General features: G+C 54.6%; 55 protein-coding genes and 1 tRNA gene (2 of these 56 cut by a window edge). 34 read left to right on the top strand and 22 right to left on the bottom strand.

The features are described 5' to 3' along the window. On the top strand, positions 1–213 hold the final stretch of the coding sequence (leuA, locus tag H6G13_RS16545) for a 2-isopropylmalate synthase (protein WP_190484689.1). The gene continues 1,473 nt to the left of window position 1, outside the view; the window shows 213 of its 1,686 coding nt (coding positions 1,474–1,686); its start codon lies off the left edge, out of view; its stop codon occupies positions 211–213. Between the two features lie 36 nt (positions 214–249). Here the strand turns inward: leuA and H6G13_RS16540 are convergent, their stop codons facing one another. Further along, on the bottom strand, positions 250–1,077 hold the full coding sequence (locus H6G13_RS16540; RefSeq protein WP_190484928.1) for an ABC transporter permease: 828 nt from the start codon (positions 1,075–1,077) through the stop codon (positions 250–252). 231 nt (positions 1,078–1,308) lie between these two features. Between H6G13_RS16540 and H6G13_RS16535 the strand changes: the two genes are divergently transcribed. Together H6G13_RS16535 and murG are read left to right on the top strand one after the other, a co-directional pair. Further along, on the top strand, positions 1,309–1,746 hold the full coding sequence (locus tag H6G13_RS16535) for a DoxX family membrane protein (RefSeq protein WP_190484688.1): 438 nt from the start codon (positions 1,309–1,311) through the stop codon (positions 1,744–1,746). Positions 1,747–1,849: 103 nt separating this feature from the next. After that, positions 1,850–2,935, top strand: coding sequence for an undecaprenyldiphospho-muramoylpentapeptide beta-N-acetylglucosaminyltransferase (gene murG / locus H6G13_RS16530; RefSeq protein WP_190484686.1), 1,086 nt, complete (start codon positions 1,850–1,852; stop codon positions 2,933–2,935). 35 nt (positions 2,936–2,970) lie between these two features. Here the strand turns inward: murG and H6G13_RS16525 are convergent, their stop codons facing one another. Further along, positions 2,971–3,564, bottom strand: a complete 594-nt coding sequence (locus H6G13_RS16525) for a hypothetical protein (protein WP_190484685.1) — start codon at positions 3,562–3,564, stop codon at positions 2,971–2,973. A gap of 282 nt (positions 3,565–3,846) precedes the next feature. On the opposite strand from H6G13_RS16525, the gene H6G13_RS16520 reads away from it, so the two are divergent. From H6G13_RS16520 to H6G13_RS16470, 11 genes are all read left to right on the top strand, one after another. Next, positions 3,847–4,281, top strand: coding sequence for an Rrf2 family transcriptional regulator (locus H6G13_RS16520; protein WP_190484683.1), 435 nt, complete (start codon positions 3,847–3,849; stop codon positions 4,279–4,281). Between the two features lie 9 nt (positions 4,282–4,290). Continuing rightward, a complete protein-coding gene (gene cysK / locus H6G13_RS16515; RefSeq protein ID WP_190484681.1) occupies positions 4,291–5,253 on the top strand; it encodes a cysteine synthase A in 963 nt (320 codons plus the stop codon). 215 nt (positions 5,254–5,468) lie between these two features. After that, a complete protein-coding gene (locus tag H6G13_RS16510; RefSeq protein ID WP_190484680.1) occupies positions 5,469–6,182 on the top strand; it encodes a DnaJ domain-containing protein in 714 nt (237 codons plus the stop codon). Between the two features lie 252 nt (positions 6,183–6,434). Next, on the top strand, positions 6,435–7,796 hold the full coding sequence (der, locus tag H6G13_RS16505) for a ribosome biogenesis GTPase Der (RefSeq protein WP_190484678.1): 1,362 nt from the start codon (positions 6,435–6,437) through the stop codon (positions 7,794–7,796). Positions 7,797–7,819: 23 nt separating this feature from the next. Further along, positions 7,820–8,734: an energy-coupling factor transporter transmembrane protein EcfT gene (locus H6G13_RS16500; RefSeq protein WP_190484676.1), complete on the top strand. Its 915-nt coding sequence runs from the start codon at positions 7,820–7,822 to the stop codon at positions 8,732–8,734. Beyond that, the gene (locus tag H6G13_RS16495) at positions 8,638–10,197 is read left to right on the top strand and encodes an anthranilate synthase component I (protein WP_190484674.1); all 1,560 of its coding nucleotides are present in this window, start codon (positions 8,638–8,640) and stop codon (positions 10,195–10,197) included. The genes H6G13_RS16500 and H6G13_RS16495 overlap by 97 nt, the downstream gene beginning before the upstream one ends. Positions 10,198–10,419: 222 nt before the next feature. Beyond that, complete coding sequence (gene pipX, locus H6G13_RS16490) at positions 10,420–10,692, top strand: transcriptional coactivator PipX (protein WP_190484671.1); 273 nt, start codon at positions 10,420–10,422, stop codon at positions 10,690–10,692. Further along, positions 10,689–11,375 carry a YggS family pyridoxal phosphate-dependent enzyme gene (locus tag H6G13_RS16485; RefSeq protein WP_190484670.1) on the top strand — a complete coding sequence of 229 codons (687 nt, stop codon included), beginning with the start codon at positions 10,689–10,691 and terminating at the stop codon, positions 11,373–11,375. Before pipX ends, H6G13_RS16485 begins: the two co-directional genes overlap by 4 nt. A 406-nt stretch (positions 11,376–11,781) precedes the next feature. Next, positions 11,782–12,375 carry a cell division protein SepF gene (locus H6G13_RS16480; protein WP_190484668.1) on the top strand — a complete coding sequence of 198 codons (594 nt, stop codon included), beginning with the start codon at positions 11,782–11,784 and terminating at the stop codon, positions 12,373–12,375. A 169-nt stretch (positions 12,376–12,544) separates the two neighbouring features. Beyond that, the gene (proC, locus tag H6G13_RS16475; RefSeq protein WP_199305951.1) at positions 12,545–13,354 is read left to right on the top strand and encodes a pyrroline-5-carboxylate reductase; all 810 of its coding nucleotides are present in this window, start codon (positions 12,545–12,547) and stop codon (positions 13,352–13,354) included. A 32-nt stretch (positions 13,355–13,386) separates the two neighbouring features. Then, on the top strand, positions 13,387–13,686 hold the full coding sequence (locus H6G13_RS16470) for a GlsB/YeaQ/YmgE family stress response membrane protein (protein ID WP_199305950.1): 300 nt from the start codon (positions 13,387–13,389) through the stop codon (positions 13,684–13,686). Here H6G13_RS16470 and plsY read toward each other — a convergent pair. The 4 genes from plsY to H6G13_RS16450 all read right to left on the bottom strand — a co-directional run bounded on the left by plsY (position 13,683) and on the right by H6G13_RS16450 (position 16,862). Continuing rightward, positions 13,683–14,378, bottom strand: a complete 696-nt coding sequence (plsY, locus tag H6G13_RS16465) for a glycerol-3-phosphate 1-O-acyltransferase PlsY (RefSeq protein ID WP_242028366.1) — start codon at positions 14,376–14,378, stop codon at positions 13,683–13,685. The genes H6G13_RS16470 and plsY overlap by 4 nt on opposite strands. Then, positions 14,365–15,450: a DUF3086 domain-containing protein gene (locus H6G13_RS16460; protein WP_190484666.1), complete on the bottom strand. Its 1,086-nt coding sequence runs from the start codon at positions 15,448–15,450 to the stop codon at positions 14,365–14,367. The genes plsY and H6G13_RS16460 overlap by 14 nt, the downstream gene beginning before the upstream one ends. A 59-nt stretch (positions 15,451–15,509) precedes the next feature. Then, positions 15,510–15,911: a DUF3119 family protein gene (locus H6G13_RS16455; RefSeq protein WP_190484664.1), complete on the bottom strand. Its 402-nt coding sequence runs from the start codon at positions 15,909–15,911 to the stop codon at positions 15,510–15,512. A gap of 153 nt (positions 15,912–16,064) precedes the next feature. Further along, positions 16,065–16,862 carry an MlaE family lipid ABC transporter permease subunit gene (locus H6G13_RS16450; protein ID WP_190484661.1) on the bottom strand — a complete coding sequence of 266 codons (798 nt, stop codon included), beginning with the start codon at positions 16,860–16,862 and terminating at the stop codon, positions 16,065–16,067. A gap of 279 nt (positions 16,863–17,141) precedes the next feature. Between H6G13_RS16450 and H6G13_RS16445 the strand changes: the two genes are divergently transcribed. The 3 genes from H6G13_RS16445 (at position 17,142) to H6G13_RS16435 (ending at position 20,710) form a co-directional block, all read left to right on the top strand. Further along, entirely contained in the window at positions 17,142–17,435 is a 294-nt protein-coding gene (locus tag H6G13_RS16445; RefSeq protein ID WP_190484659.1) for a hypothetical protein, read from the top strand. Between the two features lie 65 nt (positions 17,436–17,500). Further along, on the top strand, positions 17,501–19,129 hold the full coding sequence (locus H6G13_RS16440; protein ID WP_190484657.1) for a pitrilysin family protein: 1,629 nt from the start codon (positions 17,501–17,503) through the stop codon (positions 19,127–19,129). Between the two features lie 84 nt (positions 19,130–19,213). Continuing rightward, the gene (locus H6G13_RS16435) at positions 19,214–20,710 is read left to right on the top strand and encodes a pitrilysin family protein (protein WP_190484655.1); all 1,497 of its coding nucleotides are present in this window, start codon (positions 19,214–19,216) and stop codon (positions 20,708–20,710) included. A 6-nt stretch (positions 20,711–20,716) separates the two neighbouring features. On the opposite strand, the gene H6G13_RS16430 is transcribed toward H6G13_RS16435, so the two are convergent. Then, positions 20,717–22,087 (bottom strand): MFS transporter, encoded by a 1,371-nt coding sequence (locus H6G13_RS16430; protein WP_190484653.1) that lies wholly within the window; start codon positions 22,085–22,087, stop codon positions 20,717–20,719. Positions 22,088–22,135: 48 nt separating this feature from the next. Further along, a tRNA-Leu gene (locus H6G13_RS16425) sits at positions 22,136–22,217 on the bottom strand. A gap of 379 nt (positions 22,218–22,596) precedes the next feature. Between H6G13_RS16425 and dnaK the strand changes: the two genes are divergently transcribed. After that, a complete protein-coding gene (gene dnaK, locus H6G13_RS16420) occupies positions 22,597–25,074 on the top strand; it encodes a molecular chaperone DnaK (RefSeq protein WP_190484651.1) in 2,478 nt (825 codons plus the stop codon). Between the two features lie 68 nt (positions 25,075–25,142). After that, positions 25,143–26,174 (top strand): J domain-containing protein, encoded by a 1,032-nt coding sequence (locus tag H6G13_RS16415; RefSeq protein WP_190484649.1) that lies wholly within the window; start codon positions 25,143–25,145, stop codon positions 26,172–26,174. Between the two features lie 36 nt (positions 26,175–26,210). Here the strand turns inward: H6G13_RS16415 and H6G13_RS16410 are convergent, their stop codons facing one another. Next, entirely contained in the window at positions 26,211–26,600 is a 390-nt protein-coding gene (locus H6G13_RS16410; protein WP_190484647.1) for a nuclear transport factor 2 family protein, read from the bottom strand. A gap of 106 nt (positions 26,601–26,706) precedes the next feature. On the opposite strand from H6G13_RS16410, the gene H6G13_RS16405 reads away from it, so the two are divergent. Continuing rightward, on the top strand, positions 26,707–27,627 hold the full coding sequence (locus H6G13_RS16405) for an ABC transporter ATP-binding protein (protein ID WP_190484644.1): 921 nt from the start codon (positions 26,707–26,709) through the stop codon (positions 27,625–27,627). A gap of 130 nt (positions 27,628–27,757) precedes the next feature. On the opposite strand, the gene hemL is transcribed toward H6G13_RS16405, so the two are convergent. The 3 genes from hemL to H6G13_RS16390 all read right to left on the bottom strand — a co-directional run bounded on the left by hemL (position 27,758) and on the right by H6G13_RS16390 (position 31,030). Next, positions 27,758–29,059: a glutamate-1-semialdehyde 2,1-aminomutase gene (gene hemL / locus H6G13_RS16400; protein WP_190484642.1), complete on the bottom strand. Its 1,302-nt coding sequence runs from the start codon at positions 29,057–29,059 to the stop codon at positions 27,758–27,760. Positions 29,060–29,254: 195 nt separating this feature from the next. Then, positions 29,255–30,073: a cell division ATP-binding protein FtsE gene (ftsE, locus tag H6G13_RS16395; protein ID WP_190484640.1), complete on the bottom strand. Its 819-nt coding sequence runs from the start codon at positions 30,071–30,073 to the stop codon at positions 29,255–29,257. Positions 30,074–30,295: 222 nt separating this feature from the next. Then, positions 30,296–31,030, bottom strand: coding sequence for a WecB/TagA/CpsF family glycosyltransferase (locus tag H6G13_RS16390; RefSeq protein WP_242028365.1), 735 nt, complete (start codon positions 31,028–31,030; stop codon positions 30,296–30,298). 395 nt (positions 31,031–31,425) lie between these two features. Between H6G13_RS16390 and H6G13_RS16385 the strand changes: the two genes are divergently transcribed. The 4 genes from H6G13_RS16385 to H6G13_RS16370 all read left to right on the top strand — a co-directional run bounded on the left by H6G13_RS16385 (position 31,426) and on the right by H6G13_RS16370 (position 36,182). Continuing rightward, positions 31,426–32,358 (top strand): DUF3365 domain-containing protein, encoded by a 933-nt coding sequence (locus H6G13_RS16385; protein ID WP_190484638.1) that lies wholly within the window; start codon positions 31,426–31,428, stop codon positions 32,356–32,358. Between the two features lie 108 nt (positions 32,359–32,466). After that, positions 32,467–33,882: an amidase gene (locus H6G13_RS16380; RefSeq protein ID WP_190484637.1), complete on the top strand. Its 1,416-nt coding sequence runs from the start codon at positions 32,467–32,469 to the stop codon at positions 33,880–33,882. A gap of 1,115 nt (positions 33,883–34,997) precedes the next feature. Beyond that, positions 34,998–35,663, top strand: coding sequence for a 2OG-Fe(II) oxygenase (locus tag H6G13_RS16375; RefSeq protein WP_190484635.1), 666 nt, complete (start codon positions 34,998–35,000; stop codon positions 35,661–35,663). Between the two features lie 120 nt (positions 35,664–35,783). After that, the gene (locus H6G13_RS16370; RefSeq protein ID WP_190484633.1) at positions 35,784–36,182 is read left to right on the top strand and encodes a DUF1622 domain-containing protein; all 399 of its coding nucleotides are present in this window, start codon (positions 35,784–35,786) and stop codon (positions 36,180–36,182) included. Here the strand turns inward: H6G13_RS16370 and H6G13_RS16365 are convergent. Continuing rightward, complete coding sequence (locus H6G13_RS16365) at positions 36,179–36,847, bottom strand: transaldolase family protein (RefSeq protein WP_190484631.1); 669 nt, start codon at positions 36,845–36,847, stop codon at positions 36,179–36,181. The genes H6G13_RS16370 and H6G13_RS16365 overlap by 4 nt on opposite strands. Positions 36,848–37,022: 175 nt before the next feature. On the opposite strand from H6G13_RS16365, the gene H6G13_RS16360 reads away from it, so the two are divergent. Further along, a complete protein-coding gene (locus H6G13_RS16360; RefSeq protein ID WP_199305949.1) occupies positions 37,023–37,829 on the top strand; it encodes an alpha/beta hydrolase in 807 nt (268 codons plus the stop codon). 393 nt (positions 37,830–38,222) lie between these two features. Further along, positions 38,223–38,531, top strand: coding sequence for a hypothetical protein (locus H6G13_RS16355; protein WP_190484629.1), 309 nt, complete (start codon positions 38,223–38,225; stop codon positions 38,529–38,531). A 134-nt stretch (positions 38,532–38,665) separates the two neighbouring features. On the opposite strand, the gene ilvC is transcribed toward H6G13_RS16355, so the two are convergent. From ilvC to H6G13_RS16340, 3 genes are all read right to left on the bottom strand, one after another. Further along, complete coding sequence (gene ilvC / locus H6G13_RS16350; RefSeq protein WP_190484627.1) at positions 38,666–39,661, bottom strand: ketol-acid reductoisomerase; 996 nt, start codon at positions 39,659–39,661, stop codon at positions 38,666–38,668. Positions 39,662–39,765: 104 nt separating this feature from the next. Beyond that, on the bottom strand, positions 39,766–40,578 hold the full coding sequence (locus tag H6G13_RS16345; protein WP_190484625.1) for an RDD family protein: 813 nt from the start codon (positions 40,576–40,578) through the stop codon (positions 39,766–39,768). Between the two features lie 34 nt (positions 40,579–40,612). Next, positions 40,613–41,581 carry a hypothetical protein gene (locus H6G13_RS16340; protein WP_190484622.1) on the bottom strand — a complete coding sequence of 323 codons (969 nt, stop codon included), beginning with the start codon at positions 41,579–41,581 and terminating at the stop codon, positions 40,613–40,615. 83 nt (positions 41,582–41,664) lie between these two features. Here H6G13_RS16340 and H6G13_RS16335 point away from each other — a divergent pair, with 83 nt between their 5' ends. Together H6G13_RS16335 and H6G13_RS16330 are read left to right on the top strand one after the other, a co-directional pair. Beyond that, a complete protein-coding gene (locus tag H6G13_RS16335; RefSeq protein WP_190484620.1) occupies positions 41,665–42,678 on the top strand; it encodes a stage II sporulation protein M in 1,014 nt (337 codons plus the stop codon). Positions 42,679–43,097: 419 nt separating this feature from the next. Continuing rightward, on the top strand, positions 43,098–43,637 hold the full coding sequence (locus H6G13_RS16330) for a GIY-YIG nuclease family protein (RefSeq protein WP_190484618.1): 540 nt from the start codon (positions 43,098–43,100) through the stop codon (positions 43,635–43,637). 97 nt (positions 43,638–43,734) lie between these two features. Here H6G13_RS16330 and H6G13_RS16325 read toward each other — a convergent pair whose 3' ends face one another. After that, a complete protein-coding gene (locus H6G13_RS16325; RefSeq protein WP_190484617.1) occupies positions 43,735–44,475 on the bottom strand; it encodes a DUF2993 domain-containing protein in 741 nt (246 codons plus the stop codon). A gap of 364 nt (positions 44,476–44,839) precedes the next feature. Here H6G13_RS16325 and H6G13_RS16320 point away from each other — a divergent pair, with 364 nt between their 5' ends. The 4 genes from H6G13_RS16320 to H6G13_RS16305 all read left to right on the top strand — a co-directional run bounded on the left by H6G13_RS16320 (position 44,840) and on the right by H6G13_RS16305 (position 49,024). After that, positions 44,840–45,283 carry an NUDIX domain-containing protein gene (locus H6G13_RS16320; protein ID WP_190484614.1) on the top strand — a complete coding sequence of 148 codons (444 nt, stop codon included), beginning with the start codon at positions 44,840–44,842 and terminating at the stop codon, positions 45,281–45,283. A gap of 10 nt (positions 45,284–45,293) precedes the next feature. Next, on the top strand, positions 45,294–46,055 hold the full coding sequence (locus H6G13_RS16315) for a SprT family zinc-dependent metalloprotease (RefSeq protein WP_190484612.1): 762 nt from the start codon (positions 45,294–45,296) through the stop codon (positions 46,053–46,055). 86 nt (positions 46,056–46,141) lie between these two features. Next, positions 46,142–48,142 carry a protein-arginine deiminase family protein gene (locus tag H6G13_RS16310; RefSeq protein WP_190484610.1) on the top strand — a complete coding sequence of 667 codons (2,001 nt, stop codon included), beginning with the start codon at positions 46,142–46,144 and terminating at the stop codon, positions 48,140–48,142. Positions 48,143–48,271: 129 nt separating this feature from the next. Then, the gene (locus H6G13_RS16305) at positions 48,272–49,024 is read left to right on the top strand and encodes a class I SAM-dependent methyltransferase (RefSeq protein WP_242028364.1); all 753 of its coding nucleotides are present in this window, start codon (positions 48,272–48,274) and stop codon (positions 49,022–49,024) included. Between the two features lie 10 nt (positions 49,025–49,034). Here the strand turns inward: H6G13_RS16305 and H6G13_RS16300 are convergent, their stop codons facing one another. The 3 genes from H6G13_RS16300 to H6G13_RS16290 form a co-directional block, all read right to left on the bottom strand. Beyond that, positions 49,035–49,256 carry a hypothetical protein gene (locus H6G13_RS16300; protein ID WP_190484606.1) on the bottom strand — a complete coding sequence of 74 codons (222 nt, stop codon included), beginning with the start codon at positions 49,254–49,256 and terminating at the stop codon, positions 49,035–49,037. Positions 49,257–49,571: 315 nt separating this feature from the next. Next, positions 49,572–51,296: an amidase family protein gene (locus H6G13_RS16295; protein ID WP_190484604.1), complete on the bottom strand. Its 1,725-nt coding sequence runs from the start codon at positions 51,294–51,296 to the stop codon at positions 49,572–49,574. A gap of 361 nt (positions 51,297–51,657) precedes the next feature. Further along, positions 51,658–51,942 (bottom strand): hypothetical protein, encoded by a 285-nt coding sequence (locus H6G13_RS16290; protein ID WP_190484602.1) that lies wholly within the window; start codon positions 51,940–51,942, stop codon positions 51,658–51,660. A gap of 341 nt (positions 51,943–52,283) precedes the next feature. On the opposite strand from H6G13_RS16290, the gene H6G13_RS16285 reads away from it, so the two are divergent. Both H6G13_RS16285 and H6G13_RS16280 read left to right on the top strand, forming a co-directional pair. Beyond that, a complete protein-coding gene (locus H6G13_RS16285; protein ID WP_190484600.1) occupies positions 52,284–53,384 on the top strand; it encodes a tocopherol cyclase family protein in 1,101 nt (366 codons plus the stop codon). Between the two features lie 354 nt (positions 53,385–53,738). Then, on the top strand, positions 53,739–54,269 hold the full coding sequence (locus H6G13_RS16280) for a hypothetical protein (protein WP_190484598.1): 531 nt from the start codon (positions 53,739–53,741) through the stop codon (positions 54,267–54,269). Positions 54,270–54,295: 26 nt separating this feature from the next. On the opposite strand, the gene H6G13_RS16275 is transcribed toward H6G13_RS16280, so the two are convergent. Further along, entirely contained in the window at positions 54,296–54,646 is a 351-nt protein-coding gene (locus H6G13_RS16275; RefSeq protein ID WP_190484596.1) for an NAD(P)H-dependent oxidoreductase subunit E, read from the bottom strand. A 74-nt stretch (positions 54,647–54,720) separates the two neighbouring features. After that, positions 54,721–55,952 carry the 3' portion of a recombinase family protein gene (locus tag H6G13_RS16270; RefSeq protein WP_190484594.1) on the bottom strand. 166 nt of this gene lie beyond the right edge of the window, so 1,232 of the gene's 1,398 nt are visible here — the last part of the coding sequence; the start codon falls outside the window, past its right edge — the gene reads right to left on this strand; the stop codon is at positions 54,721–54,723.

The following is a 55,952-nucleotide window of genomic DNA, read 5'->3' as shown; positions in this document are numbered from 1 at the left end:
CACCACTATGAAGAGCGGGCGCTGAGCCAGGGCAGTGGGGCCGATGCGATCGCAATCATCGAGATCACCGCTGACTGGTTTAAGGGCACTGTCCACGGTGTGGGTATTCACAGCAGTATTGTGACGGCCTCTTTGCTGGCCCTGCTCAGCGCTACCAACCGGGGCTTGAGGGCGCTTGAGCCGAGGGTGCGCCAGCAACTCTTGGCCCGCTAGGGCCTTAATTAAAGGCGCTGCTCGCAGCGCCTTTAATCAGTCTTGTTGGTGAGAGAACTGGTAGGCTCCGACAAAGGCAAGTGCGATTGCAACCGCCAGCAAAATCGGAAAGGAATACCAGGGAAACTCTGACAGCGGTAAAAAAGCTGCCGCCCGCAGACCGACCGTGGTGTAAGTCAGCGGCAGCAGGTAAACAATCACCTTAAGCGCAGTCGGCAACGTCGCCGGATCAAAGAAGGTGCCGCCCAAGAAAGACATCGGCACGATCAAAAAGTTGTTAAACAGGCCTACGCTCTCCAACGACTTAACGTTGAGGCCCACAATCACGCCTAAGCCTGCAAACACGGCACAGTTCAAGACCAGCAGCAGTAAAAAAAGCGGATTCAAAAAACTCCAAACCTTGCCGGTAAACAGCACCGCCACCAAAATCACAGAAGCTGCCGTCATCATGCCGCGCACAATACCGGCCAGCATTTTGCCCAGGTGCAGCGCCAGTGGGTTGATAGGGTAGAGCAGCATTTCCTCAAAGTTCTTGGTGAAGAGCCGATCACCACAGATCGAAAATGTGGTGCCGCCAAAGCTAATCACCATAGATGACAGGGCCACCATGCCCGGCAAAATAAACTCCAGGTAAGTGTCTCCGGCGCTAGGAGTGCTTACTTGGTCAATGGCGCTGCCCAGGCCTAAGCCAAAGGCCAGAATGTAGATTAGCGGAGATACCAACCCTGAAGCGGCTACTTGGGGAATCCGTACTCGTAAGTCTAGCCAGTCTCCCCAAAATACCGTCAATGTGTCGCCCCAGAGGGTTTGGAGAGAGGACTTGGGCGCAGACCTGGCCACGCCAGAAAGAGTATCAGCCACAATCAGCAGGTGTAAATTTTCTTTAATTCTCAATCTACAGTAGAGCGATGCGCCCTGGGGATATACCCAAGGCGTATCTCAAAGGAGGGTGAGTTCTGCCGAGGTAGGCAATCATTAATGTCTGGATGGGGGGACAAACCCTGTCTAGCTTTAAGGGCAACACTAACCTGTGGCGGATAAGGCCCTGAACCAGCTTCCTTAATATTAAGGAGGATGTTGAAACCTAGGTCTAACATGTCTTCGATTGCCAGCCTGATTGCCAGTAAGAAGGAACCCCTGCGGATAGCGCTAGCGGTGAGCATGGTAGCGGCTGGGCTGTTGCACTTCGTCATTCCGGCCCAGTTCATCAAGATTGTGCCCGGGTTTTTGCCCTTTCCCGCTGCCCTGGTCTACGGCAGCGGGGTGATCGAAATTCTGCTGGGAATTGGGTTGCTCATTCCCCCAGTGCAGCGGCTGGCGGCAATCGGGCTGGTGGTGCTGTTTATTGCCGTCTATCCAGCCAATATCAATATGGCCGTCAACCAAATTCATATTACTGGGCTGCCCGACCAGAACTGGTTGTTTCACGCCTTGCGGCTGCCGTTTCAGTTTGTCTTGATTGCCTGGGCCTATTGGTATACTCGCCCTGATCGGTTCTCCCAAACCTCCACGGTGCCAGAGCAAGAAGCCTAAGCAGATCATCTTAAGAATCCTCGCGTCGGGCTCGGATGCTCCACTTCGGCAGGTATAGTAAAGAGCGTTTCTGAGAAACGTTTCTAGTCAGGAGGGTGCTGCCTTGGACAAGACCCCAGTGCGACTTTTAATTGCCGCCAGCGGCACCGGGGGCCACCTGTTCCCCGCGATCGCAACTGCCGAAGAGCTGAGCCACGACAACTACAAAATCGAATGGCTGGGGGTGCCCGACCGTTTGGAAACTGAGCTGGTGCCTCAAACCTACCCACTGCACACAGTTCGTATGGGCGGTTTTCAGAGCCGTTTGGGGCTAGGTACGCTAAAGGCCCTGGGCCAGTTTGTCCGATCAACGTTTCAGGTCCGGACGCTGCTGCAGCAGGGTGAGTTTCAGGGCGTGTTTACGACGGGGGGCTACATTGCGGCTCCGGCCATTATTGCAGCTCGCACCTTGGGCCTGCCCGCAGTCCTCCATGAATCAAATGCGCTGCCGGGTAAAGTGACCCGCTGGCTCAGCCCCTGGTGTACGGCAGTGGGCCTGGGTTTTGATGCGGCCTCGTCTTACCTGCCCAAGGCCAAGAGCTGGGTGGTGGGAACGCCGGTGCGATCGCAGTTCCTCCAGAGTGACCCACCCGACCTCAGCGATTTGGGCATTCCCGAAGCTGTACCCCTGATTGTGGTGGTTGGGGGCAGTCAAGGCGCGGTTGCGGTCAATAAGCTAGTGCGGCAGGCAGCTCCGGCGTGGCTAGAAGCTGGGGCTTGGATCTTCCACCAAACTGGCACCAATGACCCAGAGGCTGACAGTTTCAGCCACCCTCACTATATTCATCGCCCTTTTTATGACAATATGTCAGCCCTCATGAAACGGGCCGACCTAGCGGTGGGCAGGGCTGGAGCCGGTACCCTAACCGAGCTGGCTGTAACCCGCACTCCGGCAATTCTTATTCCCTATCCCTACGCAGCCGAAGATCATCAAAGCTTCAATGCGGCAGCCTTTGCGGCAGCGGGTGCAGCTCTGGTGATGCGCCAGGGACAGCTAACGCCTGAGCTATTGCAAGACAAGGTGCTGGGGCTGCTGGGAGATCCAGCCCGGCTTACTCAAATGGCTGACGCAACCGGTAGCCTGGCCATGCGAGATAGCGCCCGGCAGCTAGCCGATTTGGTGGAAAAAGCGATCGCAGGCTCCCTTTAGGCTGAAACTTCCTACAGCCTCAAATCCCTAAATGACTACCGCTGCTGCGCCGACTCTAGAGTCAGTTCAACTTCACCAGCCCAGAGCATTTCCAGCAGATCCATGCCCTGCTCTGTCAGCCAGCAGTCGTTCTCTGAGATCTGCACATCCTCCGGCGAGCCTCCGGCAGCCAAAATCAAATCTTCAAGCCAAAAGCTGCAGGGCTCAACGTCTTCTAGCCGCAGCAGCCACTCTAGTCGAGCTAGAGCCGATAGGGTCATCTCCTCAGTAAGTAGAGGGTAGAGCAAAAGGCCTGTGCGCTGCTCCACACCCACTAAAAGCTGGCGCAAATACCAGGCAGCTTCGGCATCGGGCAGTTCCTGTAGGCGGCAGTGCATCTGAGCTAGCAGGCGGTCGACAAAGGGCACGCCCAAATGCTGGTGCAGCATCGCGATCTCGGGGCTGGCATCGTAGGGGCAGGGCGCAAAGATATCGTCCCAGTCGACGTCTGGGTAGGCGTGCCGGAGCAGTTCGTGGCAGCGTTCACCAAGGCGAAAAGCCTCATTTTCCCCATCACAGGAAAAATCTTCTCCTGGAACTGCACCCGCCTGCACAAGCATCTGGAACAAATCGACCGCTGCGCTATGCATAAAGCGATACCGATAACTATTGTTGTAAATGAAATTTAACAATTAGCGGCTAACAGCGTATCTATCGCGGTAGTGATTTGATGTAGCCTGGGTCACATCCTGCGAAAATTCTCTCAAATCCCGATAAACCAAAGCGTTTGTGGCAAACTATTGGGCTTTTTCTCAATCATCTTTGGGTAGAAATTGAGTTTGTAGCTAAATCGCGCTTGGGATAATCCTGCAAACCCCAGTGGAGAACCGGAGTATACTAAAAGAAGTTGTATGGCAAAACTTTCCTAACCTGTGGAACTGTCCTGTAAGAGCGAATATGCTTTGCTGGCTTTACTGGAATTAAGCGTTCAGTATGCTGGCGGAGAGCCGATGCAGATCCGTCAAATTGCGGCTCAACAAAATATCCCAGATCGCTACCTGGAGCAGCTATTGGCGACTCTGCGGCGGGCGGGACTGGTGCGTAGCCAGCGGGGTGCGCGGGGTGGCTATCTGTTAGCCCGAGACCCTTGGAAAATCACGCTTTACGAAATTGTTAGCTGCATTGAAGGCTTTGACACTCAATCAGGTACTGAAAAGCAGCCGTCAACTCCAGAAGGACTGGTCATTAGCGAAGTTTGGCAGGAAGTGCGGCAGGCGGCTGAAACTGTTCTGCAAAAATGCACGCTGCAAGATTTGTTAGAGCGGCGAAACGCCCGGCAGCAACTTGACATCATGTATTACATCTAGGGCAAGGACATGCGCATTGCAGAGAATGTGACCCAGTTGATTGGCCGCACCCCGCTGGTGCAGTTAAACCGCATTCCCCAATCTGAGGGCTGTGTGGCCCGCCTAGTCGTGAAGCTAGAGGGCATGAACCCCTCGGCTTCCGTCAAAGATCGAATTGGCATCAGCATGATTGAGGCTGCAGAGTCGGCAGGGCTGATCAAGCCGGGTAAGACGACTCTGGTTGAGCCTACTTCTGGCAACACTGGCATTGCATTGGCCATGGCAGCAGCAGCTAAAGGCTATCGGCTAATTCTGACTATGCCCGAGACGATGAGCGCCGAGCGGCGGGCTATGCTGCGAGCCTATGGCGCAGAGCTAGTGCTGACACCGGGCATTGAAGGTATGGGGGGCTGCATACAGCGGGCCCAGGCCATTGTGGAGGCGTTGCCCGATGCCTATATGCTGCAGCAGTTTCGCAATCCAGCCAACCCCGAAGTGCACCGTCGCACCACCGCCGAAGAAATTTGGGTCGATACCGATGGACAGGCCGATATCTTAGTTGCTGGGGTGGGCACAGGCGGTACCATTACCGGCGTGTCGGATGTGCTGAAAAAGCGCAAGCCCAGCTTCCAGACCATTGCCGTAGAACCAGCCAACAGCCCAGTACTCTCAGGCGGACGCCCGGGCCCCCACAAAATTCAGGGTATCGGCGCTGGCTTTGTGCCCGAAGTGCTAAACCAGGCATTGATTGATGAAGTCGTGCGGGTGAATGATGAAGATGCGATCGCATATGGTCGCCGCCTTGCTCGAGAAGAAGGCCTCCTCTCCGGCATCTCCAGCGGAGCTGCCATTTGCGCTGCCGTCGAAGTCGGTCGTCGCCCTGAAAATGACGGCAAGCTGATCGTCATCATTCAGCCCAGCTTCGGCGAACGCTACCTCAGCACGCCCCTGTTTCAAGATCCTGAGCTGGTGGCTCCGGTGGCATTGAGTTAAGGCAGTGGGGGAGACGCGGGGAGGGGAGACGCGGAGATGTGGAGGAGCAGGGGAAATAAAGAAGCAGCCGACCCCAACTCCCTTACCCTCCCCATCCCCACTCTGTACCTCTCTGCATCCCCGCGTCTTCCCACAATTCCTCCCCAGCCACCCCTTCACCCATCCACCCCCCTCACCCCTTCCACCCTCAGCCTTCTGCCCTCTAAAATGGGCCTATGGCAAACGAGACTCACTACCAAATTCTTGAAATTGCGGAGACGGCGTCTCAGGCTGATATTAAAAAAGCCTATCGTCGTCTAGCCAAGCAATTTCACCCCGACAGTCAGACTGAGGCGTCTGACCATAACCGCATTGCCCGGTTGAATGAAGCTTACGAGGTTCTAGGAGATCCGGAGCACAGAACCCGCTACGACCAGCAGCGCCACGGCTACTACCCCGAAAAGAGTGCTGCTGAAACTGCGGCTGAGCGCACTCAGCGGGCGGCTGATATGCAGGCCCACTACCGCCGCCAGCGGGAAGCAACTCAAGCCACTGAAGAACAGCTTGAGCAGTGGCTGAGAAAGGTCTATGGCCCCGTCGATCGGCTGGTGGGCAAAATTCTCTCGCCGCTTAAGGGGGAAATTCGCGCCCTCTCTGCCGATCCCTTTGATGACGAGCTGATGGAGGGCTTTCAGTCTTACCTGGAGCAGTGTCGCGCTTGGCTAGAGCAGGCCCAGGACAAGTTCCGGTCTATGCCCAATCCATCCACGGCAGCAGGGGTTGCCGCCAACCTCTACCACTGCCTGAACCAGCTTGAAGACGGCATTGAAGAAATGGAGCGATTTACCTTTAGTTACGAAGAGAGCTATCTGCACACTGGGCATGAGCTGTTTCGCATTTCCACTCAGCTACGCCGCGAAGCCAGGGCGGCGATCAAGGAAGTGGCGTGAGAAAGGCAGCGGGAAGAAGGCAGGCACTGTAAGCTGGCGTCAAGCGCAGCGCGACCCAACAATCCAAACAGCAAACGCAGCATTGTAGGTTAGTGTCGAGCGCAGCGCGGCCCAACAATTCAAAGGCTTTAAAACGGCGACAAAATTGCCTCAATGCTTGGAAATGCAGGGAAAGTCGCCTGATCATCAGCTCAGGTCTGGTGATCGCCTCGCTACAATAGATAAATTACAGAATTTCAACCTGCCTGAATCATGCCGCTTCCCGTTGTTGCCGTTATCGGTCGTCCCAATGTGGGCAAATCTACCCTGGTCAATCGATTGGCTGGCGGGAAAGACGCAATTGTTTTTGACCAGCCAGGGGTAACGCGCGATCGCACCTACCAACCTGCCTTTTGGCAAGACCGAGAGTTTTTAGTGGTCGATACCGGCGGACTGGTGTTTGACGACGACACTGAGTTTCTGCCCTATATCCGCGAGCAGGCGCTGGCAGCGCTGGCAGAGTCTAGCGTGGCAGTGCTAGTAGTCGACGGTCAGGATGGACCCAATCAGTCGGATCAAGAAATCGCTAGCTGGCTGCGGCAGCAAACTGTGCCGGTCGTGCTGGCGGTGAACAAGTGCGAATCGCTAGAACAGGGCATCATTCAGGCTGCTCAGTTCTGGGAATTGGGGTTGGGTGAGCCCTATCCGGTTTCGGGCATTCACGGCAGCGGCACGGGAGAACTGCTCGATGCGCTGGTTGAGTTTCTGCCGACCACGGTTCCTGAAACCGAAACGAATGAAATCAAGGTGGCTATTGTTGGCCGCCCTAATGTGGGTAAATCTAGCCTGCTCAACGCCTTTGTAGGTGAGACTCGGGCCATTGTCAGCCCCATCTCAGGCACCACCCGCGATGCCATTGACATGCAGGTGCAGCGGGGCGATCAGCTCTATCGCCTAATCGATACAGCGGGTATTCGTAAGAAGAAGAGCGTAGACTACGGCCCTGAGTTTTTCAGCATTAACCGCTCCTTCAAAGCGATTCGACGCTCGGATGTGGTGCTGCTGGTCATTGATGCAATTGATGGGGTGACCGAGCAAGACCAGAAGCTGGCCGGTCGCATTGAGGAAGAAGGCCGGGCCTGTGTGGTCGTAGTGAACAAGTGGGATGCCGTCGAAAAAGACTCCTACACGATCTATGACTTTGACCGCCAAATCGAAGCCCGACTGCATTTCACGGGATGGGCCAAGCGGATCTACGCAAGTGCCCTGACTGGGCAGCGGGTACCCAAGATTCTTGAGTTGGTGGATGAGGCGGTTGAGCAGCATCGCCGCCGAGTGACGACCTCGGTTGTCAACGAGGTGTTGAAAGATGCCGCTGGCTGGCACACCCCACCCACAACACGCCAGGGTCGGCAGGGCCGAATTTATTACGGTACTCAGGTAACTACGCAGCCACCCTCTTTTACGCTGTTTGTAAATGATCCCAAGCTGTTTAAAGACAATTACCGCAAATATATTGAGCGGCAGTTCCGAGATAATTTGGGCTTTGAAGGCACACCTATCCGCATTTTTTGGCGAGGCAAGGCCATGCGTGAGCTAGACCGGGAAAGCGCCAACCGCGCCACCAAGGTTTAGCCGCTGGAGCCGACTGACGCCCTATGGATCTATTGCGATCGCTGCCCCTCGGCCTGTATTTAGAACAACCTGTAACCTGGCTACATCGGCTCGATCCCCGAGTCAAGATGGCTTGGCTGATGAGCATTTTGGTCACACCGATTCTAGCTAGCCCCGAGTGGCGATTTTTTTTGGTGCTGCTGCTGCTGGTGCTGACGCTCTCGGCTCGAGTGCCGCTGCGGGTGTGGCGACAGCAGATGGGGTGGCTGCTGCTCCTGAGCGGCCTGGTGCTGCTGCTGACGATGGTAATGCCCGATGGTCTGGTTGTGGCCCAGCAGCCCCGCCTGCCGTCCCCTGCTGAGATTAGCCAGCTGACAGAACCGTTTGAAACGCTGCCGCCGCTGCCCCAGCCAACGGGCTATCAGTACGTGATTTACGACCGCTGGCCGATCACCATTACCCAGCGATCGCTGGAGCTGGGAATTCGAATCAGTACGCTGCTGTTTACCCTGATCTACGGCACCAACCTGTTTCTGCTGACAACCGCTCCCGAAGAGATCACGGCGGCTCTAGAAGACGTCATGGCTCCGCTGCGCTGGTTTAAGCTGCCGGTGACCGAAATTGCCCTGACCGTGACGCTGGCCCTGCGCTTTATTCCCCTAGTGTTGGAAGAGGTGCAGAACCTGGTGCGATCAGTGCAGACCCGCGCTATCAACTGGAAAAAGCTGGGCTTTCGCGGCTCGGCTCAGGTCTGGCTACAGGTAGTAGAGCGGCTGCTGGAAAACCTGCTGATGCGGGCCGAGCAGATTGCGGCGGCAATGGCCGTGCGCGGCTTTACTAGCCCCGACGAGCACAAGGTCGAATGGCATCGCTTTGTGCTGCGCGCCTGGGATTGGTTTGCTCTGGGGCTGCTGGCTGTGTTTTGGTGGGCTCGCCTGGTGTGGGGAGGCGAGGCGTGACGCTGCAGCCCTGGCAGGTGCGATCGCAACCCCTCGATCACCGAACCGGCTCCGATATTTTCATCACCCTCTTTGGTCATCACCTAAGTCAACCAGCCACCACAGCTACTCTGGTGGCGCTGTTAGAGAGCCCCTATCCCTTAACAGAAACAGCTCAGCACTCTGCCCAAAATGCCCGCTACTCCATCTGCGCGGGTCCGCCCCGTACCTCTGCTGGGCAACCAGCGGTTTGGACGCCGGATATCGGCAATATTCTGCCGACTTTAGCTAATTTGCTAAGAACAGGAGCTGCGGCTTCCCCGATCGGTTTAGCAGATGAAGAGACCGCAGTATTGCCTTTTGTCGGGGGCTGGCTGGGCTGGTTAGGCTACGATCTGGCCTGGGAAATTGAGCGGCTGCCCTACCTCAAGCCCGATCCTTTGCCATTTCCCGTAGCACTTTGGTACGAGCCTGCCAGCTTTGCCGTACTCGATCACCAAGAACAGCGCCTCTGGTTGGCGGCCTCGACGGCAGCAGATCTAGAAACGCTAGAGCAGCAATTGCAAACGGTGCCTCTGCCTCTCCCCAATCTGCCAAAACCTAATCGGGCAGCGTCTCTGCATTTGCAGATGACCCAGATGGACTATGAGGCGGCAATTCTTCAGGCCAAGAAACATATCCAGGCTGGAGACATTTTTCAGGCCAATCTGTCTCTGCGGTTTGACTCGACCACCACAGCCGATAGCTGGAGCCTCTACCGACGACTGCAGCAGATCAATCCCTCCCCCTTTGCCTGCTACTGGCACACGCCCTGGGGCAGCCTGATCAGCTGTTCGCCGGAAAGGCTAGTGCAGGTGCAGGGCCGCCAAGTACAGACCCGCCCCATCGCCGGAACTCGGCCCCGAGGTCAGACACCTCAAGCTGACCAGACACTCGCTCAAACCCTGCTCACCAACCGAAAAGAGCAGGCTGAGCACATCATGCTGGTAGACCTGGAGCGCAATGATTTAGGCCGCGTTTGCGACTGGGGCAGTGTGCAGGTCGATGAGCTACTCACCCTGGAGTACTACAGTCACGTGATTCACCTAGTGAGCAACGTAATAGGTACTCTGAAATCTGACCAAGATGCAGTTGATGTCATCCGAGCCTTGTTTCCAGGGGGAACCATTACAGGCTGCCCTAAAGTTCGCTGTATGGAGATCATTGAAGCGCTAGAACCGGTGCGTCGCAGTCTTTTCTACGGTTCCTGCGGCTATCTCGACCAGCGCGGCTACCTAGATCTCAATATCTTGATCCGAACTTTGCTAGTGGGCAATGCTGCTTCCGAGCTTTCAGGGGCAGATTCAGAGGCAGCTAGCGTCAGGCCAGTGTGGGGACAGGTTGGAGCGGGCATTGTGGCTGACAGCGAACCTGAGCGGGAATGGTTGGAAGCGCTGCAGAAAGCAAAAGCGCAGATCGCGGCTCTCGGATTAACGCCGCCTTAAGCAGACGCAATAGCACTGATGCAGATCTATTGCAGATTCATAGGGTGCAGATCTGCGTATTGACGTCTCAACTGCTCAAGTGTTTCCCAAAGTGACGAAGTAAACCTAAAATACAGGGCTATACACTTGTCTGAAGGTATCTTCAGGTAAGCACAAGTTTTTAAAATACACTTTTGATATTTCCCTTGCCCCTCAATGCAGATGGACACACTCCTAACCTGAATGAGCACAGAAAATTACCTCAATCATCCTACATTCGGCCTGCTCTTCAGAATCTGTATGGTTGATGACAAACAGGAACTTTTTGCCACTCTTTACGCTCAACGGCTGTTTTTTTTGGTGACGATAGCTACCCCAGAAGGTTTTTTGTTTGAGCCTATAGGGCGAGGAGATGCCCGTATGCTGCTGGAAAACCGAATGCGGATGCTGCGGCGGGCCGGCCAGCATTCCGAGTACGATCGGCTGCAGAAGACCTACAAGCAAACCTTTCAATGACCGCTGTCTGCAACCCCGACGCAATTATTCAACGGATTACTCAGATACAGGCAACGCTGCCTCCAACTGTCAAGCTGGTTGCGGTGACTAAGAATCTGCCCGTAGAAGCCCTACGGGCGGCCTACGCGGCGGGCATTCGCGACTTTGGCGAGAGCCGAGTGCAAGAAGCGATCGCAAAACAGGCCGATTTAGCCGACTTAAAAGATATTACCTGGCACATGATTGGCCGTTTGCAGGCTAACAAAGCCCGCAAGGCCCTAGAGCACTTTCAGTGGATTCATTCAGTTGACAGCCTTAAGCTAGCTGAAAGGCTCAATCAGATCTCTGGAGAACTGGGCTGTCAGGCTCGCTGCTGTCTCCAGGTCAAGATGGTGCCCGACCCACCCAAATCAGGATTTGAGCTAGAAGAACTTTGGGCAGCGCTGCCTGTGCTCGCTCAGCTCACTCACCTCAAGCTAGTGGGGCTGATGACCATTCCACCTCAGGGAACAAACCCTGAGGTCGCCCGCGCCATTTTTCGGCAGGCTAAGGAGTTGGCCGAGCAGATCACCCAATTGCAGAGCCACCCCCTTCAGATCGAAACGCTTTCGATGGGAATGTCGGGAGATTATCAGGCTGCGATCGCATCGGGAGCCACGATGGTTAGACTAGGAACCATTTTGTTTGGCCCTAGGCCTGATTAGCGACCTCTATAGAGTTATTCAAATAGTCAGCAAGCTCTTTTTCTAGAGGCGAGCACAGCTATGTATCAGGCCGCACTGACAGGTTTTGATCAATATTTCTAAAAAATACTTAACTAATTATGAATGCGATATGATCTCAGGTGATTTCGTGTATACTGTGGACTCAAATATTCCATCCAGCGGAGTATTTCAGAACCCAGTTCTCAACCGAGAATCTATAACAACTTTGTTTAACCGGCCCAATTTATCGGCCTAGGCCCAATCAATTCCAATTATCGTGTTGGTTTTGAGGAATAAGGCGCTATCATGGCTTCGAATAATCGGATGTTCGGGGGTTAGCCCCCTAGCCCCTGATTCAGGGAAAGCCCTACTAACCGCTTGATAGTCATAGGGGAGTGTAATTGTTGTGAGTAATCTATTCTCTAAGCTACGGGACTTCGTCGGGCTGAATGACCCGGCTGACTACGAATATGAATACGAAGAGATGGATGGTGAGGAATACCAGAGCCTCTATCAGGAAGAAAATGCTCAGCCTGTTGTCCAACCTCAAGAAGAACCCCGGGTTCGCCGCCGCCTTCGCGATCGCATGATGACCACCGATGCTGGAATGACCACTATGGGTAGCAACGTAATTGGAATGCCTGGTGCCATGAATGGAACCTCTGAAGTTGTGGTGATGGAGCCTCGCTCCTTCGAAGAAATGCCCCAAGCGATTCAGGCGCTGCGAGAGCGCAAGTCGGTGGTGCTCAACCTGACCATCATGGACCCCGATCAGGCCCAGCGAGCGGTTGATTTTGTCGCTGGCGGCACCTACGCCATCGACGGACACCAAGAGCGCATTGGCGAGAGCATCTTCCTATTTACGCCCAACTGTGTCCAGGTCAGCACCCCCAGCGACTTTGAAGAGGAGCTGCCGATGGGCCAGCCCCAAGGTATGTCAATGGGCGGCCAAATGCCTCCGGCTCCCGCTTGGACTGAGCAAACTATCCGCATGGCTTAACTGGCTGCATCAGCCGATCCAAAAGACGGCTGGCTGTCCAAACCCTGTGACTATCATCTGGCTAAGCCTCTGGGACAGCACCAAAGGCTTAGACAGATTTTTGTTGAAATCATAAGTAGCTGTGCTGCAGTAGCATTCAATTGGTTGAACCCTAGGTTGAGAAAAGCAATTGCCTGAAGCGATACTGGGTGTGATTGGTGGCGGGGTAATGGGAGAAGCGCTCATATCCCGCTTACTAGATCAGGGCATTTTTTCCCCGGAGACTATCGCTGTCAGTGATCCTCAGCCGGATCGACGCGCCTATTTGACCGATACTTACAGAGTCATGACTACGGCTGACAACGCTGCAGTCGTGGCAAAATCGACGGTGCTTTTGCTGGCAGTCAAGCCTCAGATCATTGATAAAGTTGCCCCTGAACTGATTCAGGCAGCAGCTGAGTCACCCCGACTGGTGCTCTCCATTCTGGCAGGGGTGACGCTGACCCGACTGCAAAGCTATTTTGCCCAATGGCCGCTGGTGCGAGCTATGCCCAACACCCCTGCAACCGTGGGTGCAGGCATTACGGCCATTGCGGCTGGAATTCATACGGGTGCCGAAGAGTTAGATCTGGCCCGGCGCATCTTTCAGAGCATAGGCGATGTGGTTGAGGTGCCAGAGTCTTTGATGGATGCCGTGACCGGGCTATCGGGATCGGGGCCGGGCTACGTGGCGATTATGATTGAAGCGTTGGCCGATGGCGGCGTTGCTGCCGGGCTGCCCCGAACAACGGCGATGCAGCTAGCGCTGCAAACGGTGCGAGGCACGGCAGAACTGCTGCTGCAATCGGGCCTACACCCGGCTCAGCTAAAAGATCGAGTGACTAGCCCTGGAGGAACTACCATTGCCGGCATTGCTCACCTAGAAGCGGCAGGTCTGCGATCTGCCCTAATTGAAGCGGTGTGTTCTGCCTGCGATCGCTCACGGGAACTGGGAGGCTAGTGCGGCGTTAAACCCCCTATGAAGCTTAAATTATGGATCTTAGACATCTGCTGATTCAGCTTGTGATTGCGATTGTATGCGCTGGGGTGGCAGGTATTTTGATCCCCCGGAAAATGCCGGGGGGCGCGGTTGGGCTGCTGATAATTGGCTTGGCGGGTGCCTTTTTGGGTCAATGGACGGCTGACTACCTGCAGCAGCAGTATGGCTTTACCAATCCGGCGCTGGAGTGGAACGTTGAAGAGGTGGCAATTTTGCCGTCCATTGTGGGTTCTGCGATTGTGCTGTATCTGGTTACGGCTTTTTTGAGCTGGGGTCGCTACGGCAACCGTTAATTTGATTCAGAAGATTCGGAGGGGCGGCTGCCGAGGCGAGGCTCTGTGCCTGCCAGCAGCCGCTCAATGTTGCTACGGTGACGCAAAATCACGTATAGCCCGCCTGCGATCGCAATCCCGACATAAGCCACAGGCTGCTGCATCGCGATCATGAGCAGAATGGTTGCGATCGCAGCCAGGATTGATCCCAAAGACACAATGCGAAAGACGCCAACCACGGCGGCAAACACTGCCAACGCGCCCAGCCCCACCGGCCAAGACATGGCTAGCAAAATTCCCAGCCCCGAGGCAGCTGACTTGCCGCCTGTAAAATTCAACCAGATCGAGCGGCTGTGTCCCAGCAGCGCTGCTAGAGCCGCCACCGCCTCAATCCAGGGCTGCCAATCAGGGCTAGCAGCAGTAGAGCTGAGCAGGAGAGGATAGGCCAGCTTCACCAGCAATATAGCCAAGGCTCCTTTCACCAGGTCTACCAGCAGCACAGCCGCCGCAGCCGGTTTGCCTACAGTTCGCAACACATTTGTCGCGCCTGTACCGCCCGAGCCATACTCACGAATATCAATCCCTTTAACCCATTTGGCGATCAGGTACCCAGTGGGGATCGATCCCAGCAAATAAGCAGCAAGGATAAGCCCTGCGATCGCAACTCCAGTCCCAGCCATGTGCCCTCCCCCTTCTGCCTTAATAAAAGTCATACTCCTGCACCGGATTCAGCGGATCAGGCGCGAAGGCCAGCCACAGCGGAAACTGCAGCAGCGATAGGCTGACTGTGTTCTCTGACTCGTCAATAATAATCAGCGGCAGGCCGTCTTCTGAAACAATCCGATCAGCTCGTTGGGCCAGGGGTTCGGGCGCATCGAACAGCATAATGCCTCGGTTGACGCCAAACTCTGCCCGCGAAACGCCTAGACAGTCTTGCAGGCCTCGTCGCCACTCTCCTAGCCGCTCGGGTGAGTTTGACAGCACCAGGGTTTGCAGTCGGTCATTATGCAGGGCATGCAGAATAGAGATTCCGGCAGAGGCCACCAGCACGTTTTGTAGGCGGCTGCCCATGCTTTTAACGGCTCCTCTGCCCCCCTGGCTAAAGAACCAGTTGGCTACCCGATCGGCATGGATAGGTTCAAAGGTGCGGCGCAGTTGCCAGACAGGGCCGTAGTAGTCAGGCCGCATTCGGTACTGGTCTAGCAGGCTGCGAACCCGCTCTGTCTGATCTTGAAAACGCTGGCTACCAAAGCCCACCTGAGAATTCTCTGATCGCTCAGCAGATCGCCCAGTGGATCGCTCGGCGGGTCGCCGTCTATTCTCCCGAGGCTCCCCTCGAATTACTTCAGACTGAGGCGGAGCTTGAGGCTGAGGGGGTGAAAGCTCCAACTTTTCGGCAGTGGCAGCCAGATCTTGCAGGCTGCCCACGAGGTAGTCTTTAAAGCCCTGCACTCGCACCGCCAAATCTTGAGAGACTCCAGCGAAGCTGGTGCGCATTTCTTCCTGAATGCGATCGCGTCGTCGCTCCAGCTTTTCTATCTCTAGCTGCAGCGTGCGCTGGCGCTGTTCAAGTTCCGACGTGGCCTGCTGCATTATCCGGCCAAAGTCGGTCTGCATTTGCTGCGCCTGGTCCTTTAGGAGCCGGTTGTAGGCCGACTGTAAGTCCGCGATACTGCGCTTTAGGTCGCTCTCTTGGCGCTGCAAATCGGCAATGCGATCGGCACTGACAGCGTCTGAGGCAGCCTCAGTCGGCGATGCGGAAGGGGACAGGTCATCTGAATACATGAACTCGGAACCGTACTCGGGTGATGTCAGCGTATCAAATCCCAGGCCAATACGCTGGTTTAGGAAGTTTGAACAGGGCGGGGACAGTGCTGCTCCAGACAAGTTCGTAGCTGGCTAGGGCTAAAAATAATGGGCAAAAAGTGAATGCTGTTGACTTCTTTGAAATAGAACAGAATCGGCACGGGCGACCAGAAGATCTCCCAGTTCAGCCAGTCCTGGTAGGGAAAGTGGCGAATACACTGCTCTCCCCGGTAGATATCCAAAGCAGTTGAGGTAAATCGCAGCCGCAGCGTAACGGCCTGAAACAGCAGCAGCAGCCCCAGTAAAGCCACTGCACCACCGGCCCAGAGCTGCAGCCAAAACAGCGGTATCGACAGCACTACCAGCCCCAGCGGCAGACGGTAGCTGGGAGCCAGTTCGATCAGCTCAGAAGGGGCAGTCGCAGATTGGGTAGAGTCCACTTATCAACTCAGTGACAACAGATCAGACACAAAAGATCAGATACAGCAAATTGGGCACAACAAAACCAGTTGCAGCCAACTCAGGTGCAGCAAACCCAAGCACAGCAGGCAGGCTATCCCAAGCTGCTGCCTTTCATTCTACCGGTAGAACCCTTAAATACTGTTCGATATGGCGCTACCGGTTCCCTGAAACATCAGCCAGGACAAGAAGAAGTTGACAATAAAAATGGCCAGCAGAGCTGTGACGACTGCCGTAGTTGTAGACTGGCCCACTCCCTTAGCTCCGCCAGTTGTGGTCAGGCCCCAGTTTGAGCCAATCACCGCAATTAGTAGGCCAAACACGAATGCCTTAATCATGGAACTGATCAAGTCCCAGGGGGTGAGAAAGCTTTGGGCTGAGTCTAAAAATACTGAGGTAGGAATGTTGTAGAGGGAGGTGGCAATGATCAGTCCTCCAGTCATGCCCGTGATGAATGACAGGACGTTCAGCAGAGGCAGCATCAGAGCGCAGGCCACCACCCGAGGAATCACCAGATAGTCAATCGGGTCTGTCTTTAAGATCTGCAGCGCATCGATTTGCTCTGTCACCTTCATAGTGCCGATCTCAGCAGCAAAGGCCGACCCCACCCGGCCCGCCAAAATCACTGCCGTCAAAACCGGCCCCAGCTCCCTTGCTAGGGTTAGCGCCAGTACTCCGCCTACCGCCGTACCTGCTCCAAAATTAATGAACTCGCGGGTGACCTGGATGGTAAACACCATGCCGACAAAGGCTGCTGTGATCAGGGCAATCAGGAGCGACGCAGGCCCAACCGCCACCATCTGATCCAGCGTGTTGCGCCGATGAATCGGCCTTGAGATCAGGTGAATAACCACTTGCCCAGTCAAAAAGATCGCTGCCATAAGGCGGCGGAGCCATTGATTGAGGCTCGAATTATCGCCAATTTGCGTCAAGCACCTACCCTCAAACGACCTTTTGCGACCTTTGACGTTACAGAATGCATTGGTTCAGCATTAAACCTTAAAAGAACTCTACTGAAGGTTAATTGGCCTGACAACAGGCCAGAGTCAGGATTGGCGCAGTTTTGTTACAGCACTTCAATACATTACGTGATCGAGCTTGAAGAATTTTCACCCCAACCGCACAACCTGAGGCTGGGTGCGTAAGGTTAGAGAGGATTTTTCCCAATCGCTCGCTAACTTCGATTACTTGTGACAAGAAGTAGGTCAGGTATGCGCTGTGTCCCTCGCCGTCTATTTTTCTTGACCTTAACGGCTATTGTCAGTTTTCTGCTGCCGCTAGTGATGATTGGCAGCATCGTGCTGGGATTATCAGGATTAACAAGGCTGGCTTTGCTGATGCCCTTTACCCAACAAGTGCTGCAGCACTTGCTTCATTTTCTCACTACTTTGGGTAGCGGCAACGCCTGGCATGGGGTTTTGATTGTGGGGTTGACCTCCAGCACCGTCGGGGTTTTGTTTGATACATTTGCTTCTGCTCGGTTTGAAGGCTTTAGTCACCATTAGTCCCGCTAGTCGTTCCTAGCAAAACTCCTTATCCTGGTATAGGTGTTCCATCGTTGGGCATACCTATGAACCATGCACCGCTGCCTTGCCTTTCCCAGCAGCAGACCATTACCCGGCAGCCGTTGGCCAGGATTTTCCTGGTTGAGAATCTGATTAAGTCCCTGGTTATTGGGTTTTTTGTAGCGCTATTGGGTTGGGCCTTGCTGCCCTCAGCTCCAGCCTACGCTAGACAAGCCCTGCCCCAGACGCAGGCTCAGTCGATTCAGCCCTACCTCAACCGGGTGGCCGATCAGGTCACGGAATTTACCCTCGACAACGGCATGAAGTTTATCGTGCTGCGACGGCCTGAAGCGCCTGTTGTCTCCTTCATGATTCACGCCAATGTTGGTGGGGTGAATGAAGAGGACGGCAAGACCGGCATTGCCCACTACTTGGAGCACCTGGCATTTAAGGGCACAACTCGTATCGGCACTCAAGACTATGCTGCTGAGAGAGCGGTGTTTAGCGAAATGGATGCTGTCTTCGATCAAATCTTGGCGGCAGAGGATGCCGGAGATGCGGCGACGGCAACGCGCTTGAAGGGGCAGCTAGAGACGCTGCAGCAAAAGGCGGCTACCTTTGTAGAGCAAAACAAGTACGGTCAGATCGTAGAGCAGTCAGGCGGGGTTGGGCTGAATGCGACGACTGCTGCCGATGCCACCCGCTATTTCTACAGCCTGCCCGCTAACAAGCTCGAACTCTGGATGTCTCTGGAGTCGGAACGTTTTCTTGAGCCGGTTTTCCGGGAGTTCTACGAGGAGAAAAACGTAATTCTTGAGGAGCGTCGGATGCGGGTAGACAACTCCCCCATCGGCAAAATGGTGGAGGAATTTTTGGGTGCTGCGTTTGAGACTCATCCCTACCGCCGCCCTGTGATTGGCTACGAAGCTGATCTGTACCGGGCCACTCGACAAGACATTCAAGATTTTTATGACACCTACTACGGCCCTAGCAATCTCATTGCAGCGGTGGTCGGGGATGTTGATCCAGATCAGGTGCGTGAGCTGGCCCAAACCTATTTTGGTCGCTACCAGGCTAGAACCCGCCCATCGCAGCTAGAGATCAATGAGCCGCCCCAGACCGAGCCTCGAGAATTTACGCTAGAGCTGCCTTCGCAGCCGTGGTACCTAGAAGGCTATCACCGCCCTGGTATTAATCATCCTGACCATGTGATTTACGGCATGATTGACGGCATTTTGCTGGGGGGTCGGACGTCGCGGATTTACAAAAAGCTGGTGGTGGACGACCAGATTGCGCTAGATGTCGGCAGTCTGAACGGGTTTCCGGGAGACAAATACGACAATATCTTTTTGCTCTATGCCCTGACGGCTCCAGGCCATACGGTGGATGAAATTGCGGCGGCGTATCGTCAGGAACTGACGCGGCTGCAGGAAACCTCTGTTACGCCAGAGGAGCTGGATCGGGTGAAGACTCAGGCCCGAGCGGGTCTGGTGCGATCGCTATCTTCTAATGCCGGGATGGCCAGTCTGCTCACTGAGTATGAGGCGAAGACCGGGAGCTGGCGCAATGTTTTTGAGGAACTTGAGGCCATTCAGGCGGTAACAGCGGCAGATGTGCAGCGAGTTGCCAGAGCCACCTTCCAGCCCAACAGCCGCACGGTCGGTAAGCTCATTTCCAGCCCGGCTGGCGGCTAAGGCGGCTTGCCAGCGCTACGCCTGTCAGTACTGCGCCTGCCAGTGCTAATCCTGTTAGTCACCCTTTTGCAAAAACGAAGACCTATGGACTGGTTTACTTCCCTACGCCGCCCCTTTCGAAACTGGTTTTTACTGCCTTCGCTCGGGGTTGTGACCCTGGTTGGGGTCTTGCTGTTGGGCTGGCAGCCGCCTGCGATCGCAAACACCGCCCGCCACTACACTGAGCTAGAGTTTCCGTCGCTGCCGGAGATCCAGATCCCGGCCTATGAGCGGTACGAACTGCCCAATGGAGTGGTGGTTTACCTGATGGAAGACCACGAGCTGCCCCTAGTAGGCGGCACCGCCACCTTCCGGACTGGCACTCGGTTTGAGCCAGCCAATCAGGTAGGACTAGGGGCATTAATGGGCCAGTCTATGCGGCTAGGGGGCACTGAATCACTGCCCCCCGATCAGCTCAACCAGGCGCTAGAGCAGCGGGCCGCCTCCGTAGAAACAAACTTGGATGAGACCGCAGGCAGCGCCAGCTTCAATACGCTGACAGAGGATCTCAACGACGTCTTTGCTATTTTTGCCGATGTCGTGCAGCGTCCGGCCTTCACTCCAGATCGGATCGATTTGCTCAAGAGCCAATACGCAGGTGGCATTGCCCGTCGCAATGACGATCCCGATGCAGTTGCCTCGCGGGAGTTTCGCAAGCTGGTCTATGGAGCCAACAGCCCCTATGCCCGTACGGTTGAATATGCCACCCTCAACAACATCAGCCGCGACGACATTCTCCGTTTTTACCAAGCCTCTATTCGTCCAGAGCAAACAATTTTGGGCATCGTCGGTGATTTCGATCCGGAGTCAATGAAGCGGCTGATTGCCCAGTACTTTGGCGACTGGCAGGCAACTGGCAACCCACTTAACGTTGCTCAGCTGCCGCCGGTTAACCAGGCTCAGACGGGAGTGTTTGCGGTCAATCTGCCTCAGCTAACCCAGAGTTCTGTCTTTGTCGGTCACTTAGGCGGCCAGCTCGACTACCCTGAGCATGGGTCGCTATCGGTCATGAACGAGGTGCTCAATGGTTTTGGCGGACGGTTGTTTAACGAGGTGCGATCGCGCCAAGGGCTAGCCTACTCGGTCTATGCTTACTGGTCTCCTCGCTGGGACTACCCCGGCCTATTTATCGGCGGCGGCCAGACCCGATCCGATGCTACCGTGCCTTTTGTTCAGTCAGTTAAGAGCGAAATTAACCGCATTCGCAGCACGCCGATTACAGAGGTAGAGCTGGCCCGCGCTAAAGATTCAGTGCTCAACAGCTTTGTTTTCAACTTTCAAGATCGGGTGCAGACCCTGTCGCGCCTAATTCGCTACGAGTACTACGGCTACCCCTCCGACTTTGTCTTCCGCTTTCAGCGCGACGTGGAAAACACCACTATCGCCGATGTCCAGTCAGCTGCCCAGAAATACCTCAACCCAGATCGACTGGTAACTTTGGTGGTCGGCAATCCCCAGGCAATTCAGCCCTCCTTGGAGGTGCTCTCGCCTAACCAGGCGGTGACTACTATCGACGTCACCATTCCCCAACCAGGGGCTTGAAAACGTCTACCCCGATCGCCTTGCCTGCAGTGCCAGCACAATTTCTTGATGCTTCTGGCGGCTAATCGGATAGCGGTAAGCAAACCATAGACTGCCTGCCACTAAGAGAGCAGGCAGTGGACCAATCAGCAGGCGGATGGCCCAAAGGGCGCTAGTAGGCTGATCCACTGCCTCGGCGGTCAAGCCCGTCCACTCCAGAACTTGACCGGAGAGGAAAAGTGCGATCGCAAGTCCCAGCTTTTGCAAAAATACCACCGCGCTAAAATACACCCCTTCTCGACGCTGCCCTATGCGCAGTTCATCCAGGTCAATCACATCGGGCAGCATGGCAAAGGGCACCAGGTACAGCGTCGCCAGCCCCAGACCGACCCCTGCCGCGAGTCCATACATCCAGCCCATCTGACCAGGCTGCACCGTCACTAGGCCCAGGAGGCACAGAACGCTGATCGGGGCTCCGATCAGGAAAATCGATCGCTTTTCGGTTCGCTGTCCCAGCCAGTTCCAGCCCACCATCGAGACAATGGCACTGCCCTGAACCGTCAGCGCCATCTGAGCAAAGTGAGTCTCTGGCAGCTTCATCCAGGCAGAGACGAAGTAGGGCAGCATCGCCGCCGTCACCTGAATTCCCATCCAGGCAAACAGATACAGTCCCAGTACCTGCCGAAAAGCCGTATTTTGCCAGAGACTGCGGATCTGGCTACTCAGAGGCACGCCCAAGGCCGCCGTGCGCTCTCGTCGCCGGGCTTCCATCTGCCAGTAGCGACGGTAGGTCCCCACCACGCAAATTGCCACGGCAACAAGGGCAATTCCCCCCGAGATCAGCCCCAATACAAGATACTGCTGTCTAGGCTGGGCCACCTGAGCAAAGACAACCTGGGCCAGCCCTAGCCCCAGCAGGCTGCCGCCAATGCTAAAGGCCGACTTGATGCCAATCAGGCTAGTGCGCTCATCATAGTCATCACTTAGCTCTGCTGCCAGGGCCGTGTAGGGCAGCTGCACAGCGGTAAAGGCAACATAGATCACCAGCGACAGCAGCGCATAGTAAGTAAATAGGCCGCTCTGACTGCTAATCGGGGGCACCCACCACAGCAGCCCGCAGCACAGGGCCAGGGGAACCGCACCATAGACCATCCAGGGGTAGCGGCGACCGAGGGGCGACGTGGTGCGATCGCTCAGCCAACCAATCGCCGGATCGTTAATCGCATCCCAAACCCGACCCAGCAGCAACACTCCCCCTGCCAGGGCTGGGCTTAGCCCCACAACCGTAGTCAAAAAATACAGCAGAAAAAAGGCCGCCAGACCGACTGGCACAGCCCCTGCGAGTTCACCCACGCCGTAGGTTAATCTAGCTGGCAGAGACAGCCGAGGCAATGTCATACCGACTTTAGCGCTCGCTATTTTGTATGCCCTGTTTTGTAAAAGCTATGCGGATGAAAGGACTTGAACCTTCACTCCCGAAAGAACTAGAACCTAAATCTAGCGCGTCTACCAATTCCGCCACATCCGCATCAGGGAACTATTGTAGCAATAAACCGCGCGACGAGCACCGAAAAAGAAGCATTTTTGATGCTAGACGGCTAGCCCGACTCCCGCTGATGAAAACTGCAGAGTAGACTTCAAGCCAAGGCGGAGAAGAACTATCATTAAGAAAGGTGTAAAACTGTTGGCGGGAAGATCGGCAATCTTTCTGGTAGCCCAAATCACTAGCGGCAAGACTCAACAGAAGGCAGCTCAGAGGTTCGGTGTGGTTCGCCTGATTTATCAGGAAAAAGCTCTGGCAGCAAGATTGGCCAGTGTTTTGTCCCTAGTGGACAAAATGAGGGAAGATCAGACCGAATTATTAGGATCGGCTCTAGCATTCGGAAGCGCAAGGAGACACCTCTGGAATGGGTAAAGTAGTTGGCATCGACCTGGGCACCACCAATTCAGTTGTTTCAGTCATGGAAGGTGGCAAACCGGTTGTGATTGCCAACGCTGAAGGGATGCGAACAACGCCTTCAGTGGTGGCCTTTAGCAAGGAAGGAGAACGGCTCGTCGGTCAGATGGCCCGGCGGCAGGCGGTGCTCAACCCCCAAAACACGTTTTACGGCGTCAAACGCTTCATGGGCCGTAAGTATGGAGAGCTCAGCCAAGAATCCAAGCAAGTGCCCTACACCATCCGACGCGATGATGTAGGCAACATTAAAGTTCGCTGCCCGCGCCTAGAAAAAGACTTTGCTCCCGAAGAAGTCTCGGCCATGATTCTGCGAAAGCTGGCTGATGAAGCCAGCCGCTACTTGGGCCAGCCAGTAACGGGCGCAGTGATCACAGTACCTGCCTATTTTAACGACGCTCAGCGGCAGGCCACCCGTAACGCAGGCCGCATCGCTGGCCTAGACGTCAAGCGCATTCTCAACGAGCCCACAGCGGCTTCTCTGGCCTATGGCCTTGACCAGAAATACAACCAGACTATTCTGGTGTTTGACCTGGGCGGCGGCACCTTCGATGTGTCTGTGTTGGATGTGGGCGATGGCGTCTTTGAGGTGCGCTCTACAGTGGGCGACACGCAGCTAGGCGGCACCAACTTTGACCAAAAAATTGTCGATTGGCTAGCAGAGCAGTTTCAGGAAGCAGAAGGCATTGACCTGCGGCGGCGCGATCGCCAGGCGCTGCAACGTCTGACCGAGGCTGCCGAAAAAGCCAAGATTGAGCTTTCTGGGATTGCGGTCACCGACATCAACCTGCCCTTCATCACCGCTACTGAAGACGGACCCAAACATCTAGACGCCCGCCTGACTCGGGCTCAGTTTGAGGGACTGTGTGGGGATCTGGTTAGCCGGTTGCGTGGACCTTTAAAGCAGGCCCTAGCAGATGCCGGTCTTACCCCCAATGACATTGATGAAGTCGTCTTGGTTGGTGGAGCCAGCCGCATGCCGATGGTGCAGGAGCTGGTACGCAGCTTTATCGGCATAGAGCCCAACCAAAACGTCAACCCCGACGAGGTCGTTGCGGTGGGTGCAGCCATTCAGGCAGGTATTCTTACCCAAGAAATTCAAGACATCTTGCTGCTAGATGTGACGCCCCTCTCCCTGGGCCTAGAAACCATCGGCGGCGTAATGAAAAAGCTAATCCCTCGCAACACCACCATTCCAGTACGCCGCTCTGACGTGTTTTCGACCTCGGAGAACAACCAGACCTCGGTTGAGGTGCACGTGCTGCAGGGGGAGCGCGAGATGGCGGGGGATAACAAGTCCCTGGGCCGCTTTAAGCTGGTCGGCATTCCGCCTGCCCCTCGGGGGGTGCCCCAGGTGCTTGTCTCCTTCGACATTGATGCCAACGGCATTCTCCAAGTGTCGGCGATGGACAAGACGACGGGTCGAGAGCAGAGCCTGACCGTGCAGGGAGCCGCAGATCTAGCCGAAGAAGAAGTGCAGCGGATGATTCAGGAGGCAGAAGAGTATGCCGACACCGACCGTCTGCAGCGAGAGCGAGTCGAGAAGCGCAACCGGGCCGAGGCCCTGACCTTCCAGGCAGAGCGACTGCTGCGTGAAGTGGCGCTTGATTTTGGCATGCAGTTTGCGCGCGATCGCAGACGCCGTATCGAGAGCCTAGTGCAAGAACTGCGAGAGTATTTAGAGCGCGTCGATGAGCGGGGCATCGACATCACCCAAGCCGAGCTTCAAGATGAGCTGTACGACCTCAACCGTGAAGCCTACCTCTATGAGGAAGAGGACAAGGAAGAAGGCGGCATTTTGGGGCAGATTGGCGACACCCTAAAGCGTACCTTTGCCTTTGACGATGACGAACCCATTCGCGACTACGGCTACCAGGGATCGTCTTCCTGGGGCAACTGGGATGACGGCTGGGACTATGACAGCCGCAGCCGTCCCTACAACGCACCCCAACCCTCTTACCGAGACGAACCGCCTTACCGCTCAGAGCCCCCCTACCGCTCCGAACCCCCTTATCGGGAGGAGCCACCCCGCCGCAGTTCGCCCCCCTATCGGGAAGATCGCTACCCCGAAAATCGCTCCTGGGATGACCGGCCTGCAAACCAGGGGAGTTCCGAGGGCTACCGCCGGGACGATCGTCGGGAGGCCCCCCCATCAGATCGAAGCTATCCCGATGCCTATCGCCCCGATGAGCGGCGGCCCGACCGATCGCAAAACCCCGCACCTCGGCCGGATGCTTGGAACGGCGATAGCCGACCGGAATCGCGATCGGCTGAACGACGCGATGGCCCAAGACCAGCCCCAGAAGGTCAGCGCAGCCCCAACGGCTACTCGCCTCCTGGCCGCCCCCCTGCCCCTGCTCCTGACGATGCTCCTCCTCGACGTCGGTACGACAGCGAAGACTGGGGCGATGACGACGACGAGTGGTTTTAGACTCAAGGGCAGGTTAATTTACCGACCTGCCCCATCCACTATTAATCCTTCATCCTGATTGCTTTTCAATGCAGAACTTTCGGAACTACTACGAGATTCTGGGAGTTTCCCGAGACGCTACCTTTGATGAGATCAAGCGGGCTTACCGGCAGCTAGCTCGTCGCTACCACCCCGACATGAATCCGGGTGACAAGTCAGCCGAGGAGAAGTTTAAGCTTCTGGGGGAAGCCTATAACGTTCTATCCGACACCGAAAAGCGCTCCCAGTATGAGCAGTTCAGCCAGTTCTGGAAGCAAAAAGGCTTCCAGGGGGTGCGCTTCAACCGTACCAAACCGACCCCAGAGCGCACCAATGGGCGCAACCCGCTCGAAGACCTTGACTTTGGCGAGTTTCCTGACTTCAATAACTTTGTCGATCAGCTGCTCAACCGTCGCCGTGAAGCAGCCTCCCAGCGCGAAGCGGCGGCCCGGCAGGAGCCGACTAGCTGGCGTGAACCCGTTGAGGAGGTTGCGTCAGCCCCTAGAGACGATGCGGACTTTCGCTCGGGTCGAACGAAGACGGCCTACAGCGCACCTTCGCGGGCTGACCGCCGCGACGCCGAAGCCAACCTCACCATTCCTCTGGAGCGAGCTTTTGCAGGTGGTCGGGAGCGCATTCGCCTGGAAGATGGCCGTTCCTTAGAGGTCAACATGCCAGTGGGTATGGTCACAGGTCAACGGATTCGGCTCAAGGGCCAAGGCATTGGCGGCGGCAACCTCTATCTGCGAATTGAGGTTGAGCCACATCCCTTCTTCACCCTGCAGGGCGACGATGTGTTTTGCCGCCTGCCTCTGACGCCCAGTGAGGCAACTCTGGGGGGCACTATTGAGGTGCCTACTCTAGATGGTCTAGTGCGAATGACAATTCCGGCAGGCGTCCAGCCGAGGCAGCGGCTGCGGCTGTCAGGCAAGGGCTATCCGATCGGTCGAGAGCGACGGGGCGATCAGATCATTGAGGTGGAGGTCGTCGTTCCTAGTGTGCTAAGCGATCGCGAAAAGGCGCTCTATGCAGAACTGCGAGAGATGGAAACGCTTAACCCCAGGGCAGATCTGCCGGTTTAGTTCTGGCCTTGGTGTCGTTGGCCCATGAAACTGGCCCTATGGAACAATTGGGCTGCCGTGATGATGCACTAGGTACCACTGCCCGCCCATGCGTTCAAAGATATTAGTAGCCATCGACTGCGCTTCTAGGCGGCGACCGCTGCCGACCTGCAGAATGGTCTCGATCAGCACCACGTAGGCCAAATCGCCGCTGCTCTCAATGCTGATGATATCGGTATCGATCTCCAGGTAGCGAGTATTTTTGAAGATCTGCTCCCAGGAGGTACCAATGGCTTCCCAGCCCTTAAGGGCTTTGCGGCCCGGATGGATGCAGAGGCTGTTTATGCCTTTGGACCAGGCAGCTGTCATGGCTTCTAGGTCTTTCTTTTCAAAGGCCCGATAGAAGCGGTCATTGGCTGCCAGAATGGCTTCTCGATCGCCAGCCATTGAAGTCCTCGCTGATAAGATACAGAAACGTTCTTTCGTAAGGGTATCCTGAGCATGCCTATCTCTGCTGGTCGTTCTGCCCATCTTAGGAGGTCAGGGAAAACGCATGCTGCAACTTGAAAATCTCTGCAAGCACTATGGCAAACGCCCGATTTTGCAGAATTTAAGTCTGACGATTCAACCAGGGGAAATTTACGGCCTGTTAGGCCCAAACGGTGCCGGTAAGACAACGACGATCAACCTAATTTGTGGGCTACTGGAGGCAGACTCTGGGGCCGTTTATGTGGGTGGACGTCGGGCAGGAAACGCAACCAAGCCGTTGCTGGGCGTCATGCCTCAGGAAAATTTGCTCTACCGAGGACTGACCTGCGAGGAGAACCTGGCGTTTTTTGGGCGCATTTATGGATTATCTAGGCGGGAGCGTTTGAGCCAGATTGAGCGCTGTTTGGGGCTGGTAAATCTGCTAGATCGCGCCAAAACTCCGGTGGAGAAACTCAGTGGCGGCATGCAGCGTCGCCTCAGTCTAGCGGTAGCGATGATGCATCGGCCTAAGCTGCTGATTTTGGATGAACCCACTACTGGCCTCGATATTGAATCTCGCTATGAGGTGTGGGCGCTGATCCGCAGCTTTAAGCAGTCGGGGGTGACGGTATTGCTGACCACCCACCTATTAGATGAGGTAGAGCGGCTCTGTCACTGCATCGGCATTCTAAAGCAGGGGAAATTGCTGGCTGAAGGTACCTTGGCCGAACTGCGCCAGCGAATTCCAGCCCAGGAAGTGGTCACTGTTGAAACTGATGACCCGGAAGGTGCGATCGCACGTGCCCAACTTCACGGCTTTACCCCCCGCCACTACGGCTCAGATCTCGCCTTTTGGATACCCGAACACCTGGAGCTAAAAGACTTGCTCGATCGCTTTGAGGGCGTTGCTTTAAACTCGATTTCGCGACACCCTGTGCGGCTAGAGCATATCTATCTGGAAGTGACTAAGAATGCGATCGCTTACGATCAGCCGCTGCCGGTGTAGTGATGGGGTCTTTGAGAATTGAACTTCGCTGAATACTAGGAAGGCGATGCATTACATCTGAAACTCTGGACGTTTACCAGAACTTTGGCTGCAATACATCGCCCCTGGTTCAACGAACGGTTAACTAAATCTACAGCTCCGCTAGCACCTCACGGGCAGCAGCAATGGTTTTCTCGATGTCCGCATCGGTGTGGGCCAGCGAGGTAAAGCCAGCTTCAAACTGAGAGGGGGCCAGGTAGACGCCCCGCTCCAACATACCCCGATGGAAGCGGCTGAACTTAGTCAAGTCAGAGCGCTTGGCATCGTCATAGTTGTGCACCGGCCCTGCCTGGAAGAAGAAGCCAAACATGGCGCTGACACTGCCGCCATAGACCTCATGACCTGCCTCTCGGGCGGCCTGCAGTAGGCCCTCGGTCAGCTTGCGGGTGATGGTCTCTAGCTGCTCATAGGTACCGGGTCGCTGCAATAGCTCTAGGGTCTTGATGCCGGCGGTCATTGCCAGGGGGTTACCAGAGAGAGTGCCCGCCTGATAAACCGGGCCTGCCGGAGCCACCATTTCCATGATGTCGCGCCGTCCCCCATAGGCTCCAACCGGCAGGCCGCCGCCGATGATTTTGCCCAGGGTTGTCAGGTCGGGGGTAACGCCAAATTTCTCCTGCACGCCGCCGTAGGCAATGCGGAACCCAGTCATGACCTCATCAAAGACCAGCAGCGCATCATTGTCTTGGGTCAGCTCCCGCAGCCCTTCTAGGAAACCGGCATCGGGTACGATAAAGCCGGAGTTGCCCACAATAGGCTCTAAAATTACCCCGGCAATCTCGCCTTTATTCTCCTCAAAGAGTGCCTTTACAGCTTCTAGATCGTTGTAGGGAGCCGTTAGGGTATCGCTGGTGGCGGCCTTGGGCACGCCAGGAGAGTCGGGCAGGCCCAAGGTGGCAACGCCTGACCCGGCCTGTACCAAGAACATATCGGCGTGGCCGTGATAGCAACCAGCAAATTTGATGATCTTGTCGCGTCCGGTAAAGGCTCGCATCAGTCGCAGCACGGCCATACAGGCTTCGGTGCCGGAGTTGACAAAGCGCACCATCTCAATGCTGGGAACGGCCTGGATCACCATTTCAGCCAGGACGTTCTCAAGATAGCTGGGTGCGCCAAAGCTGGTGCCTTTTTCCAAGGCTGCTGCTAACGCCTGATTAACTTCGGGATGCGCATGGCCGCAAATTGCCGGACCCCAGGTGCCGACGTAGTCGATGTACTGGTTACCGTCTACATCCCAGACGTAGGCTCCCTTAACTCGGTCAAAGACGATGGGCTGTCCGCCTACCGATTTAAATGCCCGCACGGGAGAGCTCACTCCGCCCGGCATCAGATTTTGGGCTGCTGAAAAAATCTCTTGTGATTTGGTCGTGTTGAATGAGGTCGTACTCACCAAAGCGTTTTCCTCTCTGTACCTGCGAAAGCCAGCAAATAATGACTAGAGGCCAAGCAATCATTGCCCAAAATTGGCCGTAATCATTATCCTATCGATTAGGTTAAGCAAATCCCGTCACATGTTAAGGAATGTAGAGACGCAATCAATCGCGTCTCTACACACAACAAGAAGTACAGTGCCTGCTGGGGCCAGCCTTTATCGCCGGAAATACTGCAAATTGCCGTTCTGGAGCTGCACCACCGGGTTGTTGGACATCCGCACTAGCTGCTCGTCGTGGGTGGTGACGATCACGGTGATGCCGATGGAGTTGAGCTTTTTGAGAATCTTGATGACCTGGAGGGAATTGTCGGGATCTAGGTTGCCTGTGGGCTCATCGGCCAACAGTAGAGGCGGGGTGCTGACCACGGCGCGGGCAATGCTAACCCGCTGCTGCTCGCCCCCAGAAAGTTCATCAGGAAAGCACTGGGCTTTGCCCTGGAGCCCGACCATCTTTAAGGTGGGCCAGAGGCGGCGATGAATTTCTTTGCGGGTAAAGCCCTGAGCCCACAGAACAAAAGCTACATTCTCAGCTACAGTGCGGCGGGGAATGAGCTTGTAGTCTTGAAAAACGACGCCAATGCGGCGGCGCAGCATGGCCAGACGGTTGCCCCGCAGGAGGGCCATGTCTTCTCCGCCGACCATGATGGAGCCCGATGAGGGGCGCTCTTGGCCGTAGAGAAGCTTGAGCAGAGTAGATTTGCCCGAGCCGGAAGGGCCGGTCACAAATAGGAAGTCGCCCTTGTTAATGTGCAGGTCAACGTTGAGAAGTGCCTGGCTGCCGTTGACGTAGGTTTTGCTGACGCTTTGCAGCGTCACGATGGGTTCGCCAGCAGGCTTAACGGGCGGACGCGGAGTCTCTTCGGGAGCGGCTGGCTCAGCCGGAACCACCATTTGAAGCCGATCGTGAAGCTTGGCTCGAACTTCATCGGGGAGCTGAGTGAAGTGACTGCTGGGGCGGGAAACAACTGAGGTCATGCAGGCTACCAGTAATGCATCTCGCAAAGGTTGACAAAGGCTAGAATGACAACCTTTTTTCGGTTGTTTGGCGAAAAGTTGTGCGGCGGAAAGTTGTTTTGCGGAATTATTCTACTTGACTTGCTGGCTGTAGGAATAGGGTTATTAGAGATTTCAATAATCTTCACAACTGTATCTCAAATAACCCTCTGAAAAACTGTTTTGTCCTTAGGGCTGTAAGGGCTAGGGGCGAGGTTCAGAGTAGGTTAGCGATCGCACCGCAAATCGGGGCAGTGCCAGCATCCGCCGCCAGCGCCAGGGTTCTTGATAGAGGCGATAGAGCCACTCTAGGTGATTGTCGCAAAACCATTTAGGGGCGCGGGTTTTGACCCCGGCCCAGATATCAAAGCTGCCGCCCACGCCGATCCAGATGGCCTGGGGGCAGAGGTGGCGGTGCTCAGCAATCCAAAACTCCTGTCGGGGCACACCCATGCCGACAAAGACGACGCTGGGGCGCAGCGCCTTCAGCTGCTCCTCAAAGGCCGGAAATGCTTCGGGGGGTAGGAAGCCGTGTTGGGTGCCTGCGATCGCAAGATTCGGCAGCTGCGCCTGCCAGTAAGCCGCAGCCCGATCGGCTACGCCGGGTGCCCCGCCATAGAAAAAGGCAGGCTCGTTTGGCCCTAGTGCCGCGAGTACGGCTGCAGCCAGCTCAATTCCAGGCTGACGCTGAACGCGGCGGCCTTTAACTCGAAAGTACAGTACCACCCCAGCCCCATCGGGAATGACGAGGTCCGCCGTTTGAATCAGCCGCCGTAGCTTGGGATTTTGCTCTGACTGCATAGCCATTTCGGCATTGAGCGTTACCACATGGGCAGTTTCGCCTTGCCGCAGCTGGGCCATCAGCCAACGAGTGTAGTCTGTGCCGACATGAACCGGCAGGCCCATCACTGAAAGGGTTTCTAATCTTTCCGCCAGCATTTCCTGTGAGATCTTCCTTAAACGACCGGATTATAACCGCTTCTGAATCAGACAAGCACCTGCTTGCTTATGGGAAACAATCTGGAGATCAGGGCTGCCGTGACGATAGCGCAAAATTGACCAAATCTTCTAATTTCCGCCTCTGATTCTGTGTGTCAATAAGATCATTCAGCGGTCGCTCTAGACTACCCTCCGTATCTCGCTGGTTTCTCGCCTCAGCCTTTGATGGCAACGATTAGGGAAATTATTGTTCTGCAAGCTTCAAGAAATTGAATCTAGCTCCCGGTTTCTTCCCTTTTTCTCCTCATATTGCTGGTGAAGAGAAGCCTGTTAGGGTATCTCCGGAATTTTCGTCCTGTTGCTGTATTTGATGGCAGCTGCCACGTGAGTCCCCCATGCTCAAGCTTCAAAATTTACAACTAGGGCAGAAGTTTACAGTTCTGCTCCTGCTCGTGTTTCTAGGCGGCATTTTGGCCAGCGGTCTCGCCCTGTCTTCGGTGCTCAATCGCAGTGCCCAAGCCCAGCTCACTACCAAAGCCCTAATGCTGATGGAAACGATGAACTCAGTGCGAGACTACACCAGCACTCACATTCAGCCCGAACTGGTGAGCCGCCTAGACGCTGAGTTTTTGCCGCAGACGGTACCTGCCTATGCGGCCCGAGAGGTATTTGAATCCTTTCGCGGCAACCCTATCTATGCCGACTTTTTCTATAAAGAAGCAACTTTAAATCCAACTAATCTACGAGACAAAGCTGACGATTTTGAAGCCAAATTGGTGCAGCAGTTTCAGCAGCAGGGTAAGGGCAAAGAAGTGAGTGGCTTTCGTAAAACGCCGGGGGGTGATCTGTTCTATATCGCCCGTCCGCTTCATGTCACTCAGCAGAGCTGTCTGGAATGCCATAGTACCCCCAACGTTGCCCCTGTCAGCATGATTGAACGCTATGGCCCTGATCATGGTTTTGGCTGGAAGCTGGATGAAATTATTGGGGCTCAGGTGATTTCGGTGCCTGCTGCTAAGGTGCTGACAAGTGCTCGGCAATCGCTATTTTTGATTTTGGGCATTTTTGTAGTGGTCTTTTCGCTGACAACGCTGCTAGTTAACCTGTGGCTGAAGCGATTTGTCGTGCGGCCTCTCAACCGCATGGCTAAGGTGGCTGAAGCCGTTAGCATGGGCGACACTAAGGCTGAATTTACGGTTAACTCGAAAGATGAGGTCGGGCAGTTGGCAGAAGCCTTTAACCGGATGCGGATGAGTTTGCAAATGGCAATGCAGCGGCTTGACCGCTACCGGGAAGGACGGCGCAACTCCGGCAATTTATTGCAGTAGAAGGCATTGCAGCCGTAGTAGAGGTGATGCGCTTCGGTTCTACCGATCGTTGCGAAGCAGCATAGCGCTCCATAATGGGAGAAATGTGTTCCTGCTGCCTCGCCCATTATGAATTCTGTTGATCTGGCCTTTACTCCAGCTCTGGAGCAAGCTCGGTTGATTCGCGAAAAGGTGATTTCGCCGCTGGATCTCACTGAGCTATATCTAGATCGTATTGAGCGGCTCAATCCTAAGCTGGGGGCCTATGTGACAGTGATGGTCGAGGAAGCTCTAGAGGAGGCTCAGCGGCAGACTGAGCAGCTCGGGCGAGAGGGATCGCTGCCCCCCTTTTTTGGCGTTCCTATTGCCGTCAAAGATTTGAACTCGGTGGCGGGCGTGCCCTGCGCCTATGGAATTAAGGCGGCTTGCGATCGCATTGCCGAACAAGACGACTACATCGTGACTAAGCTGCGGCAGGCTGGGTTTATCATTTTGGGCAAAACGGCCACCTCTCAGATGGGGTCATTGCCCTACACCGAACCCCCTGGCTTTCCCCCAGCCCGCAACCCGTGGAACCTCGACTACACCCCCGGCGGCTCTAGCGGCGGGTCGGCAGCGGCGCTGGCGGCAGGACTGTGTGCGATCGCTCAAGGATCAGACGGGGGTGGCTCCATTCGAGGGCCGGCCTTTTGTTGTGGCCTGGTGGGGATGAAGGCAGCTAGGGGTCGCATCAGCTTTAGCCCAGTGGGCGAACGGCTCAATGGGTTGGCGATCAATGGGCCTTTGGGTCGCACAGTAGCCGACACAGCAGCCCTGCTAGATGTGCTCAGCGGCTATGTGACGGGCGACCCTTACTGGCTACCCGACCCTGATCCTAGCTTCTTGTCGGCTGCCTACCCACCTACTAAACCGCTGCGGATTGGCTTTGCCACCAAGCTGCCGCCAATTGGTGAGGCCGATCCCATTTGCCGGCAGACGGTCTACGACACGGTGCAGCTTTTGGAAGATCTGGGCCACTACGCCGAAGAAATTGAAATGCCCGATCTGGCCGACCTAATTGAACCCTTTGTGGTGGTTTGGCAGTGTGTTTTGGCCGAGGTTGGTGTGCCCTGGATTGTCATGGAAAAGATGAACCGCTGGCTTTTCTGGCGCGCCTGCCGGGTTCGCAGCGGGCAGTACCTGCGGGCCGTTGCAAAACTACAGCAGGTGTCGCGTCGGATTGTGGCGACCTGTCAGCCCTACGATGCGGTGGTGCTGCCTGTCTACATGCATCCGACGATTCGAGTTGGAGAGTGGAGCAAACTGCGGCCCAACCAAATATTAGAGAAGGTGATTAACTGGATTGCTCCCTGCCCTCCCTTCAATGCCAGCGGTCAACCGGCGTTAGCAATACCCACCGGATTCGGCCCGAATGGCTTGCCGATTGGCGTGCAGCTAGTAGGTCGCCCAGCAGACGAAACTACTCTGTTTTCTCTAGCTGCTCAGATTGAACAAGCTAGGCCCTGGGTGCAGCATCGGCCGGCAGTTGCGATCGCACAAAATTAACCAGCAACGCTCTTTGCCCTTGGCAAACCTTTGGCAAATCAAGGTCTGTAGTGGGTAAACCTAGCCGCCGATTCATCCAGTTTTTCTGGGGCTGAGAAAGCAGTTAGAAAGTTTATGCAGTCTTGATAATCCCTACTTCAAGGTTTACGAGTATTTGCAGATCTGCAGGTTAAGCTGTTGAAGAGTCCGTCTGGTGAGGGGAGTAGTAGAGACTTGATTAAAAGTCTTTATTCGGCAGTCTAGCAAGTCTTTTTCCTTAAGGAGTAAGCGTGGAGATAGGAAAGAATGAAACTTCTTAATGAACTCTGTCTATGAGCTGCGAATATTTACAGAGTTCAGACTTAGGCCCGGTTTCTTAATATTGCAGCTAAGTAAGTAGCTCAGCTAAACAATCGCTGTCACTGTGTAGCTTGCTTCTCGGAGAGTGCAAAGCGCGGCAGTCTCCCTGTAGCAGGTACTTTGTATGGATTGCTTAGCCCTCCGGGCATGGCTTTGCTTTTCTTGAATGCTCTTGGGCGCTTTGCTCGCAATTACGATTCTGGGTCACCTAGGTGCAAACATTGCGCTTAGCAGAAACCCATAAGCTTTTGGTCCTTAAGACCAAAGGTGGAAGCCCTTTGGGCATGGCTTTACGAAAGAGGGTGCACTCTATTAGGCCATATCTGGATTAGGTACGGAGAATTAGCAACAACCGGGCAATAGTAACTGGATTGAAAGGGACGTTTCAGCCCCCTTTCATGTGGATGACAGTGAAATAAAACTGGGGGAATGGCTATGAGCTTCATTAACCCTCGGGTTTGCAGTGCCATTCCAACCTTAATTCAGTGCCATGCATCTTAGATGGTTTCTGTTTTTACGAAAAATCTCTTGGTGATATTGACATGATTTCTGTTCCTAACTCACGTACTCCAGCGGTTGTGAGGGTTCTGCAGAAAGCTTTAAGAGTGCCTCTTAAACTAATTGATTTAGTATCTCTTTTGCCAGCAGAAATTCGGTTTAAGATTAATCAGTTTAAGCATGCCAACGCTTTGCCTTCCGTCTCATCAATAGATGCAGAAATTGTCAAAAGCCTGAGACGGGAGGGCGTATTTATTACTTCTCTAGAGGCTTTAGGCATGCCTGATACAGCTGCAATGCTGCAAGCCGCAGAAAGTATTTTGCCCAAGATAGCAGATCAGCCCGGACAGACAGGATATGACATTCATGCCAGCCAAGACTTGGTGCTAGAGCGACCCGAATTGTTTGCTTGGGGACTTCACGATCGCATTTTGAATATTGCCGAGGCTGGTATGGGTGTTCCAGCAGCATTCAACGACATTCATATCCGCAGAGACTTTGCCAACGGCGTAAAATCAGGTTCTCGCCTATGGCATGTTGATTCCTACGACCACCGAATTCTTCGCATCATTATCTATTTGAGCGACGTGAGCAAAACTGGAGGAGCCCACGAGTATATTCCTCGGCAAAAGTCTAGGTTTTGGGTAACCGTGCTGGAGCACTTTGGCACAATTCCAGACAAAGTAATGGAAAAGCTAGGTTTGCAGAAACACGTTAGATCCTGCCCCGGCCCTAAAGGGACGGTGATATTTAGCATGACTAGCAGAGTGCTGCATCGCGGAACGGTTCCCCAAGACTCTGAGCGCTATACCCTGATCTATAACTACAATTCCCGCTCTCCCAAGCGACCTCAAGAAGCGAGCCCACGGGTGCCGCGAGACAGGTTAATGAACATCGTCCAGCAGTTTCCCAAACGGCAGCAAGACTGTATGTTGTGGAAATAGCTGCAATAGTTAGGCAGCCTTTGCTTAAGCAGGTTAGGGTGCTATGGGGGCTGCGTTGGCCCCAAAGGGCTAGTCTTTGACTATCGCAGCCAACCCTACATGCCCTCAGTCAAAAACACTATGAGTATCGAAACCCTCAGCCAGAATATGGCCCTTGCAGTCGTGGTCTTGAATGGCTTCTTGACCAGTACGTGTCAGCTGCTGGCCCTGGTTGTTATTTTGATTGGCGTGGTGCGGGCGATGGTGATCTATCTCAAAGAGGGAGTGATCCAGGGCAAGACCTCGGAGGCGTTTCAGCATAGCCGACTAACGATGGGCTATGCCTTTTCGCTGGGGTTGAGCTTTTTGGTGGGGGCTACCATCCTCAAGACCATGATTTCTAGCCAGTGGGACGATATCGCCCGCCTGTCGGTCATTATTGCCGTTCGCACGGTGCTCAACCTGCTGCTAGAGAGAGCTATCCGGCGTGGGTCGCCCACCCCAGAACTGAGTTCTGCTGCTGAACAACCCAGCACTTAAGCACCCATCGCGCGGGCTGCCCGCTCAAAGTCAGCTGCTGCTGCCTGGGTAGCCTCAACCTCAAAGAGTTGGGTTGCGATCGCAGCCGAAACCGTAAAAGTATTGAGCCCCTGCGCCGCTAAATAGGCCAGATCTTCAGGGCTGCGAATGCTGGCTGCCAAAATTCGTGTGGGACTTTGCACCCCGTCGAGTACTCGCTGCATTTGAGCCAAGTCTTCGCGGCCATTGCGGCCCAAGTCGTTAATTCGACCCAGGTAGGGCGCGGTGTATTCTGCGCCAAGGGCTGCCGCAATCAGCACTTGATGCACAGCGTACACGCCAGTTAAGGTCACACGAACCCCTGCAGCAATCAGGCGAGCGGCGGCGGCTGTGCCGGCAGCGGTAATGGGTACTTTGACGACGACCTCAGGTGCGATCGCAGCCAGCGCCAGCCCAGTGCTAACCATAGCTTCCCCGTCGCCCCAGGTTTGCAGCTGCACCTCCTGCATCCCCAGGTGCAGCGCTTTTTCGGCTAGGTGGGTTAGCGAGGGTAGAGTGCAGGGAACTTGCGATCGCTCCAGCAGCAGCGGATTGGTCGTCACCCCATAAAACAGCCCGCTGCTATGCCACAGCTCCCATTGAGCTACGTCAGCCGTATCGAGGCAGAGCCTGAGGTTAGACAGCATAAAAATTTCAGCCGTTAGAAATGCCTGCTATAGCCTATTGCAGATTGATTGACTGTGAGTGAATCAGGAACGCTCCTAATGGGATCGTTCTTTAGAAAGGTTTACAAAATATTAAGTGTCCTTAAGCTGGAAAGTACAGAGCATACCCACCCCAGTTCTAAGTGAGGTACTGACATTGCCGCCCCAGTTGACCAGCCATAGGGTTGATCTCACTCACTCCAGCATTTTCTACCAGCAGGGGGGAGTTCAGTTTGACCAAACCCCCATTCTGTTTCTGCATGGGTGGGGTATTTCCACCGACCCCTATCAGGAAATCCTTGAACTGCTGGCTCAGAAGCACCCTGTTCTGGCCCCAGACCTGCCCAGCTTCGCCCGCTCGTCTTACTCTCAACTGATTCCAGATTATGAGAGCTACGCGCAGCTGCTGATTCAGTTTCTAGATGTGCTGGGACTAAAGCAGGTGCATCTGGCGGGGCACTCGCTGGGGGGAGGGCTAGCAATTGCGATCGCAGCCCTTGCGCCAGAGCGTGTCAAAAGCGCAGTTCTCATCGGCAGCACAGGCATTCCGGTAGAATCCATCCTGCAAATTGTGCCCCGTCGAGCAATTGAGATGACGGTTCAGACCTTTCTCCCCAGGTTAAAGCTCAAATTTTGGGATATTCCTCAGGCGTTTACTTACAACCTGCTGTTTAACACGGGAAACGTTGTTTGGGCACTGCTGCTTTCGCTCCAGGCTGACCTCAGACCCCTCATGCCCAAAGTCCAAGCGCGCTGCCTGCTGGTTTGGTCAGACAAAGACACTACAATTCCTATGGAAATTGCTCAGGAAATGGCTAACACGATTCCGAATGCCGAACTGACGACGGTAGAGGAAGGGTGTCATGAATGGGGGCTTTGGTATCCAGAAAAGCTGACATCAATCATGCTGGAATTTGTGACTGTAGTTGAGCGAGCTAACAGTCAGGTAGCTGTGGCGCTTTAACACTATCTTTCCAGCAGAATGCAAATGTGCAAATGTCCTCTTCAGCCCGCTCAGTCAACGTCTCCTAGGCGGAATCGAAGCCAGCTACAGCAGCACAGCTGAAGAAGCAGCATGAGTAGTTCTCTAGAACAAACTGGTTCCTAGGATACAGTTTGGCAAGACGCAATCATGCTGTTGGCCTTAGCGAATTCAGCAGTAGGCACCGCTGTCTTTAAGACTTCTTCACCCATAATTGGTTTTCCAACCAACTCTCCCGCAGAAGCTGATATAGATCCTACAATTGGGGGCATCCTGCCTATACCGTAGGGAATATTTCTTGCGGAATAGTGGCTGGAGTCGCTGAATCCTAAATAGGCAGCTATTTTGGCCGGCCTATCAGCGAAAGGGTAGTTTATGAAGTCAAACAATATGATTGCAAACAACGGGCGCAACGGTAAGAGAAGCAATAAGCCAGCTGCAAAGCTGTCGAACTTACCTGTCGAACAGAAAGCTTGCCTGTTTATTCTCTTAATGGGAATTTTGGGAGTCGTAGTGGGTGGAACTGGCGCTGAATTTGAGATGAGAGCCGAGGCGGGAGATCAGCAGTTTCACTTTGATGCCGCCCAGCAAAGACTTGATGGCGCAGCAACGGGAGCCTACGCAGGCATGGGAGCAGCAGTAGCAATGAGTTTACCGGCAATTGCCAAACGTCTTCGGGGGTAATACAAACGAGAATTTTGGGGAATTTAAAGCATTTCAGCGATTAAAAAGCGTTCCTGGATAAGTTCCTAGGAACGCTTCTTGTATTTTGGGAGGTTCAGCTCGTAGCGATGTCCTCACACGTGCTGTGGGGCTGACTAGACCTTCTTCAGCCAGCTAAACATGGCCCGCAGGTCTTTGCCGACTTCCTCGATGGGGTGCTCAGCTTCGCGGCGGCGCATGGCGGTAAAGCCGGCATTACCAGACTGGCTTTCGAGCACAAAATCCCGAGCAAACTGGCCCGTTTGGATCTCTTTGAGAATCTTGCGCATCTCTTTGCGAGTCTCGTCAGTGATGATGCGGGGACCACGGGTGTAGTCGCCGTATTCAGCGGTGTTGGAGATGCTGTCGCGCATTTTGGACAGGCCGCCCTCGACCACTAGATCCACAATCAGCTTTACTTCGTGCAGGCACTCGAAGTAGGCCAGTTCGGGCTGGTAGCCTGCCTCGACCAGGGTTTCAAAGCCGGACTTGATCAGTTCGCTGAGGCCGCCGCAGAGCACAACCTGCTCACCAAACAGATCGGTTTCGGTCTCTTCGCGGAAGGTGGTTTCGAGAATGCCAGCGCGGGTACCGCCAATGCCTTTAGCGTAGGCCATTGCCCGATCGCGAGCCTGACCAGTGGCATCTTGATACACGGCGAACAAACAGGGTACGCCTTGGCCTTCGGTGTAGGCGCGGCGAACCATGTGGCCGGGGCCTTTGGGCGCAACCATGACCACGTCTACATCAGCAGGCGGCACGACCTGACCAAAGTTGATATTGAAGCCGTGGGCGAAGAAAAGCACGTTGCCTGCTTCTAGGTTGGGTGCGATCTCCTGCTTGTAGATGGTTCTCTGCACTTCGTCGGGCAGCAGGATCATGATCCAGTCGGCTAGCTTGGCGGCATCGGCAACGGGTTTGACGGTCAGCCCTTCTGCTTCGGCTTTGGCGGCCGATTTGCTGCCTTCGTATAGGCCCACAATGACGTTTACGCCGCTATCTTTTAGGTTTAGGGCGTGGGCATGTCCTTGGGAGCCATACCCAATAATGGCAACGGTTTTGCCATTGGCTAAGTCTAGATTGGCGTCACTGTCATAGTACATGCGGGCCATGGGCGTTCTCCTAATCAATTCCTGGGGTGATCAATCAACTGCAAGCCCTTGATCTTACCAAATAAGGAAACCTGCCTCTTCTAGGAACTGAGTTTCTTTCAGCCCTACCCCTCTTCCCTTACCCCTGAGCCTTTCTCGCCGCCCTCCTGATACCCCCAATAGAGCGCTTCTAAAAACGTATCGGCAGTCATGTCGGTGGGGAGGGAGGCTAGGTCTAACTGGTCTCTTAAACGACGGGCCAAATACAGACTGACCTCACCTTGAGCCTTTTCGGTCATGCTGGAGCGGCGCTGTAGGTACTCTCGCACAGTAGCAAAGTCGTCGGGCAGAACTTTGGTAAAGTCGGCTAGGTTGAGCAGATCGGCTGCGATCGCACGCGATCTCTCCCCCACTGCGATCGCACCCCCCGCTGTACTCGGATCAGTCTGCACCACCAGCGTGCCCGCTAGCCAGTCACCAAGGCGTTTCTCGCGGGGGCTGAGCAAGATGCAGAAGAAGCCGATAAACAAAATATCGTCGATGGGGCGCAAGAGCGATCTCAACGTCGCCTGAAATAACCTTTCCGGCTGAGCATCATCGCGGATAACGCGGATTTTGGCGAAGCGTTTGCCGGGAGTTTGCCCGTACCAGCCAGTTTCAAAGCCGACGAAATAGCCAATATAAAGCGCAAAGAGGCTAACGCTAAAAATGGCTGTCAGCCAGAGCTGCAGAGTTTCTGTCTGCAGATTGAACAACACCTCAACATCAGCTAGCTGAAATAACAAAAACAGCCACAGCAGCAGCAGCGCCACCAGCGTCAGGGTAAGAATCGTGTAGTCAATCAGCAGGGCAACGGCGCGGCTGCCGATGCCTGCTAGCGTAAACTCCAGTTCAACGCTTTCAGGGGTACGAATTGTGATGGTGTTGAATAGACCCATAGCTCCGGATGCCGTGACTCGCTGCAATGAAGGCTCAATAGTCGCTTGAGGGTCGAAGCTGCAGATCCAGTCCTTCGCGGCGGCTGCGCAGATCGTAGTAAAGCACCCCTTTGATGGTTTGCCAAAGGGGCATGACCACCATGTTGCCCAAAAAACTGACCACCAGGTTAATGCCGTAGAGTACCCAGTAGGCAGTAGAACCTGCCTCCAAGCGAAGCATGAAGAGCTGGGGGATGTAGCTACTAAACAAAATCAAAGGCAGCGTAATCAGAAAGGCCGCTGTGACGACAAACTGAATTCGCAGCACTGAGGTTTTTGTCAGACTCCAGCTCCGCGAAATACCGTCACTAGCTCTTGTTTCAGTCTCAACTGCTAACGGTACCTCGGCGATTAAAAGACGGGAAACCAGCCAGATCAAACCGATCACCACAACGGCCAAGCCCACCAAACCCCCCAACACGATGCCAATGACAGCGCCAATATCAGAGCCAAAGACTGCTGAGAGAATCCCACCAGTCAAGAAACCGACCAGCAGCCCCAAAATTGTTGCCACAATTCCTAAGGCAAAATAGCCAACCACTAACAGCAGCAGAATCAGCAGGCCCAGCTTCAGGAAATCCCATAGCTTAGGCTTGGTACCGGCTTGTGCTGCCGTAGCTGTTTCTGGCTGATCGATGAGCTGCTGAAAAGCCAGCCGAGACATCACCGCAGACAACATAAAAAACTGGGCAAGGCCATAGAAAAAGGGCACCAGCCCAATCAAAAAACCGATGCCGCCTCCTAGAAATCCCCACACCTCATTACCCGCTAAGGAAAGCACCCCTCCCAGGATGACCGTTACTAAAACCCAAGCTAGCAGCCCCCCCAGCAGCCAAAGATTGGCAATCACAGAAAGCCTGAGGTACATCTTGAGGCGATCGCGGTACAGCCGTAGACCCGCACTGACAACATTGCCGGGATTTAAAGGGCCTAACTGATCTGGGCGACTGTCTGAAGGAGCCATAGCCCTCTCTCCCAAACGGATTGCAGGTATCTTGAGGGTATCTTAGAGACAGTCTCAAGCACCCGGATTTTTCGGCAAACTTTATGAATATTCAGCGGTGGATGGCCCGGCGGGAAAAGAGCTGGCGGCAGCTAGAGCAGCTCTTAAACCAGGCAGAGAAAAAAGGAATTCAATCTCTGACTAGTGAGCAGATTCGCCATCTGGCCAGCCTCTACCGTTCGGTATCAGCTGACTTAGCCCGCGCTAAGAGCCACAGCGTCGGGCAGAGCGTGCTTCAGGATTTGCAGCGCTTGACCAGCCGCAGCTACAGCCAGATCTATCAGGGGTCGCGGCGGCAGGAATGGCAAGCCTTATCAGACTTTTGCCGCTACGGCTTTCCGGAGGTGGTGCGGCAGAGCTGGGTCTACATTGCACTGGCAACGCTGCTGTTTGGGCTGGGGGGACTGTTGGGCTGGTGGTACTCCTGGCAAGACCCGGCCTTTATGACGCTGATGTTGGGTGCCAGTTTTGTCGAAACGGTGAGAGAAACTCAAGAACTCTGGACTGTTTCTATCTTGGGCGTTGAGCCGGTGGCCTCTAGCGCCATCATGATCAACAACATTGTGGTTTCGCTGCAGGCCATCATTGGCGGCATCACAATGTTTATGCCGGAGATTCCGCTACTGACTCCTCCGGGTGGCTTTACGGTGTATCTGCTGGTCGTGAATGGTCTGATGATTGGCTCGGTCGGGGCTCTGGTGGCGCAGACAAACCTGGCCTATGACCTGTGGGCCTTTGTGTTTCCCCACGGGGCGCTAGAGCTGCCCGCTATTTTCTTTGCTGGGGGCGCGGGCCTGCTGCTAGGTCGAGCGATTTTGCTGCCGGGCCAGTATCGCCGCCGCGATGCGCTCAAGGTCTACGGACTGCAGGCCGCCAAGCTGGTGTACGGCATCATTCCTATGCTGGTGATTGCCGGTATGATTGAGGGCTTTTTCTCGCCTCAGCTCTGGATTCCTAACGGGGTGAAGTATATTGTGGGCACCGTCATCTTTGTGCTGCTGGTGCAGTACTGCCGCCGTCAGAGACCGCTCAATTCCTCAGTGCAAGGTTTGTCTTAGCCTGGCTCAAGCCGTCGGTAGCAGCCCCGCAGATCTTCGATGATGCCTAGGTTTCTTAGGGGGCGTAAGCCTTGAGCTGAGGAGGGTTATATCAGATTTTGCGATCGCAGAAACAATACCGTCAGCCGAAACAGGCTGAGGCCAATAAACGACAGCAGGACGACGGTGATCGCCACATTCACAACATCCCAAAATGATTTCATAGTGTTTAAGCCGGTAGAACTAACTGGGACTGCCCAGCCATTATCCTGCACAGCTATGCGCTATGACTCAACGTTCCTTGCTTTGAGTAGAGGGGTTGAGAAGGTTTTGGCTGCAAGGTATACGGTGAGAACACGATTCTTTACGCCAAAGTTACCGCCTTTGGCGTGGAGGGCTAAGATCTTCAAGCCCGGCCCATTGAGTTGATTGCCTGAACGATGACTTCCCAACTGCCAAACCCCACCTTAGAGAGCCTTGAAGCTGTTCCCTACCTCACGCAGGAGGGCCTGATTTCTGAACAGTGGCAGGGCAAGGTGGGCATCTACGCAATTTATGATGCGGCTCAAAGTCTGCAGTATGTTGGCTATTCTCGCGATGTCTACTTGAGCTTAAAGCAGCATTTGGTACGTCAGCCGGATAGCTGCCACTGGATTAAGGTGCAGCTAGTGGAGCGACCCAGCCGGACTCTTTTGGAAGAGATTCGCAACGGGTGGATTGAACAAAACGGCTCGGTGCCGCCCGGTAATGGAGCAGCGGCTGCAGCCTGGAACCAGCCAATTGATGCCAAGCTGACTCTGACGGAGCAGGACAAGGCAGACTATGCGGCCCTGGAAGAAATTGCTCAGATCAAATACTTAAAGCAGTTGGCCCGTCGGGTAGAGGCGGAACTGCTGGAAAAGCTTAAGGCTCGCGGCGTGCAGATGGATCTGCGGTTTAACCCCAAGCTCAAGGAAGAGGGCCTACTGGATTTGAAATGATCTCAGCCGAGGCAGATCGCTGTCCCGGCTGAAATGGAAGCCTAAAGTTAGCTGGCGGGGCGATGGGCAGTGCCCGCCCTACAGGTGCAGGCGAGAATTAGCCGCCAGGGAATTCGGTGACGCGGGCATCGGCTTTGAGCTCCATTTCGCCCTGCCGGATATCTACTCGGTTGAGGCACAGCTCCATACCAGGCACCTCAAAGTTCCGCAGGTCTAGCAGTTCCTGAGCGCTCTGTACCAGGCAATTTGTCAGCGCAGAGACGTCTCCCCCTGTGGTGGGCTGAACTTCTTGCAGCTCAACTTGCTGGCCGCTAAGCGCCATTTTGGGGACAGCGGTGAAGGCTAAATGCTTGCTTTCTCCAGTCTCGGCCAGGGTAACATCGGCTGCGATCGCAACCTTGCCCTCACCCGGCAGCTTAAACTCAACGCGCTGAGTGTTGACCCTCACAGGCTGCCCGTCCACATTAATTTCCAAGTTTTGCAGCTTGTTCTTGATGTACTCAGAGTTAAATGCCCGCTCGATGTCGTCTTCCTTAAGGAGCATGACCGTGCTGGCATCGGTCGGTCGGGTCAACTCAATTTGGCCAAAGGCGGCCTTGAGCGGATTGACTGCAATGTTGCCGGTCTGAACCGTCAGCTTCTCAGTGCGCAACTCCCCCTTCATAACCATGCCTTTGCCTTCAATCTCGACCGAATCAACCTCGCCCTTCATTAGCGAACCAGGATTTGTTCGGACATCAACGTCTAGCTTTTCGGCGTCATCAAGTTGGGTGCTCAGACCCATCTCTACAGCTTTGCTAATTGCCTGGTCGCCCAGACTGGAATCGCCTGCAGTCATGCCTTTCGTCCTTTGTGGGGTGTTGGCTCTCCAGTCTAGGCAAACTCCTAAAGGGCCATGCTCTATCTCGCTAGGGTTTTTCGCTGAGGGCAGGATACCGCCTGCGATAGAAATCTTTACGTTAGCAGTCCGTCTAGAGAAACCGAGATATTTGGAAAGGCCAGTGGGGTAATGCTTCCTGTTGTGAGAACCGTTTCATTTCGGTACTGGCCCTGCTGAGGCTCCTGAAACCGAGTCAGGCGCTAGAGAGACAGATCCGCAGATTCTATTGGGTGATTCTAGGTGCAGAGAAATGTGGTTAACAACGCAAGCTAGGCCGAAATACAGGCATAATCAGCTCTAACGGCAGTATCGGGATTTCTGTATGGCTCAAAAGCCTGAGGTTGCGATCGCAATCCTCTACCAAGACGACCAGTTTTTGCTGCAGCTGCGCGACAACATTCCCGGCATTTTCTTCCCTGGTTACTGGGCTTTTTTTGGCGGCCATTTAGAGCCGGGAGAAGACCCCCTGACCGCTGCCTATCGAGAGCTACAGGAAGAGATCGGCTACCAGGCCCCCCATCTAGAGCTGTTTGAACGCCTTGAGACAGAGCAAGTGATCCGCAATGTCTTTCATGGGCCGCTGCTAGTTCCCGTTGCCAACCTGGAGCTAAACGAGGGCTGGGACTTGGGCCTATGGAGCATCGAGGACATTCAGCGGGGTCAGCGTTATTCCGAACGGGCCGGGGAAGAGCGGCCCCTTGGCCCGCCTCACCAAAAGATTTTGCTCTCCTTTCTGGAGCAGCGTAGGATAGAACAGGCGTCCTAACGTGCTGCCTATGGCTGACTCTACAGAGCAGCTAAACCTATTTTCTGCCCGCCCCCAGGCGCTGCCTGATTATCAAATTCGCGAGAGCGCCCGCGCCCGCCATGTCTCGATTAAAATTTCGCTGCAGGGCGCGGTCGAAGTTGTCGTGCCCCAAGGCTTCGACCCCAAGCGGGTGCCCGACATTATCCAGCGACGGCGCGAGTGGATTCTCAAAACGGTGCAGCGTGTACAGGGCCAGCAAATTGCCCTAGAGCCCGACCATTTTGACGAAAAGCCCAGCACGATTGAGTTGCGATCGCGCCACGAAACCTGGCATATCCTCTATCAATCGACCCTTCGCAACCAGCTCACGCTGACCCAAACCGCCCCCCTCACCCTCACCCTCAAAGGCCCCGTAGACGACCCCGCACTTTGTAGTGACCTACTGCGCCAGTGGCTCACCCGCAAAGCCCGCGCCGAGTTCGCCCCCTGGCTGCGAGAGCTGAGCTTTGTCATTAACCTGCCCTTTAGCCGCATCTCAGTGCGGGGCCAAAAAACCCGCTGGGCCAGCTGCTCTACCGATAAAAACATCAGCCTCAACTACAAGCTGCTGTTTCTGCCGCCGCCGCTGGTGCACTACGTCTTTGTCCACGAACTCTGCCACACCATTCACATGGACCACTCCCGCAACTTCTGGCGGCTGGTGGGCGAAAAGCTGCCGGAGTACCGCCACAGCCGCGACGAGCTGCGCGAAGCCTGGCGCTACGTGCCTCGCTGGGTCGAACAAGATTAGTAGCCGCTCTCTCTACTAGGGAGGATATACCTGCAAAATCAGGCATGAGACCCTAGAAAAGGTGCAATAGGCGATGGCCACAACTGATGAGAAATCTACTTCAGCTCGATACTTCAAACGAGCTTCGTCTAAGCCGGGAGAAAAGCAGAAGTTATGAGGATATTTTAGTTGTCGGCCAGCCCCTACAAATTTCCCTAAAAGATCTGGCCCCTACCGAAGATGCAGTTGTCAGCTTCAAAACCTGGGGAGAGATTGAGCTCTACTTTGACCTTGAGCTAAATCAGCAGATTGATACACAAACGGCAGTTCCGCTCGCACAACTGCCAGAAATTGCTCTGCTAGCAAGAACCTTTAGCGACCGGCTAAAAGATCGATCATTAGAAATCACGTTTCAAGACGATTCGGGCCATGAACTGAGCCAGGTACAGCTTGATCTGACCTGTCTGCGAGTCTGTTTAGATGTAGACGCCAACCGCGATGGAATTGTCGACGATAATAACCCTCACAAAGGCGATTGGCGCTGGGGAACTAGCGGTCATGGCGCAATTCTAATTACCAGTACTGACCGTGACCATGTGCACTCTGACAGTCGGTATGACTCAAATAAACAGCTAAGGGGACTACCGGATCTAAAAGACTCTAGCTTTATGATTGTTCGCAGAGTTGGCTTAAGAGACTTGCCCTCTGGCTGCGAGGTCTACCTATCAGTAAGCAGGGATACGGCTCAAAGAATCTGCATTTATGACGACCTTGCCAAGACTGGCTATGAGCTAATTAGCCCAAACCGATTACGCGCCAAAATTAGAGATACCGATCGAGACATTCTTCTGGCTATCAAGGGAATAAGCTACCCTGACTTCGATTTTGATGGCCTGGTCGAGGTTTATCTAGACCTAGTCAAAGGCGGGGAAACTATCCATAGCGATCGCGTTGTCTTTCGAATTGCCCCCTGGATAGTAACGCCCAATACCTTAGACCCCATCACAGTCTTTGTCTCTCGCCTGTCTAAGGCAAAAAACGAAGGATTTATTGAGGATCTAAGAAAGGTTGCTAGCCAGGCTAACGTGCAGATCGATCCGGTTCCCTATGAATTCCATAAGGACGATCCCTGGATGCGCGATGAAATTGAGATTGGATACGCCCAGGCACCCGGCAAATTCATTCACGTCGTGCTAGATTCACCGCGCGATCGTGGATTGGATCACCTAACTAACCGACAGCTAATCGGCAGCGACTTCGGCTACGTGATTCGCAAGAGCTGCCACCCTGTCACCAAATTAGACTCCTTCGGCAATCTAGAGGTCTCTCCGCCCGTAACCGTAAACGGTGTAGAGTATCCCTTCGGTCGTCTGATATTTGGGGGAACTCGGCCAGAAGTGGTTGAAGACCCGCGCCGCAAGTTAAAGGTTTTGCGGGACTTTTTCTATGCTCAAAAGATCCAGGCCCCCTTTGAAATCTTCTCCGATTGGCTGAGCGTAGGTCATATTGACGAGTTTATGAACTTCGTCCCGGCTCCCGATGGCAAAGGGTTCAAGCTGCTTCTTGCTAGCCCTAACAAGTGCTACGACCTGCTTAAGCAGTTACGTGATAAAGGCCATTCCCAGACCCTATTACGGCAGGGCAAATGCCTCTACCAAAAACCGGCTGACATCAGCGTGGCAGACGTTCTCGACAACTCAGAATTAGCAAGCCACAATCAGCGCTTCCAGGAATGCATCAACTGGAATCGAGAGGCTTTGCAACAAGAGCTGGGGCTAGAGGAAGACGACATTATCGAGCTGCCCGCTCTGTATGACGACGATGACGGGCGAGCAGAGGCTTTCTTCCCCAACATGGTCAACATGCTTGTTCTCAAGCAGCATCTGGCTATTCCTAAACCATTCGGCCCCCAGGTTGAGGGTCAGTGCCAGTTTGAGGCTTACGTTGAAAGGGTTCTGGGGCCTTTGGGTTTAGCCTGTCACTTTATCGATGATTGGGACCCCTATTTTCGAGAAGGTGGAGAAATTCATTGTGGCACTAATGCCAACCGTCAACCCTTCGCCCAAAACTGGTGGGAGGTAGAGCCAGAATACCTGGCGCAACCCTAACTGCTAATGCCTCGTTTTTCAGTTTTTTGCCCCAATTAAACTTTGAGAACGCAACAACCGCGCGAAGTCTAGCGCTGGGTGCCCCTCTGGGTAGACACTGATGGCTAATGCTTCTTTAAGATGTCAGCCATGAAAGAATCTGACAAGCACATTGCTGCGCTGATCGACCTACACCGGAGTTTGGATCGTCAAGGGCCAGGGGATGCAGCTTTCTCAAAGCATATCCTTTCGCTGCTGCCAGAATTGCCCCAAAAACCGCGCATTGCAGACCTTGGAAGTGGTACTGGGGCCGGAACCTTTGTCCTAATTGAGTGGTTCAAAGCCAAGGTCTGTGCCGTTGACTTTTCTCAAGCCTTTCTCGATGAGCTTGAGGCGCATGCTGAGGCGCGAGGCCTGCGAGATCGGGTTCAGACGGTGCAGGGCGATATGGGCAGTCTGAACTGGCCGCCAGCCTCTATCGATCTTTTGTGGTCTGAAGGGGCAGCGTACAACCTGACTTTTTTTGGCGCACTGAGGGCTTGGAGGCCACTGCTGGCTAGCAATGGCCTGGCGGTAATATCAGAGATTAGCTGGTTTTCAAAAGATATTCCCGAACCAGTTTGGAACTATTGGACGAATGCCTACCCGGCCATTTCAACCGAAGCAGAGAACTCTGAAAAAGCTGTGGCGGCTGGCTTTAGGGTTCTGGCTATCCATCGGCTGCCCGCGTCTGCTTGGTGGGAGAACTACTACAATCCGCTCAAAGAGAAGATAGCCTTTATCAAAGCAGACGCAGATGAGGCGATGGGATCGGTCATTCAAGAAGTTGAGGCCGAAATGGATATCTTTCGGCACTACAGCGACACGTACGGCTATTCGTTTTATGTGCTTCAAGCCGCTTAATTTCTGACCTTTAGATCGCCTCGCGGGCGTCTCGGAGCTTTTGGGGCAGGTTAGCCTCCATTGTCAAAGGTCGCTGTCCCTTTGCGATCGCAACCGCATCGGTCGGCCAGATCGTCAAATACTTGGCCCCCGCCTCTCTGGCGGCTTGGGCTGCGGTCGCAACTTCATCCTTCACATCTCGGATGTTGCCGCAAAACAGAATCATGTCATCACCGATTCTTTCTAGCTTCATTGCGATCGCTCCTGACGACGGGGTCTGCCGTCTTCCTTAGGGTATAAGAGAGAGTACCCCAGCGGAGTGATAAATTTCAGACTAGCTCTGCCGCAAGTTTTGTAAAATTTTGCAACGGCTTAGCTCAGTCTTCAAAACTCAGGACGAGGCTCTTGGGGGGCTCGTGCAGGGTGGTGGAAATGAATCGGACGCGATCGCTCAGGGCTTGTTCTGCTTTGAGGATTGCGATCGCAGGATGTGCAGGTTAAGTTGTAAAGCATTTTTTCTGTAAGAGTTTGATGCGTTGCGCTAGCACAACGCATCAAACTGATTCTGCTAAGCGTCAGATGCGCTGACGGTCTCGTTACAAACCGCATAGCCCAACTGCTTACGCCGCAGTCTCCTCGTTGCTATTAGCACAGTGCCAATTCCCACGAGTGCCGGAATGAAACCTGGCTCGGGCACTTTTTCGTAGTCAATTGTCTCGCCTGGGAGTGCAGGGAACAGAGATGGAGAAACCCGCTTTTGGGAAGCCTGCTCATAAGCGTATCCAAAGCTGATCAGAGTTGGCTCCTCATAAGCTTTGGTTAAGAAGGTAATGCCATAGGGTGTTCCATCACTTAGGTAGCCGCCTGGCACGATGATGCTTGGATATCCGGCTTTGGCTCCGATAGAAGCTCCCCGAGTAGCCGGGAATAGAACAGCATCAAGGTCGTAGGTGTCGATGTAGGCATCGATCCCTTGTTCTTTAGCCAACAGTAAATCAGTTGCTCTATCGGCTAAATACTGTAGGGTATCCTCGCTTCCTGGTGCTAAGTCTTTCTCCTCGGCCGCCAGAGCACGAGCTTGTCCGTACTTTAAAGCGACCTCTGCGTTGGCTTCATTAAATGCGATTACGTCTGCTAGGGTTTTGACAGGAGCATCTGGCCCTAAGCTAGCCAAATAAGCGTTCAAGTCGCGCTTGAACTCATAGGAAAGAACAGAGGAGCTAAAGTTAGAAAGCTCATCAACTGTTTCAATTTCCTCGAATACAAGTTCTGCACCGAGGCTTTGCATTGTAGCTAAGGCTTCTTCAGCGATCCCAATCTGCTCTTCCGAAAGTCCCTCCCAAAAGAACTCTTTGGGAATTCCAATGCGAGCACCCTTGAGAGCCGTTTTATCTAGAAACTGGGTGTAGTCTTCAAAAAATAGCCCTTCACTTGCTGCTGTTGCAGGATCACTTGGATCAACGCCTGTGAGAGCGCCTAAGAGGTACGCTACATCTTCGACAGTTTTGCCGAAGGGGCCAGCCGTATCTTGACTTGCGGCAATGGGGATAATTCCATCCCGGCTGATCAGGCCAACGGTTGGTTTGATGCCAACAATGGAGTTTTGGTTGCCTGGGCTGAGGATAGAGCCCGAAGTTTCTGTTCCTATGGAAAGGGGAACCAGATTCGCTGCAACAGCCGCTGCTGATCCTGCACTAGAGCCGCCTGGGGAGAGTACTGGTCTGCCATCTCCTTCAGGTAGCGGAAATGGGTTGTAGGGGTTGAAGGTGTAACCGTTTAACGACGAGTAGCCAGCGGGCATGCCATTGGCTAGGAAGTTAGCATACTCAGTCAGGCTTGCCTTACCTAAAATGACTGCTCCAGACTCTCTTAAGAGCGTAGTGATAAAGGCATCATCCGATGGAGTTGAGCCTTCAAGGGCAAGAGAACCCGCCGTCGTGGGCATATCAAAAGTATCAATATTGTCTTTCAGAAGCACAGGAATACCATGCAAAGGGCTACGTGGCCCAAAGGTTTGCCGTTCTATATCAAGGGATCTTGCTTCTTCCAAAGCATTAGGATTGATGTAGGCAAAGTTATTGAGTTGTCCTTCGTACGCATCAATTCGGTTTAAGTAAAGTTGAGTTAAGCTCTCCGAGGACAATGCACCTGAACTAAAGGCATCGTTGATACTTCTTACGGAGGCATCTTCTAACTTGAAAGTTGCAGCTAGTGCAGCGGCTGGCAGAAAAAATGGTGACAGCACAAGCAAGCATGCTGAACCAGTAAACACCCTATAGAACTGATTTGTCATTTCTCTAAGTCTTATACAAAACAGGGATTACCACACCTCTACAAAATGCAGAAGCATTCGGTTTAGCAATCAGGCCATACCAAATTCCTAGTAATCTTTGCTTTGTCTATATATATTTGCTGTCACTTGCTTTACAGTTCTCGCTAAGTTTCTCTTGTGTTAGGGCTTGAGCTATGTTGCTTTTCTCTAGATCTGATTCAGGTGGCACAGATTTCTTTGCACTGTAGACCTGCCAAAATCTATCTGACATGCCACTAGCTCTTATGCTGGAACTTCATTTTTTCGTATCAATAAAGGCGCGATCGCAACCCAGTTCACCTCAACTCTGGCTTGCGATCGCACCCCTCTATTCAGCCCTAGCCTAACCTTGCGGTGGGTCGCAAATTAGGTAGCGCATCACCTCCCCTTGGCGGGGCGAAATCACCAGGCCCGTAGGCGGCACCTGAATAATGCGGCTCCAGCGAAACTGCTCTGCATATTGCACAACATGCAGACGATTGATCGCCTGCTCCACCGCAGCGGGTGACCCCAGCAAAATATGGCGCAGCGGATCGTGTCCGGCCCGAAGGGTTGGCGCAGCAAGCAATAGAGGACTTGCCGTCTCGGCTGGGAAGCCGGACGGCTCGACATATGGCAGAGATAACATTTGGGATTCCTCCAATATGGATGGGTAGGAAGCCCAAAAATTTGGCCGCCCCAGACTGAAGCAGTACAGGGCGGCCTAGGTCATAATTGACCTCAGCCTCCACGACAGCTCGGTACTGTTTGGGGGTTAGGCATCGGATCGTTGCCCTACAACTTTCCGGTGCCGCTGACCAAATTTTTGGGAAAAACAAGCTGCGAGGTGACAGCTATAGCTGCCCAAGGCAGCTCAGTTGGCCAGCAGATTCAACCGTAGCTGGTGAGCCACAGCCATCTGGGTAGAACTCGTTAGGATGAGGCTGGAAGAACCTTTCCATCTGCCCAGCTCCAGCACAGTCCTCGTTTATGCTGTTTATACCCACTACGCCTCTACAAACTCCCCACAGCGGCTACCACTGGGATGGTAGCGATCGCCGCTTCTTTGAGGGCTGGTACTTCCGCGTCACCCTGCCGCAGGATCGCCAAACCTTCGCCTTCATGCACTCCATAGAAGACCCTAAGGATAACCAGCCCCACAGCGGCGGCGCGACCCAAATTCTTGGCCCTGATGACAGCTACTTTTGCCGCACCTTTAGAGACGTAGATCGGTTTTGGGCTTGGGAGCAGGCCCTAGGGGTAGGGCACTGGCGCTATGCCAACCCTACTTTGCCTGTGTGCTACTTGCTGCCAGAAGAGTTTGAGGCCGACGTGCAGGAAGGCTACCAGGCCACCACTACTTGGCACCAAGGACGACTGCATGATCCGGCAACAGGCCAATCAGCGGTCTGGCAGTACAAAACCAACCCGATCTACGGCTGGGGCAACCCCGACCAAACCCAACAATCCACTGCTGGCTGGCTGTCCCAGTTCCCCATCTTTGAGCCGGGCTGGCAAATTCTCATGGCCCACGGCCTAGCGACTGGCTGGATTGATTGGCAGGGTAAGCGCTACGAATTTGTCAACGCGCCTGCCTACAGCGAAAAAAACTGGGGCGGTGCCTTTCCAGAGAAGTGGTTTTGGCTCAACTGCAATGCCTTTGACGGGGAGTCAGACCTGGCCCTAACGGCGGGCGGCGGGCGGCGTCAGGTCATCACCTGGATGGAAGAAGTGGCGATGGTGGGCATTCACTACCGCGATCGGTTCTACGAGTTCGTGCCGTGGAATGCTCAGGTGTCTTGGCGCATTGCGCCCTGGGGCCGCTGGTACATGACTGCTGAAACAGACGACTATGCAGTTGAACTGGTAGGCACCACAGACCTGCCGGGGTTGCCGCTGCGGGCTCCTACCCGCGAGGGACTGCAGTTTTGCTGTCAAGATACGGCGCTGGGACAGCTCCAGCTTCGGCTATGGCAGAAGCGAGGTGGGCAGCGTCAGCCTATCTTGAGCGCTACCAGCAGTCAGTGCGGGCTAGAGGTCGGTGGCGGTCCTTGGCCAGGTACTTGGATAAGCGGCCCCAGTCGCTTCTAACGATTGGTCAAAAAGAAGATAGCCGGTTTGGCAAGCGGTCCACTTAGGCCCGCAATTTCTGTCTGGGTCTTCACCATGGAGTTATAGGATTTAGTTGACAGTGGCCCTGGGCAATGGGTTCTTGCCAGCAGTTCTCGCTTCAACCACTAGAACCGATGGCAGAATTTGCCTAAATCCTTAAGTTAATTGATCCTCAAGACAAAAGTCGTGAGAATGAATTGGCATTGCGGCCAGTCAAGTCTTTGAGGACTGCTCACGGAGTGAATGATGCTGAACCTGCGAACCTGGACTGTTGATTTGACATCCAACCTTTCTTTCAAAACAAACAACCCTGCTGGTAGGCGTAGCAGCCAAATGAACCAGTTGGCCTTGGGGTTAATGGTCGCTACCCTTTTTCTGGTATCAGGATGCCGGGGCCAGCAGACTAGCAGCCCGGAGCCAAGTCTGGCAGCAGCTCCAGAGTCAGCTGTTAGCCCTGTGCCCGATCCGGTAGTGGAGACTGCGCCGCCTCAGCCGGAGGTGCCAGTTGCGGCTCCTGATACGGTGGCAACCAACACCAGTCAGTTACCCGTAACCCTTGTACAGCAGTGGGACCCGCTCAGCAATGTGCTGTTTGAGTTTGGGCCAATGACCGTTGGGCCTGATCAGATCACCTGGAGCAGTGGTCAGACTAGCGACTACTCTGTGGTGGGAACAGATAACGGATACCTGCTGAGGCTAGACCCGGTGCCGGTCTTTTTCGATACGGCCAACCCCTACATCAAGCTCATTCCCCAGACCAACCCAGCAGGAGCGGTGACTGAGGTAGAAGTTGCCTTTTACGAAAACGAGCAAAAAGCTCAGAGTGATGAGTACATCATGTTTGGCACCTATATGGTGCGGTAGTCTTTTTCCCTGAGGCTCAAGTCAGTTTACTGGTCTGACAGAGGGGGTTGGGGAAAGGATGAGGCATCGAACTGAGGATGAAATCGGGGGTGAAGCAATCGCTTGACGGGCCGATCGTTCTCAAGGTGCTCGGTGACGATTTTGGGTACATCCTTTGGGCTCACTCGGCAGTACCAGGTGCCGTCGGGCATGACTCTGACCATCGGCCCCGAACCGCATTGCCCCATGCAGCCACTGCCTGCCACCATGAGGGTGTCGGACTGGTGCTGTTGAAAGGCGGCCAGCACCTGGTCAGAGCGACTGCGCAGGCAGGATCGGTTCTGGCAAATAGCAACGAAGCGGCGGCGGGGCGGGGTATTGGAGTCGGAATGGGTCACGATGCCTGTCAGTAGTCTTTGCTTTTACCTTGTCACGGCTGGCTGATTCTGTTCGGGATTCTCTATTCTTGGCATTATCCAAAGAAAATAAAGTCTAGCTCGATGTGCCACTCGCCATCAGCTCGAATGACCTTGATCTCTCGCAAAAATTCTCGGAAGAAAAATCGTCGCTCTGGCTCTGATAGGTCAAGCCAGAACTGGGAAATGGCGACGGTCTGCGCGATTTCTTGCAGGTTGACAGGGGGCAGTTGGGCCAGCCGCTGCTGCAGCTGTGCGATTTCGGTTTGCAGCTTGTAGGCTCTTAGATCGGCGGTGTCTTGGTCAAGAATGCCGCTGGTGACGAGATCGGGAAGCTGGTCTAGGGCAGATTCTTTCTGCTGGATTTGAGCATTGAAGGGATGGGGGGACGGTGCGCCTGCTGGAGCCATCTGCTGGGTTAGGCGTGCGATCGCATTCGGCAAGTCCCGGCAGATCGCCTCAATCGCCTCTGCCAAAACTGCTTCATAGGCTAGGGACTTACATTTGGGGGCTTGGGCGCAGTGGGTGGGGGCTAGATAGAGATACTCCTTCTGCTGCCGGGGCACCGTGACCCGCGAAATCTTCATCCCCGACTGGCAGGCCTGACACTTCACAAGACCGGCTAGAGAGCGAGGCGCGCTGGCTGTGCGGGGGGCCAAACGGCTGTTGCGGCGCAGCAGCCGATCGATCTGAGCCGCCTCGTCGCGAGACAAAATGGCTGCGTGCGTATTTTGCACAATGCCGCCATCTTGATAGGCCAAATCGCCCCGGTATACCGGGTTGGTTAGCCAACGTTTGCCGGTAGAGACAGAGATGCGCTTGCCGTATTTCTTCTCCAGCACCCGCACAGCGCGGCGCAGGGAACCAAACAGCAAAAACTGCTCAAAAAATTCTTTAACAACAGGGGCAGCAGTGCGATCAAGGGCGTAGCGGTCTTTGCCTCGGCGGTAGCCGTAGGGAGCCTTGCCCGGTGGGGGCAGCGCCTTTACTCGGTTGCGGGCGTGGCCCTGTCGCAAGCGACGGCTCCGCTGCTGCTGCTGAATTTCGCTAGAGAGCCGCATCAGAGCAGTGCGCCAAGTGGTGTGCATGATGTCTGGGTTGGGGTCATCAGGTCTTGCTTCCCTCACCCGATAGCTGACATAGTCCTGCTCAACCGCTAGTACCACACAGCCCAGCGACTCCAAAGCACTGAGCCGTTGGCTGACCTCATCTAATGACTCGCCCAGCTCATCTAGTCGCCGCAGCAGCACGTAGTCTGGAGGCGCGGTAGCCTCTAGAGGGCAGCCTT

It is taken from the genome of Pseudanabaena sp. FACHB-2040 (assembly GCF_014696715.1).
GTDB lineage: Bacteria > Cyanobacteriota > Cyanobacteriia > Phormidesmidales > Phormidesmidaceae > JACVSF01.
The sequence above is the reverse complement of the archived record's forward strand: the minus strand, read 5'-3'. Positions and strand labels throughout refer to the sequence as shown.

What these genes read in the sequence shown, in the direction of transcription:
- H6G13_RS16535 (WP_190484688.1), top strand. Translation starts at nt 1,309, where the DNA reads ATGTCTTCGATTGCCAGCCTGATTGCCAGTAAGAAGGAACCCCTGCGG.
- H6G13_RS16525 (WP_190484685.1), bottom strand. Translation starts at nt 3,564, where the DNA reads ATGCATAGCGCAGCGGTCGATTTGTTCCAGATGCTTGTGCAGGCGGGT.
- cysK (WP_190484681.1), top strand. Translation starts at nt 4,291, where the DNA reads ATGCGCATTGCAGAGAATGTGACCCAGTTGATTGGCCGCACCCCGCTG.
- H6G13_RS16510 (WP_190484680.1), top strand. Translation starts at nt 5,469, where the DNA reads ATGGCAAACGAGACTCACTACCAAATTCTTGAAATTGCGGAGACGGCG.
- der (WP_190484678.1), top strand. Translation starts at nt 6,435, where the DNA reads ATGCCGCTTCCCGTTGTTGCCGTTATCGGTCGTCCCAATGTGGGCAAA.
- H6G13_RS16500 (WP_190484676.1), top strand. Translation starts at nt 7,820, where the DNA reads ATGGATCTATTGCGATCGCTGCCCCTCGGCCTGTATTTAGAACAACCT.
- H6G13_RS16495 (WP_190484674.1), top strand. Translation starts at nt 8,638, where the DNA reads ATGGCATCGCTTTGTGCTGCGCGCCTGGGATTGGTTTGCTCTGGGGCT.
- pipX (WP_190484671.1), top strand. Translation starts at nt 10,420, where the DNA reads ATGAGCACAGAAAATTACCTCAATCATCCTACATTCGGCCTGCTCTTC.
- H6G13_RS16485 (WP_190484670.1), top strand. Translation starts at nt 10,689, where the DNA reads ATGACCGCTGTCTGCAACCCCGACGCAATTATTCAACGGATTACTCAG.
- H6G13_RS16470 (WP_199305950.1), top strand. Translation starts at nt 13,387, where the DNA reads ATGGATCTTAGACATCTGCTGATTCAGCTTGTGATTGCGATTGTATGC.
- plsY (WP_242028366.1), bottom strand. Translation starts at nt 14,378, where the DNA reads ATGACTTTTATTAAGGCAGAAGGGGGAGGGCACATGGCTGGGACTGGA.
- H6G13_RS16460 (WP_190484666.1), bottom strand. Translation starts at nt 15,450, where the DNA reads ATGTATTCAGATGACCTGTCCCCTTCCGCATCGCCGACTGAGGCTGCC.
- H6G13_RS16445 (WP_190484659.1), top strand. Translation starts at nt 17,142, where the DNA reads ATGCGCTGTGTCCCTCGCCGTCTATTTTTCTTGACCTTAACGGCTATT.
- H6G13_RS16440 (WP_190484657.1), top strand. Translation starts at nt 17,501, where the DNA reads ATGAACCATGCACCGCTGCCTTGCCTTTCCCAGCAGCAGACCATTACC.
- H6G13_RS16435 (WP_190484655.1), top strand. Translation starts at nt 19,214, where the DNA reads ATGGACTGGTTTACTTCCCTACGCCGCCCCTTTCGAAACTGGTTTTTA.
- H6G13_RS16430 (WP_190484653.1), bottom strand. Translation starts at nt 22,087, where the DNA reads ATGACATTGCCTCGGCTGTCTCTGCCAGCTAGATTAACCTACGGCGTG.
- dnaK (WP_190484651.1), top strand. Translation starts at nt 22,597, where the DNA reads ATGGGTAAAGTAGTTGGCATCGACCTGGGCACCACCAATTCAGTTGTT.
- H6G13_RS16415 (WP_190484649.1), top strand. Translation starts at nt 25,143, where the DNA reads ATGCAGAACTTTCGGAACTACTACGAGATTCTGGGAGTTTCCCGAGAC.
- H6G13_RS16410 (WP_190484647.1), bottom strand. Translation starts at nt 26,600, where the DNA reads ATGGCTGGCGATCGAGAAGCCATTCTGGCAGCCAATGACCGCTTCTAT.
- H6G13_RS16405 (WP_190484644.1), top strand. Translation starts at nt 26,707, where the DNA reads ATGCTGCAACTTGAAAATCTCTGCAAGCACTATGGCAAACGCCCGATT.
- ftsE (WP_190484640.1), bottom strand. Translation starts at nt 30,073, where the DNA reads ATGACCTCAGTTGTTTCCCGCCCCAGCAGTCACTTCACTCAGCTCCCC.
- H6G13_RS16390 (WP_242028365.1), bottom strand. Translation starts at nt 31,030, where the DNA reads ATGCTGGCGGAAAGATTAGAAACCCTTTCAGTGATGGGCCTGCCGGTT.
- H6G13_RS16385 (WP_190484638.1), top strand. Translation starts at nt 31,426, where the DNA reads ATGCTCAAGCTTCAAAATTTACAACTAGGGCAGAAGTTTACAGTTCTG.
- H6G13_RS16380 (WP_190484637.1), top strand. Translation starts at nt 32,467, where the DNA reads ATGAATTCTGTTGATCTGGCCTTTACTCCAGCTCTGGAGCAAGCTCGG.
- H6G13_RS16375 (WP_190484635.1), top strand. Translation starts at nt 34,998, where the DNA reads ATGCCTGATACAGCTGCAATGCTGCAAGCCGCAGAAAGTATTTTGCCC.
- H6G13_RS16370 (WP_190484633.1), top strand. Translation starts at nt 35,784, where the DNA reads ATGAGTATCGAAACCCTCAGCCAGAATATGGCCCTTGCAGTCGTGGTC.
- H6G13_RS16365 (WP_190484631.1), bottom strand. Translation starts at nt 36,847, where the DNA reads ATGCTGTCTAACCTCAGGCTCTGCCTCGATACGGCTGACGTAGCTCAA.
- H6G13_RS16355 (WP_190484629.1), top strand. Translation starts at nt 38,223, where the DNA reads ATGAAGTCAAACAATATGATTGCAAACAACGGGCGCAACGGTAAGAGA.
- ilvC (WP_190484627.1), bottom strand. Translation starts at nt 39,661, where the DNA reads ATGGCCCGCATGTACTATGACAGTGACGCCAATCTAGACTTAGCCAAT.
- H6G13_RS16345 (WP_190484625.1), bottom strand. Translation starts at nt 40,578, where the DNA reads ATGGGTCTATTCAACACCATCACAATTCGTACCCCTGAAAGCGTTGAA.
- H6G13_RS16340 (WP_190484622.1), bottom strand. Translation starts at nt 41,581, where the DNA reads ATGGCTCCTTCAGACAGTCGCCCAGATCAGTTAGGCCCTTTAAATCCC.
- H6G13_RS16335 (WP_190484620.1), top strand. Translation starts at nt 41,665, where the DNA reads ATGAATATTCAGCGGTGGATGGCCCGGCGGGAAAAGAGCTGGCGGCAG.
- H6G13_RS16330 (WP_190484618.1), top strand. Translation starts at nt 43,098, where the DNA reads ATGACTTCCCAACTGCCAAACCCCACCTTAGAGAGCCTTGAAGCTGTT.
- H6G13_RS16325 (WP_190484617.1), bottom strand. Translation starts at nt 44,475, where the DNA reads ATGACTGCAGGCGATTCCAGTCTGGGCGACCAGGCAATTAGCAAAGCT.
- H6G13_RS16320 (WP_190484614.1), top strand. Translation starts at nt 44,840, where the DNA reads ATGGCTCAAAAGCCTGAGGTTGCGATCGCAATCCTCTACCAAGACGAC.
- H6G13_RS16315 (WP_190484612.1), top strand. Translation starts at nt 45,294, where the DNA reads ATGGCTGACTCTACAGAGCAGCTAAACCTATTTTCTGCCCGCCCCCAG.
- H6G13_RS16310 (WP_190484610.1), top strand. Translation starts at nt 46,142, where the DNA reads ATGAGAAATCTACTTCAGCTCGATACTTCAAACGAGCTTCGTCTAAGC.
- H6G13_RS16305 (WP_242028364.1), top strand. Translation starts at nt 48,272, where the DNA reads ATGAAAGAATCTGACAAGCACATTGCTGCGCTGATCGACCTACACCGG.
- H6G13_RS16300 (WP_190484606.1), bottom strand. Translation starts at nt 49,256, where the DNA reads ATGAAGCTAGAAAGAATCGGTGATGACATGATTCTGTTTTGCGGCAAC.
- H6G13_RS16295 (WP_190484604.1), bottom strand. Translation starts at nt 51,296, where the DNA reads ATGACAAATCAGTTCTATAGGGTGTTTACTGGTTCAGCATGCTTGCTT.
- H6G13_RS16290 (WP_190484602.1), bottom strand. Translation starts at nt 51,942, where the DNA reads ATGTTATCTCTGCCATATGTCGAGCCGTCCGGCTTCCCAGCCGAGACG.
- H6G13_RS16285 (WP_190484600.1), top strand. Translation starts at nt 52,284, where the DNA reads ATGCTGTTTATACCCACTACGCCTCTACAAACTCCCCACAGCGGCTAC.
- H6G13_RS16280 (WP_190484598.1), top strand. Translation starts at nt 53,739, where the DNA reads ATGAACCAGTTGGCCTTGGGGTTAATGGTCGCTACCCTTTTTCTGGTA.